This window comes from Azohydromonas lata NBRC 102462 (genome assembly GCF_001571085.1).
Taxonomy (GTDB): domain Bacteria; phylum Pseudomonadota; class Gammaproteobacteria; order Burkholderiales; family Burkholderiaceae_C; genus Azohydromonas; species Azohydromonas lata.
On sequence record NZ_BCTC01000004.1, the window covers coordinates 1 to 53,901 of the forward strand.

Genomic DNA, 53,901 nt, shown 5'->3' on the forward strand with positions numbered 1-53,901 from the left:
GGGACGAGGGCGGCGGCCTCGTGCCCAAGGCCGCCGCCCAGGCCGCCCTCCCAGCCGCAAGCGTGCAAACCCGCAGCGCACCCCGACTTGGGAGGATTTGACCGGCTCGGCCGGGCGCAAGCTCCCATGGAGCCCATGCCCCGCATGTGAGGGAATCAATCCCGTGCCGAGCAGTTCGCCCGCCGCCGCCACGCCGCGTGGCGGCCCCCGAGGGCAACGGCGCCAGACCCTGACGCCGGGACGTCGCTCGACGAACCTTCATGACCTGCCATCGCCGACCGCCGGCCCGGCCCATCACGGCCAGTGAAGTCCCTCAGCCACGAAGGAGGAAACGCCATGCAGCAGCGCCCGCAGCAGTCCTGGTCCTTGTTCGAGAGCGACGCCACGCAGCCGCCGGACCCGCAGCAGCCGCCGGCCACGCCCTGGGGCGCCCACTTCGTGCGCACCAACGCCCAAGTGGTGGCCGAGTTGCCCATGGTCACCAGCGTCAGCCTGGCCAACCTGTGCGAGGTGCACAGCCATGAGGTGCTGCGCACCGCGGGCCTGGTCTCGCACAGCGTGCGCTTCATGGACGGGGGGCATTTGCGTTTTGCCTACAACACCTGCGGCGAGCTGGTGGAGCTGCACTGCCGCGGCGTGAGCGTGGCCATGACGCCGGACGGCTGCGTCATGGCCGGCATGCCAGGCTCGCCCCCGCTGCAGGAATTCGCCGAGCGCACTGCGCTGGTCGCGCCCATGGCCGGCTCAGGCGGCTGCCCCCACTGAAACCCGGCGCGGCCTGCGGGCTTCGCGCCGCACCGCTGTCACACCCAAAACATCGTCCGGGTCAAGGGCGTTTGTCCCAGGGCTGTCGGGGTCAACCGCCAGCGCCGCGGACCGTTGGCTGGTCTGACTGGACCCGGGAGGGAGCACAGGCGCGCCGCCCGCCTGCTGCCCTGGGGAAGCGCCACAGGCGCGCCACGGGCCGCCGCGCATGTCCCCACATGCGCGGCGGCCCGTGGCGACGACCTTCCCCGGCGCCACGCCGGTTCCCCCATGCCCTCCAGCGTTGCCGCGCTCCTTGCTTCGCTCGCGTGCGCCAATGCCCCAGCGTCGTGCTCGGTCAAGACCCTTAGTGGTGCATCTGTAAGTAAATGCACCCATGGTGCGGCTCCTGTGCCTATGGCACGCACGTTGCGAACCGTAAGACTGTTGTTCATGTTTTACGGGACGCGCCAAGTGATGAATTTCGAAGAATGCCTGCCGCACATGCGCGACGTCGTGAGCTGCGAAGCGTCGTTGCGCGACATCAGCCTGATGTGGCGCCTGATTGAAGCCACGGCGCGCATGACGTGCCCGGACGGCACGCAGGGCCTGCTGTCCATGCTGGCAGCCACGCGCCAGGGGTTCGAGTCGCTGGAGCGCGATCTCATTGCCAGCTTCGCCCGGCAAAAGGTGGCCAACCTGATGGTGGAGGTGGGCACGCCCGCGCGGCACACCATTGACGCGCTGGTGCGCAACCTCTACGAGCGCACGGCCGACGTGGGCTTCCTGGCCACCGACCAGGTGCTGCGCGAGTTCCTGGCCGGCACGGGGGAGAGGGACGCCGAGGGCGTGACGGGGCGGCTGCGCGCCTATCGCGCCAAGTACACCGTCTACGACGCCATTGCGCTGCTGGACACCGAGGGCCGCGTGAGGGCCGCCGCGGGCAGCGCCGAGGGCTTCACGCACGGCGACCACGATCTGGTGGCGCGCACGCTGCAGGCCGAGGGTTACGTGGAGAGCTTCGGCCCCTCCAGGCTGCAGCCGGGCATGCAGCCGGCGCTGGTGTATTCGCAGCGCGTGCTGCACCCCAGCAGCGGGCAGCCCGCGGGCGTGCTGTGCCTGGTGTTCGGCTTCGCCACGGAGATGGCGGGCATCTTCGCCTCGCGCCACACGCGCAACGGGCGCGCCAACCTGGTGGTGCTCGACGGCGAGGACCGCATCATCGCCAGCGCCGAGCCGGCCTGGATGCCCATCGGCCTGCAGGTGCCGGTGAGCGCGGGCGAGGAGGTGTCGCTGCGCACCTGGAGCGGGCGCAAGTACCTGGTGCAGACCTTTGCCGCCGAGGGCTACCAGGGCTACGCCGGCCCGCCGGGCTGGAAGGCGCAGACCATGGTGCCGCTGGACCTGGCCTTCGACACCGCGCGCGCGGGCGTGCTCGACGGGCTGGAGGAGGCCGTGGTGGACGGGCTGCTGAGCCACTCGGCGGGCTTTTGCCCGCCGCTGCACGACATCATCGTGGCCGCCGACGCCGTGCGCCGCGTGGTCTGGAACGGGCAGGTGATGGCCCCGGCGCAGCAGCGCGACGAGCGTGCGCTGCGCACGGTGCTGGAGCAGATCACCGACAACGGCTCGCGCAGCGACGCGCTGTTCTCGCGCTCCATACGCGAGCTGGCCGACACGGCACTGGCCGCGCGGCTGAGCTCGGCGCGCTTCACCGCGCAGTGGCTGGTGGAGCTGCTGGACCGCAACCTCTACGAGCGCGCCAACGACTGCCGCTGGTGGGCGCTGGCGCCTGAGCTGGCCGCCGCGCTGGCCGCGGGCAGCGAGCGTGCGCGCGCCGACGAGGCCACGCGCGTGCTGCGCCACATCAACGGGCTCTACACCGTCTACACGCGGCTGGTGGTGTACGACCGCAGCGGCCGCATCATCGCCTCCAGCCACTCGATGGACGCGCACGGCGGCGGCGTGGTGGGCAGCCGCATCGAGCCCGACACCCTCTCGGCCGTGCTGTCGCTGCCGGACCAGCAGCACTACCACGTCACGCCGCTGCGCCCAAGCGCGCTCTACGGCGGGCAGCCCACCTGGGTCTACCACGCCGCCATTCGCGCGCCGCGGGGCGGCGAGGCGCTCGGCGGCATAGGCATCGTGTTCGACACCGCGCCGCAGCTCGAAGCCATGCTGCGCGGCGCGCTGGCCGGGCAGGGCGACGAGCAGGCCGCCTTCGTGGACCGCGAGGGCCGCGTGCTGTGCGCCAGCGACGCGGCGCTGGCCGTGGGCGGGCGCTTCGACGGGCTGCCGCCGGACATGCTCAAGCTCCCGCGCGGCCAGGGCGCCGCGCGCATCGTGGTGCGCGACGGCCAGTACATGGTGCTGGGCGTGAGCGCCTCGCCCGGCTACCGCGAGTTCAAGCTGTGCGACGGCTACGACGACCAGGTGCTGGCCGTGACGCTGCAGTCCCTGGGCCCGGTGCGCGAGGGCCGTGCCGCCGCGCGCCGGCCGCAGATGCTCACCACCTCGCGTCGCCAGGGCAGCGCGCCGGGGCAGGAGTTCGCCACCTTCTGCTTGGGCGAGGAGCTGTTCGCCGTGCGCGCGGACCAGGTGGTGGAGGCGCAGCCCTCGTCGCAGGTGCATCGCCTGCCCTCGGTGGGCAGCTCGCACCGCGTGGGCATGCTGGCGCTGCGCCGCGACGGGCTGGTGACACGCCACGTGTCGGTGTTCGACCTCGATGCGCTCCTGGGGGGGCCGGGCACCACGCTGTCCGCCGGCGGCCAGGTGGTGGTGCTGCGCGGCGAGAACTTCGAGCTGGGCCTGCTGGTGTCGGACCTGCACGGCGTCTGGAGCTTCACGGCCGAGCAGTCGCAGCACGCACCCTGGACGGGCGACATGCTGCCGCCGCTGGTGACGCAACTGCTCACGGCCGACGAGGGCCGCCAGCTCATCCAGGTGCTGGACGTGCAGCGCCTGCGGGAATGGCTCAGCGGCCGCGCGGCCGCCGCGCGCCGCCTGACGCTGGAGGCGGTGGACTTGATGGTGGAGTGAGGCTGCGGGCCGCCGCCGGGGCGAGTGTCCAAACGCCCACCGGCCGCGGCCCTCGCCCTCACGTCTCGGCCCGCTCCGGCTGCGCTGCGCACTTGGGCAGCCTGACGGTGAAGCGGCTGCCCTCGCCGGGGCGGCTTTCCACCCGCAGGCTGCCTTGCATGGCTTCCACCAGGCTGCGCGTGAGCGCCAGGCCTATGCCCGTGCCCTCCACGCGGCTGCGCTCGCGCCCAAGGCGGTTGAAGGGTTGAAAGAGCTGCGCGAGCTGCGCCTCGTCCATGCCCAGGCCGTTGTCCTCCACCAGCAGGTCCACGTCCTCGCCGGCGGCCAGCACCCGCAGCCGCGCCTGGCCGCCGGGGCGGTTGTACTTGATGGCGTTGGACAGCAGGTTCTGCACCACTTGGCGCAGCCGCGTGGCGTCGGCGCGCACGCAGGTGGATGGGGGCAGGGTGTCCACCTGCACGGCCACCTCGTGCCGCTGCGCCAGCGTGCCCAGGTCGCGCGCCGCGGCGGCCAGCACCTCGGCCACGTCCACCGGACCCAGCTGCAGCTCCAGGGCGCCGCTCTCTATGCGCGAGATGTCCAGCAGGTCGTTGACCAGCGCCAGCAGGTGCTGCCCGGCGCTGGCGATGTAGTGCAGCCACTCGCGCTGGCGCGCATCCAGCTCGGTGCGGTGCGAGAGCAGGTCCGTGAAGCCCAGGATGGCGTTGAGCGGCGTGCGCAGCTCGTGGCTCACGCGGGTCATGAAAAGGGACTTCTGGCGGCTGGCCGCCTCCGACAGCGCCTGTGCCGCGCGCGCCTGCTCGGCCTCCATCTGGCTGCGGTGCGCCTGCTCCAGCTCGTCGAGCATGGCGTTGATGCGCTGGTTGAGCGCGTCTATCTCGCTGGTGCGCGCGCGCGGCAGCCGCACGCTGCGGTCGGCCCAGCGGTCGCTTTGCATGCGCCCGGCGCACTCCACCAGCGTGTCCAGGTCGCGCGTGAGCCGCCGCGCGAAAAAGCGGCCCGCCACTGCCGCCAGCAGCAGCGCCACGGCCAGCATGGCCAGCACCAGGGCCAGCGTCCCGTCGTGCGCGGGCGGCGCCTCCTGCGCGCCGGCCTTGAGCCGCACCTGCAGGCCAAGCGGGGCGAACTGCGCGTGCGCCGGAATGGGCACGGCGGGCCGCGCGGCATCGGCCGCCCCGGCCTGCGCGCTGACGAGCTCGTAGCGTCCATCCGGCACCAGCTCGGCCAGGCGCATGCGGGCCAGCAGCGCGCCCTCGGCTTGCGCGGTGCGGGCGTAGCGCACCAGGGTGATGAAGGCCAGCTCGGCCTGCCCGCTGCTGCCGAACAGCGACGCGGCGGCCTGGCCGCGCGGCACCGCCTCGGCCAGCCAGCGCAGCTGCGCCGTGTCGAAGCGGGCGCCGCGGCTGGCGGCGATGGGGTGACCCTCGAAGTCCGCGAACAGCACGGTCACCGGCATGCCGCCCACCTGGCCGAGCTGCTGCAGGTAGGGCAGCAGGTAAAGCTCCTTGCCGGCACTGTCCACCAGCGCGGTGGCGATGAGGCTGCTGGCCGCGGCCTGCTGCATGCGCTCGCGCACGGCGTCCAGCCGGTCGGCCACGCGCCGCGCCTGCTCCGACAGCAGCTGCATGGCGATGGCCTGCTGCCCGCGCTGCTGCTGGCGGTACAGCAGCCAGCCCGCGCCGGCGCCCAGCAGCAGCACCGTCGCCAGCGCCACCAGCACCGACGCCAGCGTGATGCGCGTGGCCAGCCGGGTGCGCGTGGCCGCCGGTGTGCGTGCGCGGCCCGTCACGACGGCTTGCGCGCCGCGTCCACCGGCACCAGCGCGCCGTCGGCGGCGCGATAGCGCGCCAGCAGCAGGTCGCTCTGGTCCAGCGCCTCGTGGCGCATGGGGGTGAAGGGTTGCGGGTAGCGCTTGATCAGGCCGTCGTAGTCGCGCACCTGCTCCATCGCGTCGCGCACGCGCGGGCGCTCGGCGCTGCCGGCGCGCTCCACGGCCAGCGCCAGGATGTGCATGAGGTCGTACGCATGGGCCACGCCCACGGGCGCGGCGATCTGCTCGGGGCGCTCGATGCCGTAGCGCGGCCGCGCCGCGGCCACGAAGCGCCGCCACGCCGCGGGGCGGGCGCGGAAGAAGCTGAAGGTCTGGATGACGTTGAAGTCCACCTCCCACAGCGCCGGCCCGGCCTGGCCGACGAAGTCGCCGCCGGAGACGCCCCAGTGGCTGAAGAGGGGCACGCGCTGCGTCGCGGGCAGGGCGGCCATCTCGCGCACCAGCACGGCGGCCTCGTCGTCGTTGGCCACCAGCACGATGGCCTGCGCGCCGGCCTCCAGCAGCGCGCGGTAGGGCTCCAGGAGCGAGGTGTCGCGAAAGTTGTACCAGGCCGTGCCCACGATGCGCGGCGTGGCGTGGGCAGCGCTCCAGGCCCGCGCCGCGGCGTGGTTGCTGCGGCCCCAGCCGGTGTTGGTCAGCAGCAGCCCAACGCTGTGGAGGCCGCGCGCGGCGCAGCTTTGCAGCAGCCGCGGCATGGCCAGGCTGTCGCGCAGCGACAGCCGGAACACGTAGTTGGGCCGCATGCCGTTGTCCACGATGGCGTCGGCCGAAGACCAGGGCGCCATGAGCAGGGTGCGGCTCTCGCGTATGAGGTCCATCTCCTCCAGCACCACGGGGCTGAAGCGCCCGGCGAAGACGGCCAGCAGCCCCGGCATGGCGGCGAACTCGCGCAAGTTCCTGATGCCGCGCGCGGCGATGGAGCCGTGGTCGCGCGTGACCAGCTCGAAGCGCCGCCCGCCCAACACGCCGCCGCGGCGCTCTATCTCGTCGAGCGCGCAGCGGATGCCCATTTCCACCGCCTGCGCCGAGCGGCTGTTTTGCAGGCTGAACTCGCCGTCCATGCCGATGAGGATGGGCGCGGCGCTGTGCTGGCCGGGGGCGGGGTGCGCCAGGCCCGGCCAGGTACCGGACACGGATACGGCGGCCAAGCTTTGGACGATGCGACGACGACGGGGCTGCATGACTTTCAGGTCGCGGATTCTGCCGCCTGCAACGCAGCAAAAAGGAGCCCTGCGGTGGTTGGCCAGGGGCCATGGAGGCCGGATGAGAAAATCCGCCCCATGAATGCCCCGCAATCGCTGACCCTCACCCGCCCCGACGACTGGCACCTGCACGTGCGCGACGGCGCGGCGCTGCAGTCCGTCGTCCCGCACACGGCGCGCCAGTTCGGCCGCGCCATCATCATGCCCAACCTGCGCCCGCCCGTGACCACGGCCGAGCAGGCGCTGGCCTACCGCGAGCGCATCCTCGCCGCGGTGCCCGCGGGCGTGGCCTTCGAGCCGCTGATGACGCTGTACCTCACCGACCGGCTGCCCCCGGCCGAGATCGCCAAGGCCAAGGCCGCCGGCGTCGTCGCCGCCAAGCTCTACCCGGCCGGCGCCACCACCAACAGCGACGCGGGCGTCACCGACATCAAGCTCACCTACCCGACGCTGGAAGCCATGCAGCGCGAGGGCCTGAAGCTGCTGGTGCACGGCGAGGTCACCAACGCCGACATCGACCTCTTCGACCGCGAGGCCGTGTTCATCGACCGCGTGCTCATCCCGCTGCGCCGCGACTTCCCCGAGCTCAAGATCGTCTTCGAGCACATCACCACGCGCGAGGCCGCGCAGTACGTGGCCCAGGCCGACGCCCACACCGCCGCCACCATCACCGCGCACCACCTGCTCTACAACCGCAACGCCATCTTCACCGGCGGCATACGCCCGCATTACTACTGCCTGCCGGTCCTCAAGCGCGAGGAGCACCGCCAAGCCCTGGTGCAGGCCGCCACCTCCGGCAGCGCGAAATTCTTCCTGGGCACCGACAGCGCCCCGCACGCGGCGCATCTGAAAGAGCACGCCAGCGGCTGCGCGGGCTGCTACACGGCGCTCTCCGCGCTGGAGCTCTACGCCCAGGCATTCGAGGCCGCCGGTGCGCTGGACAAGCTCGAAGGCTTTGCCAGCGTCCACGGCCCCGACTTCTACGGCCTGCCGCGCAACAGCGGCACCGTGACCCTGGTGCGCGAGGACTGGACGCTGCCGGAAACCGTGCCCTTCGGCGACGCGGCCCTCAAGCCGCTGTGCGCCGGCGAAGTGTTGCACTGGAAGCTGGCCTGAGCCGCCGCCGCGTTCGCCGCACGCCGTGAGCCCACCCCGCAGGACGCGCCTGCCCGTGGCGCGCTTGCCGCTGCGCGGGGCTTTCGAGGCCATTGACTGGGACGCCCCCTGGCTTGCGCCCTACCGCGCGCACGGCCAGGCCGCCTGCGCCGCGGTGTTGGGCGGCGCGGGCGTCGCGCAGGCGCTCAATGCCGTGCCGGCGCGGGCGCAGGTGCGGCTGGCCGCCGGAGCGTTGCGCTTCGTGCCTCAATCCGAGCTGCCGCCGGGCGAGGCCTATGAAAGTTTTATTTTCCGCACCGCCTGCGTGCCCACGCGCGACCATTTGCACGACTTCTTCAACGGCCTGGTGTGGCTCGCGGAGCCGGCGTTGAAAGTGAGGCTCAACGAGCTGCACGCGCAGGTGCTGGCGGTGGAGGGCGTGCAGCCGCGGCGCAGCCCGTTGCGCGACGCGCTCACGCTGCTGGACGAAAGCGGCGCACTGCTGGACGCCCCGGCCGACGCCGTGGCGCTGTTGCGCGCGCGGCGCTGGCGCGAGCTGCTGGTGGCGCAGCGCGGGCGCTGGCTGAGCGGTGAGATCCGGCTGCGCCTCATCGGCCACGCCGTGATGGAGCAACTGGTGCAGCCCTACAAGGGCATCACGGCCCATGTGTGGCCCGCCGGCGCCGTGCGGGCGCTGGACGCGGGCGTGCAGGTGCTGCAGCCGCGGCCCTTCCTGCCGCTGCCCGTGCTGGGCGTGCCGCCGTGGTGGGCGGCCAACGCCCAGCCGGGCTTCTACGAGGACGAGGCGGTGTTCAGGCCGCTGCCGTCGCCGGCGTCGGCCGACTCGGTGCGGTTGCGCCCTGCCAGCTTGGCGCGGTAGAGGGCGCGGTCGGCGCGGGTGATGAGGCTGTCCATGCTGTCGCCGCTCAGGGCCTGGGCCACGCCGGCGGAAAAGCTGAAGGGCAGCCGCGCGCCGCCGTCCAGCATCAGCGGCTGCAGCTGGCAGCGCAGCCGCTCCACGATCTCCAGCGCCTGTTCCTGGCGCGCGCCGGGCGTGAGCAGCAGGAATTCCTCGCCGCCAATGCGGCCGAAGAGGTCGCCATTGCGCAGCACGGCGAACGCCTGCGCGGCGAGGCTGCGCAGCACGGCGTCGCCCATGTCGTGGCCGTGGCCGTCGTTGATGCGCTTGAAGTGGTCCAGGTCTATGAGGGCCACGCTGCAGGGCTGGCCCGCCAAGTCGCAGCACTGCAACGCCATCAGGCCGTACTCGAACACGTGGCGCCGGTTGGGTGCGCCGGTGAGCATGTCGGTGCGCGCATCCTGCTCGGCCTGCGCTTGGGCGCGGCGCAGCATCAGCTCGCCCTGCTTGAGCTCGGTGATGTCGGTGGACACGCTCAGCAGCCAGCCCGACTCCAGCAGCGTGTGCGTCATGCGCAGCCAGCGGCCGTCCAGGGTGTCCACTTCGAAGGCGCGGTAGGGCAGGCGCCGGCGGCGCGGGAGGCGGTCGCGCAAAAAGGCTTCGACGTCGCCGCCGTCGATGCGCACGCCCAAGCCGCGCCGGGAGTTGTGCTGCACCAGCTCGGCAAAGGGCACGGGCAGCGCCAGCCCGTCCAGGAAGCGCTGCGCGAAGGCCGGGTTGCACCAGCAGAGCTGGTCGCACGCGTCGAACAGCGCCACCAGCAGCTCGCTCTCGGCCAGAGCCTGCACCAGGGCGGCCGCCACGGGCGGGGGCGGTGTGCCGGCCGGGTTCGGCGCGGCAACGAGAGGCAAGAGTGGCGTGGTCTTCAAGGGCGGCTTGGCGTGGCGGGGAGGGGGTTGGGAAAGCCGCCCCGGTCGCGTGCGGGCCGGGGCGGGCGCAGCGTCACTCCGTGGGCAGGAAGCCTTCGATGGAGAGGTAGCGCTCGCCGGTGTCGTAATTGAACCCCAGCACGCGGCTGCCCGCGGGCAGCTCAGGCAGCTTTTGCGCGATGGCGCTGAGCGTGGCGCCGCTGGAGATGCCTACCAGCATGCCTTCCTCGCGGGCGCAGCGGCGCGCCATCTCGCGCGCGGCCTCGGCCTCGACCTGGATCACGCCGTCCAGCAGCTCGGTCTTGAGGTTGGCCGGGATGAAGCCCGCGCCAATGCCCTGGATGGGATGGGGCGAGGGCTGGCCGCCGCTGATCACCGGCGAGGCGCTGGGCTCCACCGCGAACACTTTCAGCTTGGGCCACTGGGCCTTGAGCACCTGCGCGCAGCCGCTGATGTGGCCGCCCGTGCCCACGCCGGTGATGAGCACGTCCAGGCCCTCGGGGAAGTCGGCCAGGATTTCCTGCGCCGTGGTGCGCACGTGCACGTCGATGTTGGCCGGGTTCTCGAACTGCTGCGGCATCCAGCTCCCGGGCGTGGCGGCCACCAGCTCCTGCGCGCGGGCGATGGAGCCCTTCATGCCCTTTTCGCGCGGCGTGAGCTCGAACTTGGCGCCATAGGCCAGCATCAGGCGGCGGCGCTCCACGCTCATGCTGTCGGGCATCACCAGAACCAGCTGGTAGCCCTTGACCGCCGCCACCATGGCCAGGCCGATGCCGGTGTTGCCGGACGTGGGCTCGATGATGGTGCCGCCGGGCTTGAGCAGCCCGTCGCGCTCGGCCGCCTCGACCATGGCCAGCGCGATGCGGTCCTTGACCGAGCCGCCGGGGTTGCTGCGCTCGGACTTGATCCAGACTTCCGCGTCGCCGAAGAGGCGCTGCATGCGGATGTGCGGCGTGGCGCCAATGGTGTCGAGGATGTTGTTGGCCTTCACTGTGGGAGCTCCGTTCTTGGTGCGGCGATAATGTCGGTGTGAAGCAGGCCAGACCGCCGCTGGTGCACCACGCCGCAAGGCGGCACTGGAGGAAGGTCCGGACTGCACAGGGCAGCGTAGCAGCTAACGGCTGTCCACCGCGAGGTGAGGATCAGAGCAACAGAGACGAGTCCGCGAGCCGCAAGGCCCGCGGGGTGAAACGGGCAATCTCTACGCGCAGCAACACCAAATAGGCCGGCGATGATGTGGCTCCGCGGAGCCGGCGGGTAGGTGGCATCGAGCCGTGCGAGCGATCCACGGCCCAGAGGAATGGCGGTCACGGCCGCGGCGCCCGCAAGGGCGCCACGGCTGCACAGAATCCGGCCCATCGGCTTGCTTCACAACATATTCAAGGCACGCGCGCATGGCGCGCGTGCGCAAGGCCGCGGCAGCGGCCTCCAAACCCCGGCGCGCTCCGGCGCGGCCTCAGGTGCCCGTGTCCATGAGGTGCGGAATCTCCGCCGAGAGCTCGCGCGCGAGAAAGCCCAGGCCGCCCATGCGCGCGGCGAGCTGCTCGCCCGCGCGCGCGTGCAGCGCCACGCCCCACACCGCCGCCTGCTCCAGGGGCGTTCCGCGCGCCACCAGCCCGGCGATGAGCCCGGCCAGGATGTCGCCCGACCCCGAGGTGGCCAGGCCGGGATTGCCGCCCTCGTGGCGCCAGAGGCGGCCGTCCGGCACGGCGATGTGCGTGGTCGCGCCCTTGAGCACCACCACGGCGTGCAGGCGCTGCGCGGTGTCCATGGCGCATTGGGCGGGGTCGGACTGCACGTCGGCCTTGGACTCGCCGCAGAGCTTGGCCATCTCGCCCGCATGCGGCGTGATCAACAGGCCTCCTTCGCGCTGCCCAACGTGCGGCGCCGCGCACAGGCCCAGCGCGTCCAGCAGCAGCGGCAACGTGGGCGGCAAGTGCTGCAGCAAGGTCTGCACGAACATCGGGGCAGCGGCCTCGTCCTGCAGGCCCGGGCCGTAGAGCAGGGCGTTGGTGTGAGGCACCATGGGCGCCAGCAACTGCGCCCCCGAGGCGTCCAGGCCGCCGCCCGCGGTCTCGGGCAAGCCGATGACGCGCGCCTCCGGCAGCGCCATCGCCATGGCCAGCGCCATGCGCTGCACGGTGACCACGGTCAGCTTGCCCGCGCCCGCGCGCAACGCGGCGGTGCCGGCCAGCAGCGCCGCGCCCGGAATCTCGGCGCTGCCGCCCACCACCACGGTGCGGCCGCGCTCCTCCTTGTCGCCCTGCGGCGAAGGTTTTGCCAGGGGCCACCCGCGCAGCAGGTCGTCGTCAACAGGGATCAGGTCCATCAAGCCTCGTGAGTCTGTAACGGGAATGACGGGTAGCGGCAATTTCGCTGCCGGCCGGCGCAAGCGGGCTGCGCCTCTAAGCCGGCAAGACCAGGGCTAGGACTTGGGTGCGGCCGGCACGTCCGGCTCGGCGGTGACGGGGGCGCCGGCCTGGCGCAGCGGCGAGACGAAGTTGAGCTCGCGCAGCACCAGGCGGCCGTTGCGGCCCAGGGTGGGATCGAAGGCGTAGCGGGTGAGGCCGCAGTTGGGCACATCGGCCTGGCGGTCCACGTCCAGGATTTGCGCCTCGTCCATGCGCTCCAGCAGGTAGCGCAGGCAGTTCACCACCACCTGGTGCGCCACGACGAGCACGCGCTCGCGCCGGTACTCGCGCACCACCGTCTCCAGCAGGCTGCGCAGGCGCAGGATGACGTCGCACCAGCTCTCGCCCCCGGGCGGGCGGAAGTAGAACTTGCCGACATGGCGGCGCTGCTCGCTGAGCTCGGGGTACTTCAGCCGTATGCCGTGGCGGGTGAGGCGGTCCAGCAGGCCGAACTCCTTCTCGCGCAGCCGCTCGTCCACCACCCAGCTCACGTCCTCGCGATCCACGCCCGCGGCCTCCAGCACCAGTTGCGCCGTCTGCCGCGCGCGCACGTAGGGCGAGCACAGGACGACGTTGGGCCGCTGCTCCATGGGCAGCGCCTTGAACCAGTCGCCCAACGCCTGCGCCTGCTGGCGGCCCAGGTCGGACAGCGGCACGTCCACGTCGCGCTCGGCGATGTCTATGAGCGGCAGCCCGGCGGATTCGGCGTGGTCGCGCGCCACGTTGCCGGCGCTCTGGCCGTGTCGGACTATCCACAGCACTTCAGGCCATTTCTGTTCCAAGGTGGTCGTTCCCGGGTGGTTCAAGCGTTGGGCTGCGGCAGCCGCTTTGGGTGCCGCCGGCGTCGAATCAGGGCCAAGCCGGGCAGCGGATGCAGCGGCAGGCGCAGGGCGGCGCGTGACGTCCGGCAGCGTCGGCTCCTGGCTCCATGGACAGGACCTGGGCCGGCCCGGCTGCGCGCGGCACGCTTGCCACGGCTTGGCAGAGCCATTCGGCAACCGCCGTGCCCGTGCCTCAGCCGGGCAGGCCCAGTGCGCGGTGCATGGCCGAGGCGGCGATGGCCGCGCCGCCCGCGGCCACCGTGATCTGGTTGAGGCTTTGCGCCACGTCGCCGGCGGCGTACAGGCCCTCGATGCTGGTGCGCTGGCGGGCGTCGGTGAGAAGGTAGCCGTCCTCGTCATGGTCGGCGCCCAGCGCCGTGGCCAGCGTGGAGTGCACGCGCAGGCCCAGCGCGGCGTAGAGCGAGTCGCGCTCGTCGGTGCCGTCCTCGTGCTCTATGAGCACGCCGCCGCCTTCGCGCAGGCGCAGGGCGCGCACGGGGGCGGCCTGCAGCGCGATGCCGGCGGCGGCCAGGCGCCGGTGGTCCTCGGCCGCCACGTCCACGCGCTGGGTGAAGTACAGCGTCACGTGCTCGCTGAAGTGGCGCAGGTACAGCGCCTCGCGCACGCCGGCGCAGCGGTCGGTGAGCACGCCCACCGAGTGGCCTGTCACCTCGAAGCCGTCGCACACCGGGCAGTAGCGCAGCGTGCCTTCGCGCAGCGCCTGCGCCAGGTGCGGCATGGCGGGCTCGTTGTCGCTCACGCCCGTGGCCAGCAGCACCTGGCGGCAGCGCAGCGGCTCGCGCCCGCCGGTGAAGTGCAAGGCAAAACCGCCGTCCACGCGCTGCAGGCGCTGCACGCAGGCGGTTTCCAGCACGGCTCCGTAGCGCCGCGCCTGCTCGCGCATGGCTTCGATGAGCGCCGTGCCCGCCACGCCCTGCGGGTAGCCGGGCATGTTGTGGCTGCGCGGGATCCTGGCGGCGCGGCTGTGGCCGGCGTCCAGCACGTGCACGCTGCGCTTGAAGCGGGCCAGGTAGATGGCCCCGGTGAGCCCGCCCGGGCCGCCGCCTATGACGGCGGCGTCGCAGTCGAACGGGGATTCGACGTCGTCCATGGGCCTGCCGGCCTTGCCGCGCCCGCGGCTCAGGCGCCGCCTATGCCGACGTTGACCTTGCCGCTGCCGCCGCACTCCGGACAGTCACTGGCGCCGAGCCGGCCGCTGCCGCCGCAGCGCGGGCAGACGTCCTCGCCGGTGCCGGGCGTCCCGGGCGGGGCCTGGTCGCCGGGGTTCATGGGGGCGCGGTCGCCGGTGGAGGCGGGCGCCTCGCGCTGGTTGCCGCTGGAATCGCTGGAGGACGTGGTGTTCATGGGTCAGTCTCCTCGACGTGGTTGGCGACAGCCGTGTCGGCAAGCGCCATTCCCCGACCAAAGCCGCCGACTGGGAATGGCGCTTGCACGCGCTGCCGACATGGAAGAAGTACGCAGGGCCCTGCAGCGCCGGCGCCGAGCCCTGCTGCGCGCCGCCGGCGGCTTGCTGTTGGGCGCGGCCAGCCCGCTGCTGCGCGCGCAGGCGCAGCCACAGCCGCAGGAAAGCCTGCCCCTGTTGAAGCTGCCGCTGCCCGCGCCGGTGGAAGCGGCATCGGGCGGCGTGCCCGGCGGCTCGGTGCAGTTCATCGGCACGGCCACGGTGGTGCTGCGCGTTGGCCCTTTCACGCTGCTGACCGACCCCAACTTCCTGCACAAGGGCGAGCACGCGCACCTGGGCTACGGCATCCACTCGCCGCGGCTGACCGATCCGGCCATGGACGTGGAGCAACTGCCGCCGCTGGATGCGGTGCTGCTGTCGCACTACCACGGCGACCATTTCGACGAGGTGGCCGAGCGCAGGCTCGACAAGCTGCTGCCCGTCATCAGCACGCCGCACGCGGTGCGCCAGCTGGCGGAGCGGGGTTCCAGATCGCTGCACGGGCTGGCGACCTGGCAGGCCATAGAGCTGGAGAAGGGCGCGGCGCGGCTGCGCATCACCGCCATGCCAGCGCGCCATGGGCCACCGGTGGTGCACGCGGCCCTGCCGCCCACCATGGGCAGCCTGGTGGAGCTGCTGGCCCCTGGGGGCACGCCGGCCTGGCGGCTCTACATCAGCGGCGACACGCTGGTTTATGACGAGCTGGCCGAGATCCCCAAGCGCTACCCGGACATCGACCTGGCGTTGCTGCACCTGGGGGGCACGCGGCTGTTCGGCGTGCTGCTGACCATGGACGCACAGCAGGGCGTGCAGGCCCTGCAGCTCATTGAGCCCAGGCGAGCCATTCCCATCCACAACGACGACTACCCGGTCTTCAAGTCTTCGCTGGAGGACTTCCTCGCCGCGGCGCGCGCCGCCGGGCTGCAGGACAAGGTGCAGGTGCTGCGGCCGGGCGAGCGTTTCAATTTCACCGTGCCGGCCGAGCGCTGGCGCTGAAGACAAAGGGGAACAGGGCGGCGGACACGGGCCGCGCGAGCGGCGACAATCGCCGCCCCCGAGCCGGGCTCAGCGCTTGTCGGCGGCTGGCGGGTCGTTCTTGTCCCCGTCCTCGGCCTTGGGCGGCGTGTGTGCCCCGGGCTGCAGCGTCCAGTCGTGGCTGTCCTTGCCGGTGGCGATCTTGCGGTCGGCATGCATGGCCGCGCTGGGCGAAATGGGGTCGCTGGCGGGGAAGGTCTCGTCCACCGCCTCGTCCAGCAACTCCTGGTAGGTGGGCACCTTGTCCTCGGCCTGCCGGCCCTGGCCTTCCAGGCGCTTGGCCTCCTGCTCGCGGTTGTGGGCGTCTGTCATGGTTTCCTCCTGAAGGCAGTCGTCTTCCAGCAGGCGGCAAGCCCTGTTCCTGACCTTGTGGCCGGAACGTGAACTGTCGAAAGGCTCCCTTTGGGCTCAAAACCCCACCGGCAGCTCAGCATTCACTTTCATTGGGGGGCGCAAGTCCTTATTTCTGCAGCACTTTTTTACTCTCAAACGAGATTCACTTCCACGTCTAACTTATTGATTTCATTGAATTTTTTCGGCCGGCAAAGTTGACCGGGGTGTGCCAGTCCGGTACAGTGGGGAAAAGTGGTTGGAAGTGGGGTGTTGTGGTTGGTCATGTCTTCCAGGGTCCTGCGGCGCTGACGCTGGACGGTAAGGGGCGCCTTACTGTTCCCGCACGTCATCGCGACGCATTGATGAACCTGTCAGGCGGCCAGCTGACCCTCACCAAGAGTCCGGCGGGTTGCCTGCTCATGTTTCCGCGCCAGGCGTGGGAACAGTTCCGCGACAAGTTGCTGCAGTTGCCGATGGCGGCTGACGGGTGGCGTCGCGTGTTCCTGGGCAACGCGCTGGACGTGGACATGGATGGCGCCTCGCGGGTACTCGTGGCGCCGGAGCTGCGCGAGGCCGCCGGGCTGGTGCGTGACGTGATGCTCATCGGCATGGGCTCGCGTCTGGAGCTGTGGGACCGCGCGCGCCTTGCGGCGCACGAGGCGCAGGTCATGGGCTCTGAAATGCCGGCGGCGATCCAGGATTTTGTCGCGTGATGCGCTCTTCTCTTCCCGGGCAGCACCAAACGGTGCTGCTGCATGAAACCGTCGATGCCGTGCTGGGCGCGGCCGACGGCATTTACGTGGACGGCACGTTTGGCCGTGGTGGTCACTCGAGGCTGCTGCTGCAGCGGCTGGGCGCGGGCGCCCGGCTCATTGCGCTGGACCGCGACCCCGAGGCGCTGGCCGCGGCCACCCGTGGCGACACCGCCATAGCCGACCCGCGCTTTTCCATACACCACGCCAACTTCGGCGCGATGGGCGAGGTGCTGGCGGCGCTGGGCGTGCCGCGCGTGGACGGCGTGCTGCTGGACATCGGCGTGTCCTCGCCGCAGATCGACACGCCGGAGCGCGGCTTCAGCTTCCGCTTCGACGGCCCGCTTGACATGCGCATGGACCCCACGCGCGGCGAGAGCGCGGCCGACTTCCTTGCGCGCGCCGACGAGCGCCAGATTGCACAGGTGATCCGCGACTATGGCGAAGAACGGTTTGCTCTCCAGATTGCAAAGGCGCTTGTGGCTCGCCGGGAAAGCGGCCAGCCCGTGCAGCGCACCTCCGAGCTGTCCGACCTCGTGGCTCGTGCGGTCAAGACCCGCGAGCCGGGGCAGGACCCCGCCACACGCACCTTTCAAGCTCTTCGGATTCACGTCAACGGCGAGCTCCAGGAGCTGGAGCAGGGCCTGAGCGCGGCGCTGGCGCTGCTGGCCCCGGGCGGGCGGCTGGCGGTGATCAGCTTCCATTCGCTGGAAGACCGCATCGTCAAGACCTTCATGGCGCGCGAAAGCCGTGCCGAGGTGGACCGCCGCGCCCCGTTTGCGCCGCCCACGCCCTCGCGGCTGTGCGCGGTGCAGCGCATCCGGCCCTCCGAGGCCGAGGTGGCGGCCAATCCGCGCTCGCGTTCGGCCGTGCTGCGCGTGGCCGAGCGCACCGACGTGCCCTATGACGCCGGCGCACCGCTGCAGCCTGCCGGTGCCGCGCGCGGCGCGCGCGCGGCGCAGTCCGCGGGGAGGGGGCGATGACGCGGCTGAACTTCCTGCTGCTGGCCGTGCTGGTGGGCAGCTGCATGTTCCTGGTGAAGACGGCCTACGAGGGCCGGCAGCTCTACACCGCGCTGGACCGTGCCCGCAGCGACCAGCGGCTGCTGGAGCGCGACTTCAAGCGGCTGCAGGCCGAGCGCGAGCTGCAGGCCACGTCCGGCCGCGTGGAGAAGCTCGCGCGCGAGCGCCTGGCCATGCGCACCGCCACGCCGGCGGTGACCTTCTACGTGGACGCCGCCGCGTCGGAGGCGCAGCGATGAGCGCATTGCGTCCGGGCCCGCGCGGCGCCGCCGTGAGCGTGCGCAGCGTCAACTACGCCACCAGCCCGCTGCTGGCCTCCAAGACGCCGCCGTGGCGCTCGCGCTTCCTGGTGGCGCTGGTGGGCGTGGGCTTCACCGCGCTGCTGGCGCGCGCGGCCTACGTGCAGATCATCGGCACCGACTTCTTCCAGCAGCAGGGCGAGAAGCGCTACGTCCACACGCTGCAGATGCCCGCCAGCCGCGGCCGCATCCTGGACCGCAACGGCGCGCTGCTGGCCACCAGCGTGGCCGCGCCCTCCGTGTGGGCCATCCCCAAGGACTTCGAGGCCAGCCCCGCGCAGAAGGCCCAACTGGCCAAGCTGCTGGGCATGGGCGTGTCCGACCTGGACAAGCGCCTGGCCGAGAACAACAACTTCGTGTGGCTGCGCCGCCAGCTCGACGACGAGACCTGGGAGCAGATCAAGGCGCTCAACCTCAAGGGCGTGCACCAGGTCTCGGAGTTCAAGCGCCGCTACCCCGAGGGCGAGGCCGCCGCGCACGTGGTGGGCTTCACCGGCATGGAGCAGACCGGGCAGGAGGGCATAGAGCTGGCCTTCCAGCGCGAGCTGCAGGGCAAGAACGGCTCGCGCGAGGTGGTCAAGGACCGGCTGGGCCGCGTCATCGAGGACGTGGGCCAGCAGCTCGACCCCGTCAACGGCCGCGACATTGCGCTGTCCATAGACGCCAAGGTGCAGTTCTTCGCCTACCAGCGCATCCGCGACGCCGTGGTGGACAACAAGGCCAAGGCCGGCAGCGTGGTGGTCATCGACGTGCAGACCGGCGAGGTGCTGGCGCTGGCCAACTACCCCAGCTACGACCCGGGCGACCGCAGCAAGCTCACCGGCAACCAGTTGCGCAACCGCGCGCTCACCGACACCTTCGAGCCCGGCTCGACGATGAAGCCCTTCATCATCGGCCAGTCGCTGGAGACCGGCCGCGTGCGCCCCGACACGCCCGTGGTCACCGGCCCGGGCACCCTGGTGGTGAGCGGCACCGCCATACGCGACGCGCACCCGCACCCCGTGCTCACCGTCTCCGAGGTGATACAGAAGTCCAGCAACATCGGCTCGGCGCGGCTGGCCATGCAGATGCCGCCCAAGGAGATGTGGGAGCTGTACTCCAGCGTGGGCTTCGGCCAGAAGCCGCAGCTCAAGTTCCCCGGCGCCGTCACCGGGCGGCTGCGCCCCTGGAAGAGCTGGAAGCCCATCGAGCAGGCCACCATGGCCTACGGCTACGGCCTCTCGGCCTCGCTGCTGCAGATCGCGCAGGCCTACACGGCGTTTGCGCGCGACGGCGAGGTCATTCCCGTGTCCATGTTCAAGCAGGACGCGCCGCTGCCGGGCACGCGCGTGTTCAAGGTGCAGACCGCGCAGCAGGTGCGCAAGATGCTGCAGCTCGTCACCGCCCCCGGCGGCACCGCGCCGCAGGCGCAGGTCATCGGCTACTCCACCGGCGGCAAGAGCGGCACGGCGCACAAGCAGGAAGGCCGCGGTTACGCGAGCAACAAGTACCGCTCCTGGTTCGTGGGCCTGGCGCCGGTGGACAAGCCGCGCGTGATCGTGGCGGTGATGGTGGACGAGCCCACCAACGGCCAGTACTTCGGCGGTGCCGTGGCCGGCCCCGTGTTCAGCCAGGTGGTGCAGCAGACGCTGCGCCTCAAGGGCGTGGAGCCCGACCTCGACGTCAAGACGCAGATCGTCACCAAGGCCGTGCCGGCCGAGCCGGAGAGCTTCTGATGGGTGCGGTGACCATGCAACGGGCCGGGGCGCCCGCGATCAACTGCAGCAAGCCGGCGGCAACCGCGGCGTGCCGGGAGGCCTCGTGGCACTGACCCGCTTTGACGACGCCGACGCCGCCGCGCAGTGGTTGCGCGCGCGCGTGACGGGCACGCTGCGCAGCGACAGCCGCCTGGTGCGCGCGGGCGACGCCTTCATGGCCTGGCCCGGCGCGGCGCACGACGCGCGCCGCTTCGTGGCCGGCGCGCTGCAGGCCGGCGCGGCGGCCTGCCTGGTGGCCAGCGAGGGCGTGGAGGCCTTCGGCTTCGACGACGAGCGCATCGCCGCCGTCCCCGGGCTCAAGACCGCCGCCGGCGTGGTGGCCGACCGCTTCTTCGGCTCGCCCAGCCAGGCGCTGGACCTGGTGGCCGCCACCGGCACCAACGGCAAGACCTCCACGAGCTGGTGGACCGCGCAGGCCCTCACCGCGCTGCAGCGGCGCTGCGGCCTGGTGGGCACGCTGGGCATCGGCGAGCCGCCGCGCGCGGGCACGCAGGAAGACGCGCGCATCGAGTTCACCGGGCTGACCACGCCGGACCCGGTGAGCTTGCATGCCGGGCTGCGCCGCTTCGTGGACGAGGGCTTCAAGGCCTGCGCGCTGGAGGCCTCGTCCATCGGCCTGATCGAGCAGCGCCTGGCCGGCGCGCGCATCACGGTGGCGCTGTTCACCAACTTCACGCGCGACCACCTGGACTTCCACGGCTCCATGGCGTCGTACTGGGCCGCCAAGCGCATGCTCTTCGACTGGCCGGGGCTGCGCGCGGCCGTCGTCAACGTCGATGACGCGCAGGGCCAGGCGCTGGCGCGCGAGCTCGCCGGCAGCGGCCTGGCGCTGTGGACCTACTCGACGCGCGGCCCCGCGCGGCTGCGCGCGCAGGACCTGCGCTACGAGGCCGGCGGCCTGGCCTTCGAGATGGTGGAGGAGGGCGACGGCGCGGCGCTGCCCGTGCGCAGCCGCCTCATCGGCGACTACAACGCCAGCAACCTGCTCGCGGTGTTGGGCGGCCTGCGCGCGCTGGGCGTGCCGGCGCGGCAGGCGGCCGAGGTGGTGCCGCTGCTCACGCCCGTGCCGGGCCGCATGCAGCAGCTGCGCCTGGGCACAGGCGAGGCCGGCCCGGAAGTGGTGGTGGACTACGCCCACACGCCCGACGCGCTGGAGAAGGCGCTGGCGGCGCTGCGCCCGCTGGCGAGCGCGCGGGGCGGGCGGCTGTGCTGCGTGTTCGGTTGCGGCGGCGATCGCGACGCCACCAAGCGCCCCTTGATGGGCGCGATTGCACAACAGCTTGCAGATGATGTCGTTTTGACGAGCGACAATCCGCGGTCCGAGTCACCGGGCGCCATCCTGGCGCAGATCGTGGCCGGGTTGCCGCACGGCGCCCGCGCCAAGGTCATCGAGGACCGCCGTGAGGCCATTCTCGACGCGGTGCGCTCGGCAGCACCTGCCGACGTGTTGCTCATCGCCGGCAAGGGACACGAGGACTACCAGGACATCGGCGGCCGGAAGCTGCCCTTCTCCGATATCGACGAGGCGCTCGACGCGTTGCGGACGCGACAGGCGCAGCCATGACTTACCAGACGAATCACCCTTCGACTTCGGCAGCTCGCCTCTTGGGCTGCCGTTCTGCGCTTCCCGGCTTTCATGGGAGGCGCGCATGAGCATGCTGACGCTGCGCGAGGCGCAGTCGCTGCTGCCCGGCGCCACCCTGGTGGGTGCGCCGGACACCGTGATCGCGCGCGTGCACACCGACACCCGCACGCTGCAGCCGGGCGACCTGTTCGTCGCCCTGCGCGGCGAGCGCTTCGACGGGCATGACCACCTGGCGGCCGCGCAGGCCGCCGGTGCCGCCGCCGCCATCGCCGAGCGCGCCCTGGACCCGGCCGCGCTGCCGGGCCTGCTGGTGCCGGACACGCTGACCGCGCTGCAGGCGCTGTCGGCCGCCTGGCGCGCGCGCTTCGAGGCGCTGCCGCTCGTCGCCGTCACGGGCAGCAACGGCAAGACCACCGTCACGCAGATGACGGCCTCCATCCTGCGCGCCTGGCAAGGCGACGCGGCGCTGGGCACGGCCGGCAACTTCAACAACCACATCGGTGTGCCGCTGACGCTGCTGCGCCTGCGGCCTGAGCACCGCGCCGCGGTGGTCGAGCTGGGCATGAACCACCCTGGCGAGATCGCCGAGCTGGCCCGCCTGGCGCGGCCCACGGTGGCGCTGGTCAACAACGCGCAGCGCGAGCACCAGGAATTCATGGCCTCTGTGGAGGCCGTGGCGCGCGAGAACGGCAGCGTGATCGAGGCGCTGGGCGCCGGCGGCTGCGCCGTCTTCCCGGCCGACGACGCCTTCACGCCGCTGTGGACCGAGCTGGCCGGCGCGCGCCGCGTGCTGCGCTTTGGCCCCGGCGGCGAAGTCCGCGGCCAGGCGCAGTGGGTTGCGGACCACTGGTCGCTGGCGCTGGACACGCCCATGGGCTCGGCGCGGCTGGCGCTGCGCATGCCCGGCGAGCACAACGTGCGCAACGCGCTGGCCGCCGCGGCCTGCGCGCTGGCCGCAGGCGCCCCGCTGGCGGCCGTGGTGCAGGGCCTTGAGGCCTTCCAGCCCGTGGCCGGCCGCTCGCAGCTCAAGAAGCTGCTGCGCGGCGGCGCCGAGTGCACGCTGGTGGACGACAGCTACAACGCCAACCCCGACTCCGTGCGCGCGGCCATCGAGCTGCTGGCGGCGCTGCCCGCGCCGCGGGCGCTGCTGCTGGGCGACATGGGCGAGGTCGGCGACCAGGGCCCGGCCTTCCATGCCGAGGTCGGCGCGCTGGCCGCGCAACGCGGCATCGAGCACTTCTGGTGCGCGGGCACGCTGTGCGCGCACGCGGCCCAGGCCTACGGCGCCGGGGCGCGGCACTTCGCCTCGACCGAGGCGCTGCTGGACGCCGTGCCGGCGCTGCCGCAGGTGCCGTCCGTGCTGGTCAAGGGCTCGCGCTTCATGCGCATGGAGCGCGTGCTCCCGTTGCTCGGGGAGGTGCGCTGATGCTGCTCCTGCTGACGCAATGGCTGGCCGAGCGCTTCCCGGAGGCCCTGGGATTCCTGCGCGTGTTCCAGTATTTGACGCTGCGCGCGCTCATGGCCGCCATGACCGCGCTGCTCATCGGCATCGGCTTTGGCCCGCTGGTCATCCGCAAGCTCGCCGAGCTCAAGATCGGCCAGCCCATACGCGAGTACGGCGTCGCGGCCCATATGGTCAAGAGCGGCACGCCCACCATGGGCGGCGTGCTCATCCTCATCGGCATCGCCGTGTCCACGCTGCTGTGGTTCGACTGGGCCAACCGCTTCGTGTGGATCGTGATGATCGTCACCTTCGGCTTCGGCGCCATCGGCTGGGTCGACGACTGGCGCAAGGTCGTGCACAAGAACCCGGAAGGCATGCGCTCGCGCGAGAAGTACTTCTGGCAGTCGCTCATCGGCCTGGTGGCGGCCATCTACCTGGCCTTCAGCGTGAGCGAAGTGTCGGCCATGCGCGTGATCGAGCTGTTCATGCGCTGGGTGGCCAGCGGCTTCTCCAACTCGCTGCCGCCCAAGGCGGACCTGATCGTCCCCTTCTTCAAGACGGTGAGCTATCCGCTGGGCGTGTTCGGCTTCATCGCGCTGACCTACGTGGTCATCGTGGGCAGCTCTAACGCGGTCAACCTCACCGACGGGCTGGACGGGCTGGCCATCATGCCGGTAGTGATGGTGGGCGCCTCGCTGGGCGTGTTCGCCTACGTCACGGGCAGCGCGGTGTACAGCCGCTACCTGCTGTTCCCCTACATCCCGGGCGCGGGCGAGCTGCTGGTGTTCACCTCGGCCATGGCCGGGGCGGGGCTGGCCTTCCTGTGGTTCAACGCGCATCCGGCCGAGGTGTTCATGGGCGACGTGGGCGCGCTGGCGCTGGGCGGCGCGCTGGGCACCATCGCCGTGATCACGCGCCAGGAAATCGTGCTGGCGGTCATGGGCGGCGTGTTCGTGGTGGAGGCGCTGTCGGTCATGGCCCAGGTGAGCTGGTTCAAGTACACCAAGAAGCGCTTCGGCGTTGGGCGGCGCATCTTCCTCATGGCGCCGCTGCACCACCACTTCGAAAAATCCGGGTGGAAGGAGACGCAGGTCGTCATCCGCTTCTGGATCATCACCATGCTGCTGTGCCTGCTGGGCCTGGCCACGCTGAAGCTGCGCTGAGAAACCGGCCATGAGCTCCTCCTCCGCTTCCACCCTGGCTTCCCCCACTGCCGCGGCCACGGCGCCCATGACCTCGCTGCAGGGCCAGCAGGTGCTGGTGCTGGGCTTGGGCGACTCGGGCCTGGCCATGGCGCGCTGGTGCGCCGCGCACGGCGCGCAGGTGCGGGTGTGGGACTCGCGCGCGCAGCCGCCGCAGGCCGCGGCGCTCAAGGCGCAGTGGCCCGCCGTGCCGGTGTTCAGCGGCGAGCTGGCACTGTCGCAACTGCAGGGGCTGCAACTGCTGCTCAAGAGCCCGGGCCTGTCGCCGCACGACGAGCGCATCGAGCCGCTGCTCAGCGCCGCGCGCGCCATGGGCGTGCGCATCGAGGGCGAGCTGGGCCTGTTCGCCCGCGCGCTGGCCGCGCTCAAGGAGCGCGACGGCTACGCGCCGCGCGTGCTGGCCATCACCGGCACCAACGGCAAGACCACGGTCACCTCGCTGACCTCGCTGCTGCTGCGCCGCTGCGACATGCGCGTGGCCACCGCCGGCAACATCGGCCCAACGCTGCTGGACACGCTGGCCCAGGCGCTGGCGCAGGAAATTTTTCCGAAGCCGCCGGTGCCGGAAACGGAAGAGGGCGCCGAGGCCATCCCGGCCGAGACCGAGGTGGCTGAAGGCGCCAACGCCGTTGCGCCGGTCGCGGCCGGGGCCGCCGACGACGTGAACCTGCCGCCGGCGCCCCCGCCGGCGCCCGTGTTCTCGCATCTGCCCGACGCCTGGGTGCTGGAGCTCTCCAGCTTCCAGCTCGATGGCGTGCAGGGCTTCGAGCCGGATGCCGCCGTGGTGCTCAACGTCACCCAGGACCACCTGGACTGGCACGGCGACATGGCCGCCTACGCCCGCGCCAAGGCCGCCATCTACGGCCGCGAGGCGGTGATGGTGGTCAACCGCGACGACCCGGCTGTGGAAGCCATGGTGCCGGCGCCCACCGTGGTCAAGGCCGCGGTGCGCGGCGGGCGCCCGCGCGTGGTCTCGCGCCGCGTGGTGCGCTTTGGCCTGGACGCCCCGCGCGCCGCGGGCGACTTTGGCCTGGTCGAGGAGCGTGGCGTGGCCTGGCTGGTGCGCGCCCAGGGCGACGAGGACCCCGGCCCGCGCCGCCGCCGCGACGAGCAGACCGAGATCCGCCTGCAGCGCCTCATGCCCGCCGACGCGCTGCGCATCCGCGGGCGCCACAACGCCGCCAACGCCCTGGCCGCGCTGGCGCTGGCCAGCGCCGTGGGCTGCCCCATGGGGCCCATGCTGCACGGGCTGCGCGAGTACCGCGGCGAGCCGCACCGCGTGGAGCCGGTGGGCATGGTGGGCGGCGTCGAGGCCTTCGACGACAGCAAGGGCACCAACGTCGGCGCCACCGTGGCCGCGCTCAACGGCCTGGGCTCCGACCGCGACCCGGCCAAGCTGCTGCTCATCCTGGGCGGCGACGGCAAGGGCCAGGACTTCGCGCCGCTGGCCCCTCCCATGGGCCGCTACGCGCGTGCCGTGGCCCTCATAGGCCGCGACGCCCCCGCGCTGCAGGAGGCGCTGTCCGGCACCGGCGTGCCCATGCAGCGCTTTGACACGCTTGAATCCGCCACCGCCTGGTGCTTCCAGCAGGCGCGCGAGGGCGACGCCGTGCTGCTGAGCCCGGCCTGCGCCAGCCTGGACATGTTCCGCAACTACGCCCATCGCGCCGAGGTGTTCGTGAACGCCGTGGCCGAGCTGGCGGCCGAGCGAGGGGAGTCGCTGTGAAAGCCTTCGAGTGGCTGCGCAAGCTCGTGCCCACGCGCGCCGCGGCGCGCGCGTATTCGCTGCCCGTGCGCGACTTCGTCCGCACGGGGCCCTCGCAGCCCGCGCGGCTTTCGGGCTTTGACCAGGGCCTGCTGTGGGTCACGGTGGGGCTGCTGGCGCTTGGGCTGGTGATGGTCTATTCGGCCACCGTGGCGCTGCCGGACAACCCGCGCTTTGCCCGCTACACGCCGACTTACTTCCTGATTCGCCACCTGGCCTCGCTGGGCATCGGCTTCGTGGCCGCGCTGCTGGTGGTGCAGGTGCCCATCGCGCAGTGGGAGAAGTGGGCCCCCTACCTCTTCATCGCCTCGCTGGTCGGCCTGGTCGTGGTGCTGATTCCGCACGTGGGCCTGTCGGTCAACGGCGCGCGGCGCTGGATACCGCTGGGCATCATGAACTTCCAGCCCAGCGAGGCGGCCAAGGTCGGCATCGCCATGTACGCCGCGAGCTACATGGTGCGCAAGATGGACATCAAGGAGCGCTTCTTCAAGGCGGTGCTCCCCATGGCCGTGGCGCTGGCCCTCATCGGCGTGCTGCTGCTGGCCGAGCCGGACATGGGCGCTTTCATCGTGATCGCCACGGTGGCGCTGGGCATCCTGTTCCTGGGCGGCGTCAACGGCCGCATGTTCTTCCTGAGCGTGGCCGTGCTGGTGGGCGCCTTCGTCCTGATGATCGTGTTCAGCGAATTCCGTCGCCAGCGCATCTTTGCCTACCTCGACCCCTGGGACGAGAAGTACGCGCAGGGCAAGGCCTACCAGCTCACGCACTCGCTCATCGCCATTGGCCGCGGCGAAATTACGGGCCAGGGCCTGGGCAACAGCGTGGAGAAGCTGCACTACCTGCCGGAGGCGCACACCGACTTCCTGCTGGCCGTGGTGGGCGAGGAGCTGGGCTTCATCGGCGTGGCGGTGGTGATCTTTGCCTTCTTCTGGCTGGCGCGGCGCATCTTTCACATCGGCCGCCAGGCCATCGCGCTGGACCGCGTCTTCGCCGGCCTCATGACGCAGGGCATAGGCATCTGGATGGGCGGTCAGGCCTTCATCAACATGGGCGTGAACCTGGGCCTGCTGCCCACCAAGGGGCTGACACTGCCGCTCATGAGCTACGGCGGTTCGGCCATCCTCATGAACCTGGTGGCGCTGGCCATCGTGTTGCGCGTGGACATGGAGAACCGGCAGCTCATGAAGGGAGGGCGGACATGAACCGCCACCTCGTCATCATGGCCGCCGGCACGGGCGGCCACGTCATTCCGGGCCTGGCCGTGGCGCGCGAGATGCAGCAGCGCGGCTGGAGCGTGAGCTGGCTGGGCACGCCCGCGGGCATGGAGAACCGGCTGGTGCCGCCCTCCGGCATCGCGCTGGACCGCGTCGGCTTCAGCGGGCTGCGCGGCAAGGGCCTGATGCACACGCTCACCGGCGGCATGCGGCTGTTGAAGGCCTTCGCCGAGTGCCTGGGCATCCTGCGCCGCCGCCGTGCCGACGCGGTGCTGGGCATGGGCGGCTACGTGTGCTTCCCCGGCGGCATGATGGCCGCGGCGCTGGGCAAGCCGCTGGTGCTGGTCAACGCCGACGCGGCGCTGCTGCTGAGCAACAAGGCGCTGCTGCCCGTGGCCGACGGCGTGGCCTTCGGCTTCGAGGGCCAGGCCGCCACGGCCACCAGGCGCGCCACCGTCACCGGCAACCCGGTGCGCGCCGAGATCGAGGCGCTGCCCGCCCCCGAGGCCCGCTTCGCCGGCCGCCAGGGCCCCCTGCGGCTGCTGGTGGTGGGCGGCAGCCTGGGCGCCAAGGTGCTCAACGAGACGCTGCCCGCGGCGCTGGCGCTGCTGCAGCCCGCGCAGCGCCCGCAGGTCACGCACCAGACCGGCATGGCCCACATCGACAGCGTGCGCGCGGCCTATGACCAGGCCGGCGTGCAGGCCGAGCTGCTGCCCTTCATCGACGACATGGCGCAGCGCCTGGCCGATTGCGACGTGGTGCTGTGCCGCGCCGGCGCCGTCACCGTGAGCGAGCTGTGCGCCGCCGGCGTGGCCAGCATCCTCGTCCCGCTCATCGTCAGCACCACTTCGCACCAGCGCGACAACGCCGCCTACATGGCGCAGCACGGCGCGGCGGTGCACCTGCCGCAAGTCGAGCTCTCGCCGGCCGCGCTGGCGCAGCGCCTGGCCGCGCTGCAGCGCCCGCAACTGCTGGACATGGCCCGCCAGGCCCGCGCGCTGGCCCGCCCGCGCGCCGCCGCGCGCGTGGCCGACACCATAGAAAAGCTCGTCAACAAGACATGAAACACGCCGTCAAGCACATTCACTTCGTAGGCATAGGCGGCGCCGGGATGAGCGGCATCGCCGAGATCCTGCACAACCTGGGCTACGTGGTCTCGGGCTCCGACCAGTCCGACAGCGCCACCACGCGCCGCCTGGCCTCGCTGGGCATCCGCGTCTTCACCGGCCACGAGGCCTCGCAGATCGAGGGCGCCCAGGCCGTGGTGACCTCCACCGCCGTGCGCGGCGACAACCCCGAGGTGATCGCCGCGCGCGCGCGCCGCATCCCCGTGGTGCCGCGCGCCACCATGCTGGCCGAGCTCATGCGGCTCAAGGCCGGCATCGCCATCGCCGGCACCCACGGCAAGACCACCACCACCTCGCTGGTCACCAGCGTGCTGGCCGAGGCCGGGCTGGACCCCACCTTCGTCATCGGCGGCAAGCTCAACAGCGCCGGCGCCAACTCCGCGCTGGGCAAGGGCGAGCACATCGTGGTGGAGGCCGACGAGAGCGACGCCTCCTTCCTCAACCTCAGTCCCGTGCTGTGCGTCGTCACCAACATCGACGCCGACCACATGGACACCTACGGCCACGACTTCGCGCGGCTCAAGGGCGCCTTCGTCGAGTTCCTGCACCGCATGCCCTTCTACGGCGCGGCCGTGCTGTGCGGCGACGACCCCGGCGTGCGCTCCATCATGCCCATGGTGTCGCGCCCCATCGTGAGCTACGGCTTCGGCGACGACGTGCAGGTGCAGGCCGTGGACGTGCAGGCGCTGCCCGGCGGGCAGATGCGCTTCACCGTGCGCCGGCGCAACGGCGAGAAGCTGCCGGACCTGCGCATCACGCTCAACCTGCCCGGCGAGCACAACGTGCGCAACGCGCTGGCGGCCATCGCCGTGGCCACCGAGCTGGAGATCCCCGACGCCCCCATCGCCGCCGCGCTGGCCAAGTTCGGCGGCGTGGGCCGGCGCTTCCAGCGCTACGGCGAGCTGCAGGGCGCGCAGGGCTGCTTCACGCTCATCGACGACTACGGCCACCACCCCGTGGAGATGGCCGCGGTGCTGTCGGCCGCGCGCGGCGCCTTCCCCGGCCGCCGCTTGGTGCTGGCCTTCCAGCCGCACCGCTACACCCGCACGCGCGACTGCTTCGAGGATTTCGTGAAGGTCATGGGCCAGGCCGACGCGGTGCTGCTCACCGAGGTCTACGCCGCGGGCGAGGGCCCCATCGTGGCCGCCGACGGCCGCAGCCTGGCGCGCGCGCTGCGCGTGGCGGGCAAGACCGACCCGGTGTTCGTGGACGACGTGGCCGAGCTGCCCCAGGCCATCGCCGACTTCGTGCGCGAGGGCGACGTGGTCATCTCCATGGGGGCGGGCTCCATTGGCACCGTGCCGGGCCGCCTGGCCGAGATGCTGCCCGCCGGGCAGCGCAGCGAGTAAGAGACGCGACATGGCAAACGCGAACGCGAACGTGAACGTGGACGTGAAGGCGCTGGGCAAGGTCGCCGTCCTTATGGGTGGCAGCTCGGCCGAGCGCGACATCTCCCTGATGTCGGGCTCCGGCGTGCTGCAGGCGCTGCAGTCGCAGGGCGTGGACGCCCAGGCCTTCGATCCGGCCGAGCGCCCTTTGGCCGAGCTCAAGAGCGAGGGCTTCAAGCGCTGCTTCATCGCGCTGCACGGCCGCCACGGCGAGGACGGCACGGTGCAGGGCGCGCTGGAGCTCATGGGCATCGCCTACACCGGCTCCGGCGTGATGGCCAGCGCCATCGCCATGGACAAGGTGATGACCAAGCGCGTGTGGGCCGCCGAGGGCCTGCCCCTGCCGCGCCAGGTGGTGCTGCGCCGCCAGGACTGCAGCCCCGGGCGCATCGCCGCGGCGGTGGCCGAGCTGGGCCTGCCGCTCATCGTCAAGCCGCCGCACGAGGGCAGCTCGCTGGGCATGACCAAGGTGGAGCAGGCCTCGCAGATGGCCGCCGCGGTGGAGCTGGCCGCGCGCCACGACGCCGTGGTGCTGTGCGAGGAGTTCATCGCGGGCGCCGAGCTGACCTGCCCGGTGCTGGGCGAGGGCGACGCCGCGCGCGCGCTGCCCGTCATCCGCATCGTCCCGCCGGCCGCGGGCTACGACTACAACAACAAGTACTTCACCGACGAGGTGAAGTACCTCGTGCCCAGCGGGCTGGAGCCCGCGCTGGAAGCCGAGGTGCAAGGCATCGTGCTGCGCGCCTACCGCGCGCTGGGCTGCCGCGGCTGGGGCCGCGCCGACCTGATGCTGCGCGCACGTGACAACAAGCCCTTCCTGCTGGAGATGAACACCTCTCCGGGCATGACGGGCCACTCCCTGGTGCCCATGTCGGCCCGCGCCGCAGGCATGAGCTACGAACAGCTCTGCCTGCACCTGCTGTCGCAGGCGGCGCTGGACGGCGGCGCGCGGGGCTGAAGGCGCAGGAGCACACACGACCATGGCTGCTCGTGCAACGGCCCCGCTGCCGCCCGATGTGCGGCTCACCAACGCGGTGGCCAGCCTGATCTACGCGCTGGTGGTGCTGGCGGTGCTGGCGGCCGTGGCCCAGTGGGCCTCGCGCTTGCCCCTGTTCGCGCTGCGCGTGGTCAGCGTGGACGGCGAGATCGAACGCAGCAACCCCGTGCAGCTTCGCAACGAGGCGGTGCCGCAGTTGCGGGGCAACTTCTTCACGCTGGACCTGCAGGCCGCGCGCGAGGCTTTCGAGGCGCTGCCCTGGGTGCGGCAGGCGGTGCTGCACCGCGTCTTCCCCAACCGGCTGGAGGTGCGGCTGCTGGAGCACCGCGCCGCGGCCATTTGGGCCGGCAACGAGGACGAGGGCGACCGCCTGGTGAGCACGCAGGGCGAAATCTTCGACGCCAACGTGGGCGACGTCGAGGACGAGGGGTTGCCCATCTTCGAAGGCCCCGAGGACAGCGCCGCGCGCATGCTCGGGCTGCAGGCGCGGCTGGCGCCGGTATTCGAGCCGCTGGGCGGCATCAAGCGGCTCAAGCTCAGCCAGCGCGGCTCCTGGAGCGTGGAGCTCGGCGGCGCCAGCGGCCTGGACGTCAGCGGTGCGCGCGTGGAATTGGGCCGCGGCACCGACGTGGACATCGCCGCGCGCGGCGAGCGCTTTGTGCGAACGCTGCCGCAGGTCACGGCCAACTACGGCCGGCCGCTGCAGTATGCCGACCTTCGCCACAAGGACGGCTACGTGGTTCGGCTGCATGGAATCTCGACCACGCTGACCGCGACGTCAGCGAAGAAAACCAAATAAGGGCAGGCAGGCAAGCAATGGCCAAGGAATACAAGGATCTGGTTGTCGGGCTGGACATCGGCACCGCCAAAGTCATGGCGGTGGTGGCCGAGGTGCTGCCCGGGGGGGAGCTGCGCGTGGCGGGGCTGGGCGTGGCTTCCTCGCACGGGCTCAAGCGCGGCGTGGTCGTCAACATCGACGCCACGGTGCAAAGCATCCAGCAGGCGCTCAAGGAGGCCGAGATGATGGCCGACTGCAAGATCAGCCGCGTCTACACCGGCATCACGGGCAGCCACATCCGCGGGCAGAACTCCACCGGCATGGTGATCGTGCGCGACAAGGAAGTGACCCCGGTGGACGTGGCGCGGGTGGTGGAGACGGCCAAGGCCATCAACATCCCCAACGACCAGAAGGTGCTGCTGGTGGAGCCTCAGGAGTTCGTCATCGACGGCCACGAGGTCAAGGAGCCCATCGGCATGAGCGGCGGGCGCCTGGAGGTCAAGGTGCACATCGTCACCGGCGCGCAAAGCGCGGCGGAGAACATCGTCAAGTGCGTGCGCCGCTGCGGGCTGGAAGTGGAGCAGCTCATGCTCAACCCCAGTGCCTCCAGCGCCGCCGTGCTCACCGAGGACGAGCGCGCCCTGGGCGTGGCGCTGGTGGACATCGGCGCGGGCACCACCGACGTGGCCATCTTCACCGGCGGCTCCATCCGCCACACCGCCGTCATCCCCATCGCGGGCGACCTCATCACCAGCGACATCGCCATGGCGCTGCGCACGCCGACCAAGGACGCCGAGGAGATCAAGGTCGAGTTCGGCGTGGCCAAGCAGATGCTGGCCGACCCGGCCGAGCAGGTCGAGGTGCCGGGGCTGGGCGACCGCGGCCCGCGCATGCTCAGCCGCCAGGCGCTGGCCGGCGTGATCGAGCCGCGCGTGGAAGAGATTTTTTCGCTGGTGCATCAAGTCATACGCGACAGCGGCTACGAGGAATTGCTCTCCAGCGGCATCGTCATCACCGGCGGCAGCGCCGTGATGCCGGGCATGGTGGAGTTGGGCGAAGACATCTTTCTGAAACCCGTTCGCAAGGGGCTGCCGACCTATCACGGCGCCCTGCACGACATGGTGGCCAACCCCCGGTCGGCCACCGTGATGGGTTTGCTGGAGGAGGCACGGCTGGCAAGGGCGCGCGGCATCAAGGCTGCGGCGCAGGCCGGCAGCGTGAAGACCATGTTCGGTCGAGCACGCGACTGGTTTCTTGGGAACTTTTGACGCTGGGTACGACGGCAGGCAGCCCGGCAGCGTCAACCTACGGACAATTGCACATCAGGAGGTGCAGACCATGGCTATCGAGATGATCGAGGAATTCGAGCAGGGCACCCAGATCCGAGTGATCGGGGTCGGTGGAGGCGGCGGCAACGCCGTGGACCACATGATCTCCCAGGGTGTCCAAGGCGTGGAGTTCATCATCGCCAACACCGATGCGCAGGCACTCAACCGCTCGGCCGCGCAGCGCACCATCCAGCTCGGCCTGAGCGGCCTGGGCGCCGGCGGCCGCCCCGAAAAGGGCCAGGCCGCGGCCGAGGAGGCCGTGGAGCGCATCAAGGAAACCCTTGAAGGCGCCCACATGGTCTTCATCACCGCCGGCATGGGCGGCGGCACGGGCACGGGTGCCGCGCCCGTGATCGCCCGCGCGGCCAAGGAAATGGGCATCCTCACCGTGGGCGTGGTCACCAAGCCCTTCGAGTTCGAGGGCGCGCGCCGCATGAAGCAGGCCGACGCCGGCGTCAACGAGCTCGAAGCCAACGTGGACAGCCTCATCGTCGTCCTCAACGAGAAGCTGCTGGAGACGCTGGGCGACGACGTGACCCAGGACGAGGCCTTCGCCCAAGCCAACGACGTGCTGCGCAACGCCGTGGGCGGCATCAGCGACATCATCCACATCCCCGGCCTGGTCAACGTCGACTTCGAAGACGTCAAGACCGTCATGAGCGAGCCCGGCAAGGCCATGATGGGCACGGCCACCGCCAGCGGCCCGGACCGCGCCAACAAGGCCGCCGACGCCGCCGTGGCCTGCCCGCTGCTCGAAGGCATCGACCTCTCCGGCGCGCGCGGCGTGCTGGTGCTCATCGCCGCCAGCAAGGCCACCTTCAAGCTGGCCGAGTCGCGCAACGCCATGAACACCATCCGCCGCTACGCCGCCGACGACGCCCACGTCATCTACGGCACGGCCTATGACGAGAGCCTGGGCGACAAGCTGCGCGTGACCGTCATCGCTACGGGCCTGAGCCCCAGCAAGCGCGCCGCCGCCACCATCAGCGTGGTGCACAGCGCCCAGCGCACCGGCACCGACAACCTGCCCGTGCTCAACAACCTGGCCGCCCCGGGCACCCCGGCCGGCACCGCCGACTACAGCGTGCCCAGCGTCTGGCGCCACGGCCGCAGCGCCGCGGCCAAGGTGGACGCGCTGGCCAGCAACGGCATGGACGAGATCGAGATCCCGGCCTACCTGCGCAAGCAGGCGGACTGAGCCCGTCCCGCGCCGCCGGCCTCCAGCCAGCGGCAGGCGGCGCGCTTGAGCCCTCCTGATATTCGCCTGCACCAGGGGCCGCCACGAGGCGGCCTTTTGTGTTTGCGGCACCTGCCGCGCCTTGCCGCCGCGCCGTCCCGCGCGCTGCCGGCCCTTTGCCGTTCTTCATGCAGCTTTGCGCTTCTTTGCTTGGCCCCAGCAGGGTGGGCTCCATGCGCATCGGGGACAATTCGCCCATGCTCAAGCAACGCACCCTCAAGTCGCTCACCCGGGCCGTCGGCGTGGGTCTGCACGGCGGCACCAAGGTCGAGCTGACGCTGCGCCCGGCCGCGCCGGACACCGGTATCGTCTTCCGCCGCGTGGACCTGCCCGCGCCCGTGGACATCCCCGTCAACGCGCAGGCGGTGTGCGACACGCGGCTGGCCTCCACCATCTCGCCCGGCGGCGACCCCGGTGCACCCAAGGTCAATACCATCGAGCACGTCATGTCCGCCTGCTGCGGGCTGGGCATAGACAACCTGCAGATCGACATCACCGGCGAGGAAGTGCCCATCCTCGACGGCTCGGCCGCCAGCTTCGTCTTCCTGCTGCAAAGCGCGGGCGTGGTGGAGCAGAACGCGCCCAAGCGCTTCATCCGCGTGCGCAAGCCCGTGGAGGTGCGTGAAGGCGAGGGCGCCGCGCTCAAGTGGGCGCGCCTGGACCCCTACCACGGCTACCGGCTGAGCTTCGAGATCGAGTTCAAACACCCCGCCGTGGACTCCACCGGCCAGCGCGTGGAGTTCGACCTGGGCTCCGGCCGCTACCAGCACGACATCGCGCGCGCGCGCACCTTCGGCTTCACGAAGGACGTGGACGCCATGCGCGCCCGCGGCCTGAGCCTGGGCGGCAGCATGGACAACGCCATCGTGGTGGACGACACCCGCGTGCTCAATGCCGACGGCCTGCGCTACGACGACGAGTTCGTCAAGCACAAGATCCTGGACGCCATGGGCGACCTCTACATCGCCGGCCACCCGCTGCTGGCCGCCTACAGCGCCTACAAGAGCGGCCACGCCCTCAACAACAAGCTGCTGCGCGCGCTGCTGTCGGACGAGAGCGCCTGGGAGATCGTGAGCTTCCAGGACGAGCGCCAGGCCCCGCAGGGCTTCGCGCAGCTCGCCTCGGCGTGGTGAGGCTCCCTCCGGCCTGGCCCCGCCGCGCACCGACATGCTGATCTTTCGCCTCGTCTTTGGCCTGCTGCTCGTGGCCGGGCTGCTGTGCTTTGCCATGTACATAGGCACCAAGGACGTGCGCTGGCGCCGCCGCGGCCTGGTCCTCGTGAAGTGGACGGTGCTGGCGGGCCTGGGCTTCTTCGCCGTCATCGCCCTGGAGCGGCTCGCCGTGCTGCTGTAGCGCCCAAGCCGGCGTCGCTGCGCGGTCGTGAATCGTTCACGACGCATCCAACCGGCGCCGCCGCTTTGTGGCAGGACGTTGCGGGCGCTTCATCCGCGTTTCATCCGGATGCATCCGCGCCGGCTGCGCGCGGATGCTGGCGGCATGACGCCTCAACCCGCTCCTTCCTCCGCATCCTGCGCTGCTTCCGCCTCCATGCTGCCCTTCCTGCTGGGCAGCACGCTGTCGGCCGTGCTGGCCGTGTGCCTGGCCGCCGGTGGCGGCGGCGAGCCCTATCCCGTGGCCGCGCCGGCCCAGGCCAAGAAGCCGCCCATGGGCGTGCAGGCGCTCGCGCAGGAATAAGCCCCAGGCCCCTTTGTTTTTTGGCGCGGCCGCCCGCAGCGGTTGGCGGTGAGCGCCCAAGGTGCCGCCCACGCCGCTGTGGCGTGCACGCCGATGCGGCGGCAACCGCGCGCCGCGGTTGCGGGCGCATCGCCTACGATGGCTGCCTGACCTACAAGAACAGGGAGACGGCCCACGATGACACCGCCCGCATCCGGCGACCGGCGCGAGCTGCGCGTGCGCGGCAGCGCCTGGGCCCAGCGCCTGGCCCGCGCCATCGCGGCGCGCGGCGTGAGCCCCAACCAGATCTCGGTGCTCAGCATCGCCTTTGCCGCGGCCGGCGCGCTGGCGCTGTGGGCCGGCGGCGGGTGGTGGCTGGCCGCGGCGGCCTGCATCCAGGGCCGGCTGCTGTGCAACCTGTTCGACGGCATGGTGGCCGTGGAGCACGGCAAGCAGACGCCGCTGGGCGCCGTCTACAACGAGTTCCCGGACCGCATCGCCGATTCGCTCCTGATCGTGGCCGCGGGCTATGCCGCCGGCTGGCCGGCGCTGGGCTGGTTCGGCGCCCTGGCCGCCGCGCTCACGGCCTACGTGCGCGTGTTCGGCGCGTCCTGCGGCTTGGGCCACGACTTCCGCGGCCCCATGGCCAAGCAGCACCGCATGGCGCTGCTCACCGCCGCCTGCGTGCTGCAGCCTTTCGTCGCGGCGCCCTGGCCGCTGCGCGCGGCCGTGGCGGCCATCGCCGTGGGCAGCGTGCTCACCTGCGTCACGCGCACGCGTGCGCTGGCCCGCGGGCTCAACGGGCAGGGGAGCGCGCCATGAACGCCTGGTACCGGCTGCAGCGCGATGCGCTGCTCACCCTGGTGCGCTGGATCGTGGGCGGGCGCGCCGCGTTCGACGCGCCGCTGCCCTTGCCCTGCGTGGTCTTCGCCAACCACAGCAGCCACCTGGACACGCTCATCCTGCTGGCCGCGCTGCCGGCGCACCAGCGCGCGCAGGTGCGCCCCGTGGCCGGCGCCGACTACTGGGACGCCACGCCCGCGCGCCGCTACGTCGCGCGGCGGCTGCTGCGCGTGGTGCTCATCGACCGCGTGGCCGGCGGCGCGCAGGCGCTGCAGCCGCTGCACGACGCCCTGGCCGCGGGCGACTCGCTCATCGTCTTTCCCGAGGGCACGCGCGGCACGCAGCCGCTGCCCGCGCCCTTCAAGACCGGCCTGTACCACCTGGCGCAGGCCCACCCCGGCGTGGCGCTGGTGCCGGCCTACCTGCACAACCTCTACCGCACCTGGCCCAAGGGCGCGCCCGTGCCGCTGCCGCTGCTGTGCCGCGTGCACTTCGGCGCCCCGCACGCGCTGCGCCCGGCCGAGGAGAAGGACGGTTTTCTGCAACGCATGCGCGACGCCGTGTGCGTGCTGGCCCGGGACTGAACGCCATGCCGACGCTGAGCCCCAACTTCCTGCACACCGGCGCGCTGCTGCTGGCCATCCTGGTGCTGGCGTCCGTGGTCGGCGCCGTGCTGAACGCGCGCACCGGCGGGCGCAGCGAGACCGTGCACAACCTCAATGCCCGCATCCGCGCCTGGTGGGTGATGGTGGGCGTGCTGTTCGTGGCGCTGGCGCTTGGGCGCACGGCCACGGTGGTGGTGTTCGCCTTCTCGTCCTTCATGGCGCTGCGCGAGTTCCTCACGCTCACGCCCACCAAGCCGACCGACTACTGGGCCCTGTTCCTGGCCTTCTTCGTGGCGCTGCCGCTGCAGTACGTGCTGCTGGGCGTGCAGTGGTACGGGCTCTTTGCCATCTTCATCCCGGTCTACATGTTCGGCCTGATCTCGTCGGCCTCGGCGCTGTCGCAGGACACGGAGGATTTCCTTTCGCGCAACGCCCGCATCGTGTTCGCGCTCATGGCCTGCGTGTACGGCGTGAGCCACGCGCCGGCGCTGCTGATGCTGGACATTCCCGGCTTCGAAGGCCGGCAGGTCGAGCTGCTGTTCTTCTTCACCTTCACGGTGCAGATCAGCGACGTGCTGCAGTACGTGTTCGGCAAGCTCTTGGGCCGCCACAAGCTGGTGCCCAAGCTGAGCCCGTCCAAGACCTGGGAAGGGCTGATGGGCGGCGGCCTGGCCGCCGTGGCGCTGGGCGCGGCGCTGCACGGCGTGACGCCTTTTGGGCCGCTGCTGGCGGCGCTGCTGGCCGCGCAGATCGTGGTGTGCGGCGTGCTCGGCGGCCTGGTGATGTCGGCCGTGAAGCGCTCGCTGGGCGCCAAGGACTGGGGCAGCGCCATCTCCGGCCACGGCGGCTACATGGACCGGCTGGACTCCATCACCTTCGCCGCGCCGGTGTTCTTCCACCTGGTGCGGTACTTCTGGACGCCTTGAAGGCAGCCAGCCCAGGCTGGATGCGTTGGTTGTTCGCAGGCTGTCACGGCGCCGGCAGCGCTTGTAGGAGGCCCGCTTGCGGGCCGAATTGCAGTCGGGCGACGGTTCGGCCCGCAAGCGGGCCTCCTACAGGCTTCTTTGCAAGCGCTTCCCGTCGGCACAAGCTGGGGCGTTCCTTCAGTACGCCCGCCCCTTGCGGTAGAGCGCGTGCTGGCGCCGCTCCAGCGTGCCGCCCGCATGGGCCATGGCCGCCAGCGAGGTGCCCGCGTGGGCGTGGGCGATGGCGATGCCCAGTGCGTCCGCCGCGTCCGGCCCCGGCGGGGCGGGCAGGCCCAGCAGCCGCATCACCATGTGCTGCACCTGCTCCTTGCTCGCGTGGCCGTTGCCCACGATGGCCTTCTTCATCTGCAGCGCCGTGTACTCCGACACCGGCAGGTCCCCGGACACCAGCGCCGCCAGCGCCGCGCCGCGGGCCTGGCCCAGCAGCAGCGTGCTCTGCGGGTTGACGTTGACGAAGACGATTTCCACCGCTGCACAGCTCGGCGCATAGCGCGCCTGCACCTCGCGCACGCCTTCGAAGATGATCTTCAGCCGTCCGGGCAGGTCGCCGCGCGCGGCGTCCTTGGTGCGAATCGTGCCGCTGGCGACATAGGCCAGGTGCGGGCCGTCGGCCTCCACGACGCCGAAGCCCGTGGTCTGCAGGCCGGGGTCTATGCCGAGGATGCGCATGGAAAAACCAATACCTCTCCCCGTCATGCCCGCGAAAGCGGGCATCCACGCACGCCGGGCTGCAGCCCGGTACGCGTGGACAGCCGCCTGCGCGGGTGTGACGGGTTCGCCATCAGTGGCGGAAGTGGCGCGTGCCGGTGAAGACCATGGCGATGCCGCGCTCGTCGGCGGCGGCGATCACCTCGTCGTCGCGCACGCTGCCGCCGGGCTGGATCACGCAGCCCGCGCCCGCGTCCACCACCACGTCCAGCCCGTCACGGAACGGGAAGAAGGCGTCGCTGGCCACGGCCGAGCCCTGCAGCGTCAGCTTGGCGTTCTCGGCCTTGATGCTGGCGATGCGCGCGCTGTCGATGCGGCTCATCTGGCCCGCGCCCACGCCCAGCGTCATGCCGTTGCCGCAGAACACGATGGCGTTGCTCTTGACGAACTTGGCCACCTTCCAGGCGAAGAGCAGGTCCTGCATCTGCTGCTCGGAAGGCTGCAGCTTGGTCACGACCTTGAGGTCGGCCGGGTCGAAGTCGCGGTTGTCGGCGGTCTGCAGCAGCAGCCCGGAACCCACGCGCTTGGCGTCCATCAGGTTCAAGCCCTGGTCCCAGGCGGTGGCGCCGCCCGGGGGCAGCTCGATGTGCAGCAGCCGGGTGTTGACCTTGCTGGCGAACACGGTGCGGGCTTCTTCCGTGAAGCCCGGGGCGATCAGCACTTCCACGAACTGCTTGGCCACCAGCTCCGCGCCGGCCTTATCCAGCGGGCGGTTGAAGGCGATGATGCCGCCGAAGGCCGAGGTCGGGTCGGTCTGGAAGGCCTTGCTGTAGGCCTCGGCGACGCTGGCGCCCACGGCCACGCCGCAGGGGTTGGCGTGCTTCACGATCACGCAGGCCGGCACCTCACTGAAGCTCTTGACGCACTCCCAGGCGGCGTCGGCGTCGGCGATGTTGTTGTACGAGAGCTCCTTGCCCTGCAGTTGCTTGGCCGTGGCCAGCGAGCCGGGGGCGGGGAAGAGGTCGCGGTAGAAGGCGGCCTGCTGGTGCGAGTTCTCGCCGTAGCGCAGGTCCTGGATCTTCACGAAGCGGCCGTTGCTCTGGCCCGGGAACAGGTTTTTCGCGGGCTGCTCGCCTTCGGCACCCAACTCCAGGGAAGACAGGTAGTCGCTGATGGCGCCGTCGTACTGGGCGATGCGATTGAAGGCTTCGACGGAGAGCTTGAAGCGCGTGGCGCGGCTGACCTTGCCGTCGGCCTGGAGCTCGGCGAGCACTTGGGCGTACTGGCCGGCGTCGGTGAGCACGGCCACGTCGTTCCAGTTCTTGGCGGCGGAGCGCACCATGGCCGGGCCGCCGATGTCGATGTTCTCGATGGCGTCTTCCAGCGTGCAGCCGGGCTTGGCGACGGTCGCCTCGAACGGGTAGAGGTTGACCACCAGCAGCTCGATCGTCTCGATGCCGTGCTCCTGCAGCGCCGCCATGTGCGCCGGCACGTCGCGGCGGGCCAGCAGGCCGCCGTGCACGCGCGGGTGCAGCGTCTTGACGCGGCCGTCCAGCATCTCGGGGAAGCCGGTGACCTCGGCCACCTCGGTGACGGGCAGGCCGGCGTCGGCCAGCAGCTTGGCGGTGCCGCCGGTGGACAGCAGCTTCACGCCGGCGCCGTGCAGTTCGCGGGCGAACTCGACGATGCCGGTCTTGTCGGAGACGGAAATCAGTGCGGTGGTCATGGGTTGCGGGCTTTGTTGAATCGGTGTGTGAGGGGGCGCCGCAGGCGTCGGCGCGGGCGGTAGGTCAGTCGGCCGAGGAGGGCGCCGTGCCCAGCAGCTGGTGCTCGACCAGCTTGCGCCGCAGGGTGTTGCGGTTGATCCCCAGCCACTCGGCGGCCTTGCTCTGGTTGCCGGCGGCGTGCTGCATCACCACCTCCAGCAGCGGCTTTTCGACGATGGCGATGATCATTTCGTGGACGGAGTGGGGCTGAGCGCCGTCGAGGTCCCGGAAGTACTCTTCCAGGCTCTCGCGCACGCAGGCCTCTATCTGTTGCTTGCTCATGCGGTGAGTTCGAGTCTTTCGTCGTTGGCGGCAAGCGGCAACCGTTCGTGGTGCTGGGCGAGCTCGTCGAACCAGTCGCCCACGGCCAGCAGCTGCTGCTCGCAGCTTTCGATGAGGTTCATGCGGGCGCGGAAGTCCTCCCCGCCGGGCAGGGCGCGCACGGCCCAGCCGATGTGCTTGCGTGCGCTGCGCACGCCGCTGTATTCGCCGTAGAGGCCGTAGTGGTCCTGCAGGTGCTCCAGCAGCCAGCCGCGCACCTCGCGCACGGTGGGCGGCGCCAGCAGCTCGCCCGTGGCCAGGAAGTGCGCCACCTCGCGGAAGATCCACGGCCGCCCCTGCGCGGCGCGGCCGATCATGAGCGCGTCGGCCCGCGTGTGCTCCAGCACCTGCCTGGCCTTTTGCGGCGAATCGATGTCGCCGTTGGCCACCACCGGAATGCCCAGCGCCGCCTTGACCGCGGCCACCGTGTCGTACTCGGCCTGGCCCTTGTAGCCCTGCTCGCGGGTGCGGCCATGCACGGTGAGCAGGGCGATGCCGGCGCTCTCGGCCGCGCGCGCCAGGCGCAGCGCGTTCTTCTCGGCCGCGCACCAGCCGGTGCGCATCTTCAGCGTCACGGGCACGCCGCGCGGGGCGCAGGCGGCCACGACGGCCTCGACGATGCGCAGGGCCAGCGGCTCGTCCTGCATCAGCGCCGAGCCGGCCCACACGTTGCACACCTTCTTGGCCGGGCAGCCCATGTTGATGTCTATGACCTGGGCGCCGCGGTCGATGTTGTAGAGCGCGGCCTCGGCCATCTGCGCCGGGTCCACGCCGGCGATCTGCACGGCGATGGGCTCCACCTCGCCGGCGTGGTCGGCGCGGCGCGAGGTCTTGAGCGAATTCCACAGCTCCCGCTTGGAGGTGACCATCTCGCTGACCGCGTAGCCCGCCCCCAGCCGCTTGCACAACTGGCGGAAAGGCCGGTCGGTCACCCCTGCCATGGGGGCGACAAACAGCGTATTCGGCAGCGCGATCGCTCCGAGTTTCATGGGTCAGGCGGGGGGGTGTGCTGAAAAAGGAGGCAGGAGTATAGCGGTGGCGCCTGCCCGGTCCGCCGCCGCGCGCCGTGTGCCCGCACGGGGCCGCGGCCCGGGAGGCGCCCGGGCGCTGCCGATAATGGGCCGATGGAAGCGTGGATGACCTTGGTTTTGCAGGCGCTGGCCCTGCCGGAATTCGGCCTGAGCACGGTGTTCATCGTGGCGCTGGTGTCGGCCACGCTGCTGCCGCTGGGCTCGGAGCCGGCGGTGTTCGGCCTGGTCAAGCTGGACCCGGCGCTGTTCTGGCCCGCGGTGCTGGTGGCCACGGCCGGCAACACGCTGGGCGGGGCCATCAGCTGGTGGATGGGCTATGGCGCCGAGATCGTGGTGGAGCACGCCCGCCACAAGCCCACCGAGCACCGCGTGCTGGGCTGGCTGGAGCGCTTCGGCCCAAAGGCCTGCCTCTTGAGCTGGCTGCCGGTGGTGGGCGACCCGCTGTGCGCCGTGGCCGGCTGGCTCAAGCTGCCGTTCTGGCCCTGCATGCTCTACATGGCGATTGGGAAATTCGGCCGCTACCTGGTGATGACGTCGGCGCTGCTGTGGTGGTTTCCGGGGCGGTTCACGCCCTGAGCGGGATGCGCCCGGCGGCGGGCCGGGCATTTTGACCACGCCCATGGGGCTCAAGCTCCCGGGAGCTTGGCAGCGATGTCCCATGGCGCCGCCGTCGCCATTCGCTTTGCAAGGGCTGGATACCGAGCGGCGCACGCTGCGCCTGCGCTGGGATGAGCCGCATCAGAAGGCCTTCGCCGCGCTGCTGCCGCAGCGCGCCGCGCTCACCGAGGGCCTGTGCGAACCCACCGAGGCGCGCATCACCTGCCTGAGCACCGACGGGCGGCTGCCGCTGCAGGCGTTGCTGGGCGAGCCCTTTGGGCTGCAACTGGTGACCGACCGGGGCGAGCTGCGCACGTTCCCGTTGCTGGTGACGCAGGTGTCGCTGGGCCCGTGCGACGGCAGCCTCACGGTGGTGCACCTGGTTGGGCGCGATGCCATGTCCCTCATGGCCGAGCGCCGGCGGCTGCGTTGCTTCGAGCACATGACCTTGCCGCAGGTGGTCGACCACGTGCTGGCGCAGTGGTGCGCGCAGGGCCTGGGCCGCTGCTTCACGCATGCATGGCTGGGCCTGGATTTCGAGCGGCACGCCCAGAGCGGCCGCCATGGCTTCATCCAGCACCCCGACGAATCCGACAGCGGTTTCGTGCAGCGGCTGTTGCGCACCGCGGGCATCGCCTGGTTCTGGCGGCCTTGCCCGGCCGACCTGCGTGCGCAGGGGCTCCCGCGCCAGGAACTGGTGCTGTTCGAGGCGGCGCATGCCCTGGTGGCGGCGCCGCAGGGCAGTTCCGGGAGCGCCATGGGCTCAACGGCAGCACCCATGGGCGCGTGAGGCTGTACTGCTGCCCGCACGACCAGGTCATCCGTGCTGAGCCTGGGCGTGGCGCGCCAAGGCGACCGCTGCACGTGCCGCTCAAGGGGCACGGCGGCTGCGTCATCGCCGAGGGCGACCCGGCCGTGCTCATCAACGGCCGCCCGGTGGCCTTTGAAGGCCACAAGACCTCCTGCGGTGCAACGCTGCTCTCCACGGCGCCGGGCAGCGGGCGGGAATGAGCCGTCGGCGATCGAGGCGGGCGTGACCCGCTCCAGGGCGCTGCACTGGTGCGCGTTCACGCAGGTGCCGGCGCTGCTGCGGTGGTTTGCGGGGCGGGGCATGCCTTGAGAGGGCGCCAGAGCCCATGGCTTGATCCGGCCGCGATGCAATCCCGTACCCTGGCGCCATGAGCGCCGCCACCCCCACCGTCACTTCCAAGACCCTTTCCTACGACGCCCTGGCCACGGCGAACCGCCGCATCTACCGGCTGGAGCACTTGCAGTCCATGGCCGGCTGGGACCAGGCCGCCGTGATGCCGCCCAAGGGCAGCGAGGCCCGCGCCGCGGCGCTGGCCGAGCTCGCCACACTGGTGCACGGGCTGCGCTGCGACCCGTCGCGCAGCGAGCTGATCGCCCGCGCCGAGCAGGAGCCGCTGGACGCCGAGCAGCGCGCCAACCTGCGCGAAATCCGCCGCGAGTTCGACCTGGCCACCGCACTGCCGGCCGAGCTGGTGCAAGCGCGCCAGATCGCCGGCTCGCGCTGCGAGCACGCCTGGCGCCGCCAGCGCCCGGCCAACGACTGGCCCGGCTTCGCCGAGAACCTGCGCGAGGTGGTGCGCATCGCGCGGCAAGAGGCCGAGCTGCTGTCGCAGCACCTGGGCTGCTCGCGCTATGACGCGCTCATGCAGCGCTACGAGCCCGGCATGAGCAACGCCGAGCTGCAGCGCCTCTTCGGCGACCTGCAAGGCTGGCTGCCGGCGCTGGTGGCGCGCGTGCGCGACAAGCAGTCCAGCGAGCCCGTGCTGCAGCCGCAGGGGCCCTTCGACGTGGCCGTGCAGCGGCTGCTGTGCGAGCGCGTGATGCGGCTGCTGGGCTTCGACTTCGAGGGCGGGCGGCTGGACGTGAGCGCGCACCCCTTCTCCGGCGGCGTACCGGAGGACGTGCGGCTGACCACGCGCTACCGCGAGGACGAGTTCCTCACCAGCCTGATGGGCACCATCCACGAAACCGGCCACGGCCGCTACGAGCAGAACCTGCCGCGCCCCTGGCTGGGTCAGCCCATGGCACAGGCGCGCTCCATGGCCATCCACGAAAGCCAGAGCCTGAGCTTCGAGATGCAGCTCGGCCGCCACCCGGGTTTCGTCGGCCTCATCGCGCCCTGGCTGGCGCAGGCGTTCGGCGCTCAGCCGGCGCTGGAGGCTGAAAACCTGCAGCGGCTGGTGACGCGCGTGGAGCCGGGCTTCATACGCGTGGATGCCGACGAGCTGACCTACCCGGCGCATGTGCTGCTGCGCTGGCGCATAGAGCACGCGCTGATGGAGGGCGACATCGAGGTGGCCGACATCCCGGCGTTGTGGGACGAGCAGATGCAGCAGCTCCTGGGCGTGGACACCCGCGGCAACTACCGCGACGGCCCCATGCAGGACGTGCACTGGACGGACGGCTCCTTCGGCTACTTCCCCTGCTACACGCTGGGCGCCATGTACGCCGCGCAGTGGTTCGCCGCGCTGCGCGCGGCGCGGCCGCAGTTGGACGAGGACATCGCCCGCGGCGACTTCGAGCCCATCTTCGGCTGGTTGCGCGAAAACGTGTGGCTGTCCGCCAGCCGCTGGACCACGGCCGAGCTCACGCAGCGCGCCAGCGGCACCCAACTGGACCCGGTGCACCTGCGCCGCCACCTGGACCGGCGCTACCTGGGTGCCTGAAGCTCGCTGCCGGATTTAACGCGGCAATTACCGGGGCACCACTGGCAATTTTCCAATGGCTCGATAACAATTTGAAAACCGCGATGGATGGGTCTTTTCCCGATGACGGGAGAGGGCGCCGCTGGTTGGGTTGTCTAGGCATGCCGCTGGCGGCGGGGCAGCGCGGATTCAAATGGTGAACGTGTGGCCGTGTTGCTGCCCAGGCAATCGCTGAATCGAACCAGGAGGCCGTCGCATGGAAAAATTTTTCTTGTCGCCGCAGGAGCGCCTGCATATCGAACGGGGAGGCCACGTGCTGATGGTTGAGGAGATTGACGGGGCACGCTGGCAGGTGCTGTCAATATCCTTGGCAGAGACAGAAATCGTGCCCGCCAAGCCCGGTTCGGCAGCGCACGAATTGCACCGCGATGCGCAGCGTGCAGCCGTGGCCGCTGCATCCAAACTGGGTGACAAGGCGCTGGTGCGGCCCAGCCGGTACAGCTATGAAGTGGAATTTCATGTGGCTGACCGGGGGGGTGCCTGGCGCTTGCGCATGCAAAAGGACAGCCGCGACGTGGAAGAAAAACTATTCCATATGCCGCGCAACACCGACGACGAGGAAGAGGCGTTTTATGGCACGCATGACCTGGCACTGAGCGCGGGTGAGCACTGGGTGGCGGCCCAGAGGCGGTATTGAATCCCGCAGCGGCCATGTAAACCAATTCAGGATATTCCCCGGATTTGCTGCTGAGACCCGTGCCGGCGGGTCTTTTGTTTCCTCCCGCTCCGGCCGCTGCTGTGCGTGTCTTTGTATTGATTGGATTTGGCCGGCTGCAATTGTTGTGCGGCCCCGTCTGCAAGAATGTTGATTTCGTAAATGTCGCTCCGGGACGATGGTATTTAAGTTTGTGGGTGAGAAGAATATTCCAAGATATTCGGCGCTGGGAAATGAGTTATTGGCTCTCGCATCCTGGGCAGCGGTGCACTTCCACCGTCACGTGGCGCACGCCTTGTAAATGCTCCAGCCGGTGCCGGTAGTGCGCGGGCTGCAGCGGCGCATCCGCCACCACCGACGCCACCACTGACCACGCGTTGGGCCCAACCTGCCACACGTGCAGGTCGGCGAGCTTGGCGTCGCCGTCGCTTTCAATGGCCTGGCGCACCTGGGTGCGCAGCTCGGTGGAGGCGGTGGCGTCCACCAGGGCGTGGGCCGACACCTTCAACACCCCGACCGCCCAGCGCGAGATCACGGCCGCACCCAGCAGCGCCACCAGCGGGTCCAGCCAGCGCCAGCCGTACAGCAGCCCACCGCCCAGCGCGGCGATGGCCAGCACCGAGGTCACCGCGTCGGCCAGCACGTGCAGGTAGGCGGCGTTGAAGTTGTGGTCGTGATGATGGGCGTGGCCATGCGGGTGGCCCGGCGAGTGGTCGTGCGCGTGCCCATGGCCGTGGTCGTCGTGATCGTCCCCGTCATGCCCGTGGCCATGCGCGCCGGGGCTGGCGCCGCGGTGCAGCAGCCAGGCGCTGCCCAGGTTGATCAGGAGGCCTATGACGGCCACCACCATGGCCTCGCCATAGGCGATGGGGTGCGGGTTCAGCAGCGTGCTCACGCCGTCCACCACCAGCCAGGCCGACACGGCCAGCAGCAGCAGCCCGCTGGTGTAGGCGGCCAGCACCTCGATCTTCCAGCCGCCGAAGGCGTAGCGCTCGTTGCGGTGGGCGCGCTGCGCCAGGCGCGTGGCCAGCAGTGCGCCGCCCAGCGCCAGGGCGTGCGTGCCCATGTGCCAGCCGTCGGCCAGCAGCGCCAGCGACCCGCTCCAGGCCCCGGCCAGCAGCTCGGCCACCATGGTGGCCAGGGTCAGCAGCGTGACGGCCAGCAGGGCGCGCGAACGCCCCTCGGCGCCGGTGTCCTGCCAGTCGTGGCTGTGGTGGAAGGAGGAAAGGTCGTGGACGTGCTGGTGCTGCATGCCGCCATCGTAGGCAGCGGCCACGACCCCGGCGCCAGGGGCGGATTGCGCGCGGCGCGCTCAGGCGCACCCGGTGGGATGCCGGGATGCGGGCGGGCGCGCTCGGCCGGGGTTTCAGGCGTTGTGCGTGGCCCAAACGCGGCTGCTGCCGTCGCGCTGCACCAGCAGCACGTCGAAGCGCTCGCGCCGCCCGCCGTACTCGGGGCCGTCCATGCCGGGCGAGCCCACCACCATGCCCGGCACGGCCAGGCCCAGCGCGGGCACGCGCTCGCGCAGCAGGCGGCGCACGTCGGCCGCGGGCACGTGGCCTTCGAGCACGTAGCCCTCCACCAGCGCGGTGTGGCAGGAGCCGTACTTGGCGTCCAGCCCCAGCTTGGCGCGCTGCACGCCGGGGTCGGCCATCTCGAACACCTGCAGCTTGAAGCCGGCGGCCTGCATGTGCGCCGTCCAGTCCTTGCAGCAGCCGCAGGAGGGCGATTTCCACATCTGCACCGGGGTGGGCGCGTCGGCCGAGGGCGCGGCGGCGCGGGTGGCGCCGGCGCCCAGGGCCGCCAGGGCGCTCAGGCCGGCGGCGCGCAGCAGGGTGCGGCGGGCGAAGGGAGGGGTGTGCTTCATGGCGGGCAAGTGTGCGGGCGAAGGGGCGGGCGTGTCCGTGACGGATTTCAAGACGGCACGACACGGGAAACCGCCGGACCCTGGGGCAGGCCTGCCGGCGGCGGTGCCGGGCTCGCGGCTTGCCGCGGCGCACGGGGCACCCGCGCGTCAAGACCCTGGCCGGGGCTTGAACCGCGCCACCTACAATTCGCGCCGCCAAAACCGCCGTTCCTTGGCGGCCCGTCCCTGCCGTGCAGGCCTTCTCCAGCACCGAATCCGCCCATGAGCACTCCCGACCCCAGCACGCCCGACCTGTCTCACGTGGCACCGCGCGAAAAGGCCGAAATCCTGGCCCAGGCGCTGCCCTACATCCGCCAGTTCCACGGCAAGACCATCGTCATCAAGTACGGCGGCAACGCCATGACGGACCCGGCGCTGCAGCAGGACTTCGCCGAGGACGTGGTGCTGCTCAAGCTCGTGGGCCTGAACCCCGTCGTGGTGCACGGCGGCGGCCCGCAGATCGACGAGGCGCTCACCCGCGTGGGCAAGAAGGGCCAGTTCATCCAGGGCATGCGCGTGACCGACGAGGAGACGATGGAAGTCGTCGAGTGGGTGCTCGCCGGCCAGGTGCAGCAGGACATCGTGGGCCTGATCAACGCCGCCGGCGGCAAGGCCGTGGGCCTGACCGGCCGCGACGGCGGGATGATCCGCGCCCGCAAGCTCAAGATGGTCGACCGCGACGACCCCGAGAAGCTGCACGACATGGGCCAGGTCGGCGAGATCGAGAGCATCGACCCCAGCGTGGTCAAGGCGCTGCAGGACGACCAGTTCATCCCCGTCATCAGCCCCATCGGCTTCGGCAAGGAAAACGAGTCCTACAACATCAACGCCGACCTGGTGGCCGGCAAGCTCGCCGAGGTGCTGCGCGCCGAGAAGCTCGTCCTGCTCACCAACATCAAGGGCGTGCTGGACAAGGAAGGCAAGCTGCTGACGGACCTCACCGCCAAGCGCATCGAAGAGCTCTTCGCCGACGGCACCATCTCCGGCGGCATGATGCCCAAGATCGCCTCCGCCCTGGACGCGGCCAAGAACGGCGTGCACGCCGTGCACATCATCGACGGCCGCGTGCCGCACGCCATGCTGCTGGAGATCCTGACCGACCAGGCCTACGGCACCATGATCCGCTCGCACTGATGGCGGCTGTGCCGGGCGGCCCGCCGCGCGGCCGCCCCCGCGCGGCGCGCGTGTGGCTGTTCGACCTGGACAACACGCTGCACGACGCCTCGGCGTCCGTGTTCGGCGTGCTGAGCCCCGCGATGACGGACTACATGGTCCGCGAGCTGGGGCTGCCGCACGCCGAGGCCGACGCGCTGCGCCGCCGCTACTGGGCCCGCTACGGCGCCACGCTGCTTGGGCTCATACGCCACCACGGCGTCAAGCCCGCGCATTTCCTGCACCACACGCACCTGCTGCCCGGCCTGGAAGACAGGCTGCGCACGCATGCGCACGACGTGGCGGCGCTGCAACGGCTGCGCGGGCGCAAGTACATCCTCACCAACGCGCCGCGCGCCTACGCGCTGCGGGTGTTGGGCGCGCTTGGGCTGCTGGCGCTGTTCGATGGCGTGCTCACCATCGAGGACATGCGCGTCTTCGGCCACTGGCGGCCCAAGCCGGACGTGCGCATGCTGCGGCGCATTTGCGTGCGCCTGGGCGTGCCGCCCGCGCAGTGCGTGCTGGTGGAGGACACGCTGGAGCACCAGAAGGGCGCGCGCCGCCTGGGCATGGGCACGGTGTGGATGCAGCGCTGGGCGCACCGCGCCGGCCAGCGCTGCTCGGCGCGTCCGCCCTACGTGGACCGCCGCGTGCGGCGCCTGGCGGCGCTTTGCCGCTGAGCGGGGCTCAAGCCGGCTGAAGGCGACTGAAATCGGCTTTTACGCGCGGCGGCGCGCCGTAGAACGCTTGCGCCGCGACGGCAACCCGCCGTTCGCATGGTGGGAGACGAATGCGGGGGTGGGCCGGGGCTGGCCAGAATCCGCCGGTTTTCCAACCCCACGGGGACCCTGCCATGTCCGACCTCAGCGATGCCGCCGGCGCGCGCGACCTGATTCCGCCGGCCCTGGATGCACGCAAGCGCCCGCGGCCCGGCGAGCGCAAGGCGCAAATCCTGCAAGCGCTGGCGGCCATGCTGGAGCAGCCCGGCAGCGAGCGCGTGACCACCGCGGCGCTGGCGGCGCGGCTGTCCATCAGCGAGGCGGCGCTCTACCGCCACTTCGTGAGCAAGGCGCAGATGCTGGAGGCGCTGATCGAGTTCATAGAGACCAGCGTGTTCACGGCGCTGGAGCCGTCGGCGGGCCACGCCGCCGGCAGCGACGGCGACGCGCAGGCCCGCCGTGCGCTGGCGGTGCTGCTGCAGTTCGCCGAGCGCCATCCGGGCATGGCGCGCCTGATGGCCGGCGACGCGCTGGCGCACGAGGACGAGCGCCTCAACGCCCGCATGAACGCCTTCTTCGAGCGGCTGGAGGGCCATGTGCGCCAGCACCTGCGCGCCGCGGCGCAGGAGGCCGGATCGGCCTCGCCCACGGCCGACGCGCAGGTGCAGGCCTCGGCGCTGTGCGCCTTCGCCCTTGGGCGGCTGCAGCGCTTCGCGCGCTCTTCCTTCCAGCGCGCCCCCACCGAACACCTGGAGGCCGTGCTGGCGCTGGTGCTGCGCTGAAGGCGGCACCATGCCGCCATGGGCCCTGGCGGTGAATCGATCGAAACGCAAGAAATCTGGGTGGAGCGCGGTGGCGAGCGGCTGAGGCTGCTGGCCGAACGCGCGCTGTGGTGGCCCGCGCAGCAGGCGCTGCTGGTGGCGGATGCGCACTTCGGCAAGGCGGCGAGCTTTCGCCGCTTGGGCGTGCCGGTGCCCCAGGGGACAACGGGGCACAACCTCGATGTGCTGACCCGGTTGGCCGCGCGCCACGGCGCCCGGCGGCTGCTGGTGCTGGGCGATTTCCTGCACTCGGTGCACGCGCATGCCGTCGAAACGCTCTCGGCGCTGTCGGCCTGGCGCGAGGCGCACGCGGCGCTGGACATCACGCTGGTGCGCGGCAACCACGACGACCGTGCGGGCGACCCGCCGCCGTCGCTGGGCATCACGGTGGTGGACGAGCCTTTGCGCCTGGACGGCCTGGCGCTGTGCCACCACCCGCGGCCGGTGAGCGGCGCCTACGCGCTGGCCGGTCACCTGCATCCGTGCATCACGGTCGGCCGCGGCTTCGAGCGGCTGCGGCTGCCGTGCTTTCACTTCACGGCCGAGGTCGGCGTGCTGCCGGCTTTCGGGGCCTTCACCGGCATGCATCCGGTGCGGGTGGCGAGGGGGGACGAGGTGTATGCGGTGGCGGGGGAGGTCGTCAGGCGCGTGTAGCCGCGGCCCGGCGGCGTCCGCCCCGTCACCGGAAGGCCACGGAGCCCTGGCTACACTGCGCAGCCTTGCAAAACCCGCGTCGTCCGTCTTTCCCGCCATGCCTGATTTCGATTCGCTGATCGCGCGCGCCGAGGCGCTGTTGAGCCGCCTGGAGGCGGTGCTGCCGCAGCCGCTGGCCGCGCCGGACTGGGCGGCGTCCGTGGCCTTCCGCTACCGCCGCCGCCGTGGCGCCGGGGTGCTGGAGCCGGTGCGCCACGTCGCGGGCATTCGCCTGTCCGACCTCAAGGAAGTCGAGCCGCAAAAGGACAAGCTGCTGCGCAACACCGCGCAGTTCGTGGCCGGCAAGCCCGCCAACAACGCGCTGCTCACGGGCGCGCGCGGCACGGGCAAGAGCTCGCTGGTGAAAGCCTGCCTCAACGAGTTCGCGCCGCAGGGCCTGCGCCTCATCGAGGTGGACAAGGCCGACATGGTGGACCTGCCGGACCTGGTGGAGCTGGTCGCCTCGCGCGCCGAGCGCTTCATCATCTACTGCGACGACCTGAGCTTCGACGAGGGCGAGCCGGGCTACAAGGCGCTGAAATCCATCCTGGACGGCTCCGTGGCCCAGGCCAGCGACAACGTGCTGATCTACGCCACCAGCAACCGCCGCCACCTGCTGCCCGAGTACATGAAGGAAAACCTCACGTACACGCACACGGCCGATGGCGAGGTGCATCCGGGCGAGGTGGTGGAAGAAAAGATTTCCCTCTCCGAGCGCTTTGGCCTGTGGGTGAGCTTCTATCCCTTCAGCCAGGGCGAGTTCCTGGCCATCGTGGCGCAGTGGCTGCGCAACCTGGGCGTGCCGCAGGACCAGATTCCGGCCGCCCAGAAGGCCTCGCTGGTGTGGGCGCTGGAGCGCGGCTCGCGCTCCGGCCGCGTCGCTTACCAGTTCGCCCGCGATTGGGCCGGCCGCGCCCATGGCGACGACCTGGCCCCGGCGCCGGCCGTGGCCGACGACGAGCCGCCGCAGGGGCTGGACCATGTCTGAGGTGGTGCGCGCCCCGGCGCTGCAAGGCCGCACGCCCGTGGACGTGGCCGTGGGCGTGCTCATCGAGCGCGACGCCGCCGGGCGGGAAGGGCGCTTCCTGCTCACCAGCCGGCCGCAGGGCAAGGTCTACGCCGGGCATTGGGAATTCCCGGGCGGCAAGCTCGAAGCCGGCGAGAGCGTCGAGGAGGCGCTGCGGCGGGAACTGCACGAGGAGTTGGGGATCGACATAGACGTCGCCGCCGTGCAGCGCTGGAAGGAAGAAATGTTCGATTACCCGCACGCGCTGGTGAGGCTGCACTTTTGCAAGGTGTTCGCCTGGCGCGGCGAGTTCGAGATGCGCGAGGCGCAGCAGATGGCCTGGCAGACGCTGCCGGTGCAGGTGCGGCCCGTGCTGCCGGGCACCATCCCGGTGCTGGAGTGGTTCGCGCAGGAGCGCGGCCACGCCGGCCCCACCCATATTGACTGAGTACACTGAAACGATGGATTGGCTGGATGAAGTGAAGTGGGACCGCGACGGTCTCGTGCCCGCGATCGCACAGGAAGCGTCCAGCGGCGACGTGCTGATGGTGGCGTGGATGAACCGCGAGTCGCTGGCGCTCACGCTGCAGCGCGGCGAGGCCGTTTACTGGAGCCGCTCCCGGGGCCGCCTCTGGCACAAGGGCGAGGAGTCGGGCCACGTGCAGCAGGTGCACGAGATCCGCCTGGATTGCGACGCCGACGTGGTGCTGCTCAAGGTGACGCAGCGCGGGCACGAGCCCGGCATCGCCTGCCACACCGGGCGCCACTCCTGCTTCTACCGCCGGCTGGACAAGGACAGCGGCGCCTGGAGCCCGGTGGACCCGGTGCTCAAGGACCCGGAGAGCATCTACAAATGAGCGAAGAACAAACGAGCCCCTTCGGCGACGCGGTGCTGTCGCGGCTGGCCGAGGTGATCGAATCGCGCCTGCCCGCCAACGGCGGCGACCCGGCCAAGAGCTACGTCGCCAAGCTCTCGGCCAAGGGCCTGGACGCCGTGCTCAAGAAGGTGGGCGAGGAGGCCGTGGAAGTCGTGATGGCCGCCAAGGACGGCGCCCGCGACAAGGTCATCTACGAGGTGGCGGACCTGTGGTTCCACAGCCTGGTGGCGCTGGCCCAGTTCGGCCTGCACCCGTCGGACGTGCTGGCCGAGCTGGCGCGGCGCGAGGGGCTGTCGGGGCTGGAAGAGTTCGCCCAGCGCACTCAAAACAAGGGCTGAACCCCAGCCCGCGGGAGAAACGCCATGGCCACGCCGCCGATGCTGCCGCCTGACAACGAGCCCGCCTGGGAGCGCGAGCGCCATCTGCGCACGATTGGCCAGATCAGCTACGCGCTGCACGCCATCGTGGCCGTGGGCGCGGTGCTGCCGGCCTTCCAGCCCAGCGTGCTGCTGCTGGTGGCAGCCTTCATCCTGGACCTAGTGAAGCGGGACGACGCGCTGGGCAGCTGGCAGGAGTCGCACTTCCGCTGGCGCATACGCAGCGTGCTGTGGGCCGCGGGACTGTACCTGCTCACGGCGCCGCTGTGGCTGCTGTTCGTCGCCCCGGGCTGGATCGCCTGGGGCCTGGTCTCCATCTGGTTCCTCTACCGCGTGGTGCGCGGCTGGCTGTCTCTCAACGAGCGCCGCGCCATGCCTGACTGAACATCCACAACGACGACGCCCGCCCATGAGCACCGACCCCAACTGCATCTTCTGCAAGATCGCCGCCGGCCAGATCCCGTCGCGCAAGGTCTACGAGGACGACGACTTCATCGCCTTCCACGACATCAACCCCTGGGCGCCGGTGCACATCCTGCTGGTGCCCAAGCAGCACCTCCCGTCCATGGTCGAGGTCGGTCCGGAGCACGCGGCGCTGCTGGGCAAGATGATGTCCACGGGCCCGCGCCTCATGCGCGAGCTGGGCGTGACCAACGGCTTTCGCACCATCGTCAACACCGGCGCCGACGGCGGCCAGGAGGTTGGGCACCTGCACATCCACTTCATCGGCGGCCCCCGTCCGTGGTCCAAGGGGTGAAATAAATGCAGCGGCCGCCGTGGCGGCCATGCCCGGGCGGGGAAAGCTGTCATGCGGCGCACCCTAGAATCCCGG

55 protein-coding genes, 1 other RNA gene and 1 pseudogene are annotated in these 53,901 nt (G+C 71.1%); 42 read left to right on the forward strand and 15 right to left on the reverse strand.

Translation table 11 applies throughout. From position 1 onward, the window contains the following. Positions 1-336: 336 nt before the first annotated feature. Positions 337-765, forward strand: coding sequence for a hypothetical protein (locus ALA01S_RS02545; RefSeq protein ID WP_066331628.1), 429 nt, complete (start codon positions 337-339; stop codon positions 763-765). Positions 766-1,221: 456 nt separating this feature from the next. Further along, positions 1,222-3,783: a chemotaxis protein CheW gene (locus ALA01S_RS02550; protein ID WP_084267165.1), complete on the forward strand. Its 2,562-nt coding sequence runs from the start codon at positions 1,222-1,224 to the stop codon at positions 3,781-3,783. Positions 3,784-3,841: 58 nt separating this feature from the next. Here ALA01S_RS02550 and ALA01S_RS02555 read toward each other — a convergent pair whose 3' ends face one another. Then, entirely contained in the window at positions 3,842-5,572 is a 1,731-nt protein-coding gene (locus tag ALA01S_RS02555) for a sensor histidine kinase (RefSeq protein WP_066331633.1), read from the reverse strand. Next, positions 5,569-6,762 (reverse strand): ABC transporter substrate-binding protein, encoded by a 1,194-nt coding sequence (locus ALA01S_RS02560; protein ID WP_218011419.1) that lies wholly within the window; start codon positions 6,760-6,762, stop codon positions 5,569-5,571. Before ALA01S_RS02560 ends, ALA01S_RS02555 begins: the two co-directional genes overlap by 4 nt. A gap of 132 nt (positions 6,763-6,894) precedes the next feature. Here ALA01S_RS02560 and pyrC point away from each other — a divergent pair, with 132 nt between their 5' ends. Both pyrC and ALA01S_RS02570 read left to right on the forward strand, forming a co-directional pair. Then, positions 6,895-7,932 (forward strand): dihydroorotase, encoded by a 1,038-nt coding sequence (pyrC, locus tag ALA01S_RS02565; RefSeq protein WP_066331635.1) that lies wholly within the window; start codon positions 6,895-6,897, stop codon positions 7,930-7,932. A gap of 49 nt (positions 7,933-7,981) precedes the next feature. Further along, complete coding sequence (locus tag ALA01S_RS02570) at positions 7,982-8,791, forward strand: DUF3025 domain-containing protein (protein WP_373862973.1); 810 nt, start codon at positions 7,982-7,984, stop codon at positions 8,789-8,791. On the opposite strand, the gene ALA01S_RS02575 is transcribed toward ALA01S_RS02570, so the two are convergent. Both ALA01S_RS02575 and cysK read right to left on the reverse strand, forming a co-directional pair. Next, a complete protein-coding gene (locus ALA01S_RS02575; protein WP_157118720.1) occupies positions 8,704-9,681 on the reverse strand; it encodes a GGDEF domain-containing protein in 978 nt (325 codons plus the stop codon). The genes ALA01S_RS02570 and ALA01S_RS02575 overlap by 88 nt on opposite strands. Before the next feature lie 91 nt (positions 9,682-9,772). Beyond that, positions 9,773-10,690, reverse strand: a complete 918-nt coding sequence (gene cysK / locus ALA01S_RS02580) for a cysteine synthase A (protein WP_066331639.1) — start codon at positions 10,688-10,690, stop codon at positions 9,773-9,775. A gap of 40 nt (positions 10,691-10,730) precedes the next feature. Between cysK and rnpB the strand changes: the two genes are divergently transcribed. Then, an RNA gene (rnpB, locus tag ALA01S_RS02585) (RNase P RNA component class A) lies at positions 10,731-11,073 on the forward strand. A gap of 82 nt (positions 11,074-11,155) precedes the next feature. On the opposite strand, the gene ALA01S_RS02590 is transcribed toward rnpB, so the two are convergent. The 4 genes from ALA01S_RS02590 to ALA01S_RS02605 all read right to left on the reverse strand — a co-directional run bounded on the left by ALA01S_RS02590 (position 11,156) and on the right by ALA01S_RS02605 (position 14,296). Next, positions 11,156-12,028, reverse strand: coding sequence for an NAD(P)H-hydrate dehydratase (locus ALA01S_RS02590; RefSeq protein ID WP_157118721.1), 873 nt, complete (start codon positions 12,026-12,028; stop codon positions 11,156-11,158). Positions 12,029-12,124: 96 nt separating this feature from the next. Continuing rightward, a complete protein-coding gene (locus ALA01S_RS02595; protein ID WP_066331646.1) occupies positions 12,125-12,892 on the reverse strand; it encodes a histidine phosphatase family protein in 768 nt (255 codons plus the stop codon). A 232-nt stretch (positions 12,893-13,124) separates the two neighbouring features. Further along, entirely contained in the window at positions 13,125-14,042 is a 918-nt protein-coding gene (locus ALA01S_RS02600) for an NAD(P)/FAD-dependent oxidoreductase (RefSeq protein ID WP_066331649.1), read from the reverse strand. A 29-nt stretch (positions 14,043-14,071) separates the two neighbouring features. Further along, complete coding sequence (locus ALA01S_RS02605) at positions 14,072-14,296, reverse strand: hypothetical protein (protein WP_066331650.1); 225 nt, start codon at positions 14,294-14,296, stop codon at positions 14,072-14,074. Positions 14,297-14,396: 100 nt separating this feature from the next. Here ALA01S_RS02605 and ALA01S_RS02610 point away from each other — a divergent pair, with 100 nt between their 5' ends. Next, positions 14,397-15,389, forward strand: coding sequence for an MBL fold metallo-hydrolase (locus ALA01S_RS02610; RefSeq protein WP_084267166.1), 993 nt, complete (start codon positions 14,397-14,399; stop codon positions 15,387-15,389). Between the two features lie 69 nt (positions 15,390-15,458). On the opposite strand, the gene ALA01S_RS02615 is transcribed toward ALA01S_RS02610, so the two are convergent. After that, complete coding sequence (locus ALA01S_RS02615; protein ID WP_066331653.1) at positions 15,459-15,740, reverse strand: hypothetical protein; 282 nt, start codon at positions 15,738-15,740, stop codon at positions 15,459-15,461. A gap of 293 nt (positions 15,741-16,033) precedes the next feature. Here ALA01S_RS02615 and mraZ point away from each other — a divergent pair, with 293 nt between their 5' ends. The 21 genes from mraZ (at position 16,034) to ALA01S_RS02715 (ending at position 37,704) form a co-directional block, all read left to right on the forward strand. Continuing rightward, complete coding sequence (gene mraZ / locus ALA01S_RS02620; RefSeq protein ID WP_066331655.1) at positions 16,034-16,474, forward strand: division/cell wall cluster transcriptional repressor MraZ; 441 nt, start codon at positions 16,034-16,036, stop codon at positions 16,472-16,474. Beyond that, complete coding sequence (rsmH, locus tag ALA01S_RS02625) at positions 16,474-17,496, forward strand: 16S rRNA (cytosine(1402)-N(4))-methyltransferase RsmH (RefSeq protein WP_084267150.1); 1,023 nt, start codon at positions 16,474-16,476, stop codon at positions 17,494-17,496. Before mraZ ends, rsmH begins: the two co-directional genes overlap by 1 nt. After that, positions 17,493-17,774 carry a cell division protein FtsL gene (ftsL, locus tag ALA01S_RS02630; protein WP_066331657.1) on the forward strand — a complete coding sequence of 94 codons (282 nt, stop codon included), beginning with the start codon at positions 17,493-17,495 and terminating at the stop codon, positions 17,772-17,774. The genes rsmH and ftsL overlap by 4 nt, the downstream gene beginning before the upstream one ends. Further along, positions 17,771-19,549, forward strand: a complete 1,779-nt coding sequence (locus ALA01S_RS02635) for a peptidoglycan D,D-transpeptidase FtsI family protein (RefSeq protein ID WP_066331659.1) — start codon at positions 17,771-17,773, stop codon at positions 19,547-19,549. The genes ftsL and ALA01S_RS02635 overlap by 4 nt, the downstream gene beginning before the upstream one ends. A gap of 85 nt (positions 19,550-19,634) precedes the next feature. After that, the gene (locus tag ALA01S_RS02640; RefSeq protein WP_066331661.1) at positions 19,635-21,155 is read left to right on the forward strand and encodes a UDP-N-acetylmuramoyl-L-alanyl-D-glutamate--2,6-diaminopimelate ligase; all 1,521 of its coding nucleotides are present in this window, start codon (positions 19,635-19,637) and stop codon (positions 21,153-21,155) included. Positions 21,156-21,240: 85 nt separating this feature from the next. Then, positions 21,241-22,602, forward strand: a complete 1,362-nt coding sequence (locus ALA01S_RS02645; RefSeq protein WP_066331671.1) for a UDP-N-acetylmuramoyl-tripeptide--D-alanyl-D-alanine ligase — start codon at positions 21,241-21,243, stop codon at positions 22,600-22,602. Beyond that, positions 22,602-23,783 carry a phospho-N-acetylmuramoyl-pentapeptide-transferase gene (gene mraY / locus ALA01S_RS02650; RefSeq protein ID WP_066331673.1) on the forward strand — a complete coding sequence of 394 codons (1,182 nt, stop codon included), beginning with the start codon at positions 22,602-22,604 and terminating at the stop codon, positions 23,781-23,783. The genes ALA01S_RS02645 and mraY overlap by 1 nt, the downstream gene beginning before the upstream one ends. A gap of 67 nt (positions 23,784-23,850) precedes the next feature. Continuing rightward, entirely contained in the window at positions 23,851-25,548 is a 1,698-nt protein-coding gene (locus ALA01S_RS02655; RefSeq protein WP_066331936.1) for a Mur ligase family protein, read from the forward strand. Further along, a complete protein-coding gene (ftsW, locus tag ALA01S_RS02660; protein WP_066331674.1) occupies positions 25,545-26,789 on the forward strand; it encodes a putative lipid II flippase FtsW in 1,245 nt (414 codons plus the stop codon). Before ALA01S_RS02655 ends, ftsW begins: the two co-directional genes overlap by 4 nt. After that, on the forward strand, positions 26,786-27,865 hold the full coding sequence (murG, locus tag ALA01S_RS02665) for an undecaprenyldiphospho-muramoylpentapeptide beta-N-acetylglucosaminyltransferase (RefSeq protein WP_066331676.1): 1,080 nt from the start codon (positions 26,786-26,788) through the stop codon (positions 27,863-27,865). Before ftsW ends, murG begins: the two co-directional genes overlap by 4 nt. Then, a complete protein-coding gene (gene murC, locus ALA01S_RS02670) occupies positions 27,862-29,277 on the forward strand; it encodes a UDP-N-acetylmuramate--L-alanine ligase (protein WP_066331678.1) in 1,416 nt (471 codons plus the stop codon). Before murG ends, murC begins: the two co-directional genes overlap by 4 nt. 10 nt (positions 29,278-29,287) lie before the next feature. After that, positions 29,288-30,274: a D-alanine--D-alanine ligase gene (locus ALA01S_RS02675; protein ID WP_066331681.1), complete on the forward strand. Its 987-nt coding sequence runs from the start codon at positions 29,288-29,290 to the stop codon at positions 30,272-30,274. Between the two features lie 22 nt (positions 30,275-30,296). Then, complete coding sequence (locus tag ALA01S_RS02680) at positions 30,297-31,112, forward strand: cell division protein FtsQ/DivIB (protein ID WP_066331683.1); 816 nt, start codon at positions 30,297-30,299, stop codon at positions 31,110-31,112. A gap of 17 nt (positions 31,113-31,129) precedes the next feature. Next, positions 31,130-32,359 (forward strand): cell division protein FtsA, encoded by a 1,230-nt coding sequence (gene ftsA, locus ALA01S_RS02685; protein WP_066331685.1) that lies wholly within the window; start codon positions 31,130-31,132, stop codon positions 32,357-32,359. A 70-nt stretch (positions 32,360-32,429) separates the two neighbouring features. After that, positions 32,430-33,617 carry a cell division protein FtsZ gene (gene ftsZ, locus ALA01S_RS02690; RefSeq protein ID WP_066331941.1) on the forward strand — a complete coding sequence of 396 codons (1,188 nt, stop codon included), beginning with the start codon at positions 32,430-32,432 and terminating at the stop codon, positions 33,615-33,617. Between the two features lie 236 nt (positions 33,618-33,853). Continuing rightward, on the forward strand, positions 33,854-34,789 hold the full coding sequence (gene lpxC, locus ALA01S_RS02695; RefSeq protein WP_066331943.1) for a UDP-3-O-acyl-N-acetylglucosamine deacetylase: 936 nt from the start codon (positions 33,854-33,856) through the stop codon (positions 34,787-34,789). A 34-nt stretch (positions 34,790-34,823) separates the two neighbouring features. After that, entirely contained in the window at positions 34,824-35,009 is a 186-nt protein-coding gene (locus ALA01S_RS02700; RefSeq protein WP_066331688.1) for a hypothetical protein, read from the forward strand. Between the two features lie 144 nt (positions 35,010-35,153). Next, positions 35,154-35,351, forward strand: coding sequence for a hypothetical protein (locus tag ALA01S_RS32550; protein ID WP_157118722.1), 198 nt, complete (start codon positions 35,154-35,156; stop codon positions 35,349-35,351). A 177-nt stretch (positions 35,352-35,528) separates the two neighbouring features. Continuing rightward, entirely contained in the window at positions 35,529-36,152 is a 624-nt protein-coding gene (locus tag ALA01S_RS02705; RefSeq protein WP_066331691.1) for a CDP-alcohol phosphatidyltransferase family protein, read from the forward strand. After that, positions 36,149-36,757 (forward strand): lysophospholipid acyltransferase family protein, encoded by a 609-nt coding sequence (locus ALA01S_RS02710; RefSeq protein WP_066331694.1) that lies wholly within the window; start codon positions 36,149-36,151, stop codon positions 36,755-36,757. The genes ALA01S_RS02705 and ALA01S_RS02710 overlap by 4 nt, the downstream gene beginning before the upstream one ends. Positions 36,758-36,762: 5 nt before the next feature. Continuing rightward, entirely contained in the window at positions 36,763-37,704 is a 942-nt protein-coding gene (locus tag ALA01S_RS02715; protein WP_066331696.1) for a phosphatidate cytidylyltransferase, read from the forward strand. Between the two features lie 177 nt (positions 37,705-37,881). Here ALA01S_RS02715 and ruvC read toward each other — a convergent pair whose 3' ends face one another. The 4 genes from ruvC to dusB form a co-directional block, all read right to left on the reverse strand. Beyond that, positions 37,882-38,433 carry a crossover junction endodeoxyribonuclease RuvC gene (gene ruvC / locus ALA01S_RS02720; RefSeq protein ID WP_066331698.1) on the reverse strand — a complete coding sequence of 184 codons (552 nt, stop codon included), beginning with the start codon at positions 38,431-38,433 and terminating at the stop codon, positions 37,882-37,884. Between the two features lie 112 nt (positions 38,434-38,545). Beyond that, on the reverse strand, positions 38,546-40,138 hold the full coding sequence (gene purH / locus ALA01S_RS02725) for a bifunctional phosphoribosylaminoimidazolecarboxamide formyltransferase/IMP cyclohydrolase (protein WP_066331706.1): 1,593 nt from the start codon (positions 40,136-40,138) through the stop codon (positions 38,546-38,548). A gap of 64 nt (positions 40,139-40,202) precedes the next feature. Beyond that, complete coding sequence (locus ALA01S_RS02730) at positions 40,203-40,460, reverse strand: Fis family transcriptional regulator (RefSeq protein WP_066331710.1); 258 nt, start codon at positions 40,458-40,460, stop codon at positions 40,203-40,205. Beyond that, entirely contained in the window at positions 40,457-41,488 is a 1,032-nt protein-coding gene (gene dusB / locus ALA01S_RS02735) for a tRNA dihydrouridine synthase DusB (RefSeq protein WP_066331718.1), read from the reverse strand. The genes ALA01S_RS02730 and dusB overlap by 4 nt, the downstream gene beginning before the upstream one ends. A 135-nt stretch (positions 41,489-41,623) precedes the next feature. Between dusB and ALA01S_RS02740 the strand changes: the two genes are divergently transcribed. The 5 genes and pseudogenes from ALA01S_RS02740 (at position 41,624) to ALA01S_RS02760 (ending at position 45,499) form a co-directional block, all read left to right on the forward strand. After that, positions 41,624-42,106 (forward strand): YqaA family protein, encoded by a 483-nt coding sequence (locus tag ALA01S_RS02740; protein ID WP_066331721.1) that lies wholly within the window; start codon positions 41,624-41,626, stop codon positions 42,104-42,106. 82 nt (positions 42,107-42,188) lie between these two features. Further along, positions 42,189-42,917, forward strand: coding sequence for a contractile injection system protein, VgrG/Pvc8 family (locus ALA01S_RS02745; protein WP_066331723.1), 729 nt, complete (start codon positions 42,189-42,191; stop codon positions 42,915-42,917). A gap of 48 nt (positions 42,918-42,965) precedes the next feature. After that, a pseudogene (locus ALA01S_RS02750) lies at positions 42,966-43,138 on the forward strand (PAAR domain-containing protein); the annotation flags it as partial. A 167-nt stretch (positions 43,139-43,305) separates the two neighbouring features. Further along, on the forward strand, positions 43,306-44,823 hold the full coding sequence (locus tag ALA01S_RS02755; RefSeq protein WP_066331724.1) for a carboxypeptidase M32: 1,518 nt from the start codon (positions 43,306-43,308) through the stop codon (positions 44,821-44,823). Positions 44,824-45,058: 235 nt separating this feature from the next. Next, positions 45,059-45,499: a hypothetical protein gene (locus ALA01S_RS02760; protein ID WP_066331728.1), complete on the forward strand. Its 441-nt coding sequence runs from the start codon at positions 45,059-45,061 to the stop codon at positions 45,497-45,499. 256 nt (positions 45,500-45,755) lie between these two features. Here the strand turns inward: ALA01S_RS02760 and dmeF are convergent, their stop codons facing one another. Both dmeF and ALA01S_RS02770 read right to left on the reverse strand, forming a co-directional pair. Continuing rightward, a complete protein-coding gene (gene dmeF / locus ALA01S_RS02765) occupies positions 45,756-46,793 on the reverse strand; it encodes a CDF family Co(II)/Ni(II) efflux transporter DmeF (RefSeq protein ID WP_238455672.1) in 1,038 nt (345 codons plus the stop codon). 90 nt (positions 46,794-46,883) lie between these two features. Beyond that, positions 46,884-47,384 carry a DUF411 domain-containing protein gene (locus ALA01S_RS02770; RefSeq protein WP_066331734.1) on the reverse strand — a complete coding sequence of 167 codons (501 nt, stop codon included), beginning with the start codon at positions 47,382-47,384 and terminating at the stop codon, positions 46,884-46,886. 261 nt (positions 47,385-47,645) lie between these two features. On the opposite strand from ALA01S_RS02770, the gene argB reads away from it, so the two are divergent. From argB to ALA01S_RS02820, 10 genes are all read left to right on the forward strand, one after another. Further along, entirely contained in the window at positions 47,646-48,557 is a 912-nt protein-coding gene (argB, locus tag ALA01S_RS02775; RefSeq protein ID WP_066331736.1) for an acetylglutamate kinase, read from the forward strand. Beyond that, positions 48,557-49,255, forward strand: a complete 699-nt coding sequence (locus ALA01S_RS02780) for a pyrimidine 5'-nucleotidase (RefSeq protein WP_066331738.1) — start codon at positions 48,557-48,559, stop codon at positions 49,253-49,255. The genes argB and ALA01S_RS02780 overlap by 1 nt, the downstream gene beginning before the upstream one ends. A gap of 173 nt (positions 49,256-49,428) precedes the next feature. Further along, complete coding sequence (gene slmA / locus ALA01S_RS02785; RefSeq protein WP_066331741.1) at positions 49,429-50,076, forward strand: nucleoid occlusion factor SlmA; 648 nt, start codon at positions 49,429-49,431, stop codon at positions 50,074-50,076. 18 nt (positions 50,077-50,094) lie between these two features. Next, positions 50,095-50,769, forward strand: a complete 675-nt coding sequence (gene pdeM / locus ALA01S_RS02790) for a ligase-associated DNA damage response endonuclease PdeM (RefSeq protein WP_066331751.1) — start codon at positions 50,095-50,097, stop codon at positions 50,767-50,769. A 97-nt stretch (positions 50,770-50,866) separates the two neighbouring features. Then, positions 50,867-51,796: an ATP-binding protein gene (locus tag ALA01S_RS02795; protein ID WP_066331754.1), complete on the forward strand. Its 930-nt coding sequence runs from the start codon at positions 50,867-50,869 to the stop codon at positions 51,794-51,796. Next, positions 51,789-52,262 (forward strand): NUDIX domain-containing protein, encoded by a 474-nt coding sequence (locus tag ALA01S_RS02800; RefSeq protein ID WP_066331755.1) that lies wholly within the window; start codon positions 51,789-51,791, stop codon positions 52,260-52,262. The genes ALA01S_RS02795 and ALA01S_RS02800 overlap by 8 nt, the downstream gene beginning before the upstream one ends. A gap of 13 nt (positions 52,263-52,275) precedes the next feature. Further along, positions 52,276-52,671 (forward strand): phosphoribosyl-AMP cyclohydrolase, encoded by a 396-nt coding sequence (gene hisI, locus ALA01S_RS02805; RefSeq protein WP_066331756.1) that lies wholly within the window; start codon positions 52,276-52,278, stop codon positions 52,669-52,671. Beyond that, positions 52,668-53,030 carry a phosphoribosyl-ATP diphosphatase gene (locus tag ALA01S_RS02810; RefSeq protein ID WP_066331758.1) on the forward strand — a complete coding sequence of 121 codons (363 nt, stop codon included), beginning with the start codon at positions 52,668-52,670 and terminating at the stop codon, positions 53,028-53,030. The genes hisI and ALA01S_RS02810 overlap by 4 nt, the downstream gene beginning before the upstream one ends. A 24-nt stretch (positions 53,031-53,054) precedes the next feature. Further along, on the forward strand, positions 53,055-53,453 hold the full coding sequence (locus tag ALA01S_RS02815) for a DUF4870 family protein (RefSeq protein ID WP_066331761.1): 399 nt from the start codon (positions 53,055-53,057) through the stop codon (positions 53,451-53,453). Positions 53,454-53,478: 25 nt separating this feature from the next. Continuing rightward, positions 53,479-53,826, forward strand: a complete 348-nt coding sequence (locus tag ALA01S_RS02820; RefSeq protein ID WP_066331763.1) for a histidine triad nucleotide-binding protein — start codon at positions 53,479-53,481, stop codon at positions 53,824-53,826. Positions 53,827-53,901 lie beyond the last annotated feature (75 nt).

Excerpts from the sequence above, each read along its gene's own strand:
- ALA01S_RS02545 (WP_066331628.1), top strand. The coding sequence starts at position 337 with ATGCAGCAGCGCCCGCAGCAGTCCTGGTCCTTGTTCGAGAGCGACGCC.
- ALA01S_RS02550 (WP_084267165.1), top strand. The coding sequence starts at position 1,222 with ATGAATTTCGAAGAATGCCTGCCGCACATGCGCGACGTCGTGAGCTGC.
- pyrC (WP_066331635.1), top strand. The coding sequence starts at position 6,895 with ATGAATGCCCCGCAATCGCTGACCCTCACCCGCCCCGACGACTGGCAC.
- ALA01S_RS02590 (WP_157118721.1), bottom strand. The coding sequence starts at position 12,028 with ATGGACCTGATCCCTGTTGACGACGACCTGCTGCGCGGGTGGCCCCTG.
- ALA01S_RS02600 (WP_066331649.1), bottom strand. The coding sequence starts at position 14,042 with ATGGACGACGTCGAATCCCCGTTCGACTGCGACGCCGCCGTCATAGGC.
- ALA01S_RS02605 (WP_066331650.1), bottom strand. The coding sequence starts at position 14,296 with ATGAACACCACGTCCTCCAGCGATTCCAGCGGCAACCAGCGCGAGGCG.
- ALA01S_RS02610 (WP_084267166.1), top strand. The coding sequence starts at position 14,397 with ATGGAAGAAGTACGCAGGGCCCTGCAGCGCCGGCGCCGAGCCCTGCTG.
- ALA01S_RS02615 (WP_066331653.1), bottom strand. The coding sequence starts at position 15,740 with ATGACAGACGCCCACAACCGCGAGCAGGAGGCCAAGCGCCTGGAAGGC.
- rsmH (WP_084267150.1), top strand. The coding sequence starts at position 16,474 with ATGCGCTCTTCTCTTCCCGGGCAGCACCAAACGGTGCTGCTGCATGAA.
- ftsL (WP_066331657.1), top strand. The coding sequence starts at position 17,493 with ATGACGCGGCTGAACTTCCTGCTGCTGGCCGTGCTGGTGGGCAGCTGC.
- ALA01S_RS02635 (WP_066331659.1), top strand. The coding sequence starts at position 17,771 with ATGAGCGCATTGCGTCCGGGCCCGCGCGGCGCCGCCGTGAGCGTGCGC.
- ALA01S_RS02645 (WP_066331671.1), top strand. The coding sequence starts at position 21,241 with ATGAGCATGCTGACGCTGCGCGAGGCGCAGTCGCTGCTGCCCGGCGCC.
- mraY (WP_066331673.1), top strand. The coding sequence starts at position 22,602 with ATGCTGCTCCTGCTGACGCAATGGCTGGCCGAGCGCTTCCCGGAGGCC.
- ALA01S_RS02655 (WP_066331936.1), top strand. The coding sequence starts at position 23,851 with ATGACCTCGCTGCAGGGCCAGCAGGTGCTGGTGCTGGGCTTGGGCGAC.
- murG (WP_066331676.1), top strand. The coding sequence starts at position 26,786 with ATGAACCGCCACCTCGTCATCATGGCCGCCGGCACGGGCGGCCACGTC.
- murC (WP_066331678.1), top strand. The coding sequence starts at position 27,862 with ATGAAACACGCCGTCAAGCACATTCACTTCGTAGGCATAGGCGGCGCC.
- ALA01S_RS02675 (WP_066331681.1), top strand. The coding sequence starts at position 29,288 with ATGGCAAACGCGAACGCGAACGTGAACGTGGACGTGAAGGCGCTGGGC.
- ALA01S_RS02680 (WP_066331683.1), top strand. The coding sequence starts at position 30,297 with ATGGCTGCTCGTGCAACGGCCCCGCTGCCGCCCGATGTGCGGCTCACC.
- ftsA (WP_066331685.1), top strand. The coding sequence starts at position 31,130 with ATGGCCAAGGAATACAAGGATCTGGTTGTCGGGCTGGACATCGGCACC.
- ftsZ (WP_066331941.1), top strand. The coding sequence starts at position 32,430 with ATGGCTATCGAGATGATCGAGGAATTCGAGCAGGGCACCCAGATCCGA.
- lpxC (WP_066331943.1), top strand. The coding sequence starts at position 33,854 with ATGCTCAAGCAACGCACCCTCAAGTCGCTCACCCGGGCCGTCGGCGTG.
- ALA01S_RS02700 (WP_066331688.1), top strand. The coding sequence starts at position 34,824 with ATGCTGATCTTTCGCCTCGTCTTTGGCCTGCTGCTCGTGGCCGGGCTG.
- ALA01S_RS32550 (WP_157118722.1), top strand. The coding sequence starts at position 35,154 with ATGACGCCTCAACCCGCTCCTTCCTCCGCATCCTGCGCTGCTTCCGCC.
- ALA01S_RS02705 (WP_066331691.1), top strand. The coding sequence starts at position 35,529 with ATGACACCGCCCGCATCCGGCGACCGGCGCGAGCTGCGCGTGCGCGGC.
- ALA01S_RS02710 (WP_066331694.1), top strand. The coding sequence starts at position 36,149 with ATGAACGCCTGGTACCGGCTGCAGCGCGATGCGCTGCTCACCCTGGTG.
- ALA01S_RS02715 (WP_066331696.1), top strand. The coding sequence starts at position 36,763 with ATGCCGACGCTGAGCCCCAACTTCCTGCACACCGGCGCGCTGCTGCTG.
- ruvC (WP_066331698.1), bottom strand. The coding sequence starts at position 38,433 with ATGCGCATCCTCGGCATAGACCCCGGCCTGCAGACCACGGGCTTCGGC.
- purH (WP_066331706.1), bottom strand. The coding sequence starts at position 40,138 with ATGACCACCGCACTGATTTCCGTCTCCGACAAGACCGGCATCGTCGAG.
- ALA01S_RS02730 (WP_066331710.1), bottom strand. The coding sequence starts at position 40,460 with ATGAGCAAGCAACAGATAGAGGCCTGCGTGCGCGAGAGCCTGGAAGAG.
- dusB (WP_066331718.1), bottom strand. The coding sequence starts at position 41,488 with ATGAAACTCGGAGCGATCGCGCTGCCGAATACGCTGTTTGTCGCCCCC.
- ALA01S_RS02740 (WP_066331721.1), top strand. The coding sequence starts at position 41,624 with ATGGAAGCGTGGATGACCTTGGTTTTGCAGGCGCTGGCCCTGCCGGAA.
- ALA01S_RS02745 (WP_066331723.1), top strand. The coding sequence starts at position 42,189 with ATGGCGCCGCCGTCGCCATTCGCTTTGCAAGGGCTGGATACCGAGCGG.
- ALA01S_RS02755 (WP_066331724.1), top strand. The coding sequence starts at position 43,306 with ATGAGCGCCGCCACCCCCACCGTCACTTCCAAGACCCTTTCCTACGAC.
- ALA01S_RS02760 (WP_066331728.1), top strand. The coding sequence starts at position 45,059 with ATGGAAAAATTTTTCTTGTCGCCGCAGGAGCGCCTGCATATCGAACGG.
- ALA01S_RS02770 (WP_066331734.1), bottom strand. The coding sequence starts at position 47,384 with ATGAAGCACACCCCTCCCTTCGCCCGCCGCACCCTGCTGCGCGCCGCC.
- argB (WP_066331736.1), top strand. The coding sequence starts at position 47,646 with ATGAGCACTCCCGACCCCAGCACGCCCGACCTGTCTCACGTGGCACCG.
- ALA01S_RS02780 (WP_066331738.1), top strand. The coding sequence starts at position 48,557 with ATGGCGGCTGTGCCGGGCGGCCCGCCGCGCGGCCGCCCCCGCGCGGCG.
- slmA (WP_066331741.1), top strand. The coding sequence starts at position 49,429 with ATGTCCGACCTCAGCGATGCCGCCGGCGCGCGCGACCTGATTCCGCCG.
- pdeM (WP_066331751.1), top strand. The coding sequence starts at position 50,095 with ATGGGCCCTGGCGGTGAATCGATCGAAACGCAAGAAATCTGGGTGGAG.
- ALA01S_RS02795 (WP_066331754.1), top strand. The coding sequence starts at position 50,867 with ATGCCTGATTTCGATTCGCTGATCGCGCGCGCCGAGGCGCTGTTGAGC.
- ALA01S_RS02800 (WP_066331755.1), top strand. The coding sequence starts at position 51,789 with ATGTCTGAGGTGGTGCGCGCCCCGGCGCTGCAAGGCCGCACGCCCGTG.
- hisI (WP_066331756.1), top strand. The coding sequence starts at position 52,276 with ATGGATTGGCTGGATGAAGTGAAGTGGGACCGCGACGGTCTCGTGCCC.
- ALA01S_RS02810 (WP_066331758.1), top strand. The coding sequence starts at position 52,668 with ATGAGCGAAGAACAAACGAGCCCCTTCGGCGACGCGGTGCTGTCGCGG.
- ALA01S_RS02815 (WP_066331761.1), top strand. The coding sequence starts at position 53,055 with ATGGCCACGCCGCCGATGCTGCCGCCTGACAACGAGCCCGCCTGGGAG.
- ALA01S_RS02820 (WP_066331763.1), top strand. The coding sequence starts at position 53,479 with ATGAGCACCGACCCCAACTGCATCTTCTGCAAGATCGCCGCCGGCCAG.